The 57,671-nt window shown below is 46.6% G+C and carries 45 protein-coding genes and 2 pseudogenes (1 of these 47 running past the window's edge); 24 read left to right on the forward strand and 23 right to left on the reverse strand.

All coding sequences use genetic code 11. The features are described from left to right. Window positions 1-139: 139 nt before the first annotated feature. The 6 genes and pseudogenes from IQ217_RS19330 to IQ217_RS00820 form a co-directional block, all read left to right on the forward strand. A pseudogene (locus tag IQ217_RS19330) lies at window positions 140-445 on the forward strand (PAS domain-containing protein); the annotation flags it as partial. 30 nt (window positions 446-475) lie between these two features. Continuing rightward, window positions 476-1,978 (forward strand): ATP-binding protein, encoded by a 1,503-nt coding sequence (locus IQ217_RS19335; RefSeq protein ID WP_338116573.1) that lies wholly within the window; start codon window positions 476-478, stop codon window positions 1,976-1,978. Between the two features lie 33 nt (window positions 1,979-2,011). Further along, window positions 2,012-2,968, forward strand: a complete 957-nt coding sequence (locus IQ217_RS00805; protein WP_194018572.1) for an aldo/keto reductase — start codon at window positions 2,012-2,014, stop codon at window positions 2,966-2,968. 25 nt (window positions 2,969-2,993) lie between these two features. After that, the gene (locus tag IQ217_RS00810) at window positions 2,994-3,281 is read left to right on the forward strand and encodes a 2Fe-2S iron-sulfur cluster-binding protein (protein WP_338116572.1); all 288 of its coding nucleotides are present in this window, start codon (window positions 2,994-2,996) and stop codon (window positions 3,279-3,281) included. 188 nt (window positions 3,282-3,469) lie between these two features. Next, complete coding sequence (locus IQ217_RS00815) at window positions 3,470-4,372, forward strand: fructose bisphosphate aldolase (RefSeq protein WP_194018640.1); 903 nt, start codon at window positions 3,470-3,472, stop codon at window positions 4,370-4,372. Window positions 4,373-4,494: 122 nt separating this feature from the next. Continuing rightward, a pseudogene (locus IQ217_RS00820) lies at window positions 4,495-5,115 on the forward strand (IS1 family transposase); the annotation flags it as partial. Between the two features lie 326 nt (window positions 5,116-5,441). On the opposite strand, the gene corA reads toward IQ217_RS00820, so the two are convergent. The 9 genes from corA to gtrB form a co-directional block, all read right to left on the reverse strand. Further along, window positions 5,442-6,605, reverse strand: coding sequence for a magnesium/cobalt transporter CorA (gene corA, locus IQ217_RS00825; RefSeq protein WP_194018573.1), 1,164 nt, complete (start codon window positions 6,603-6,605; stop codon window positions 5,442-5,444). Window positions 6,606-6,720: 115 nt separating this feature from the next. After that, window positions 6,721-7,470 carry a polyprenyl diphosphate synthase gene (uppS, locus tag IQ217_RS00830; protein WP_190598076.1) on the reverse strand — a complete coding sequence of 250 codons (750 nt, stop codon included), beginning with the start codon at window positions 7,468-7,470 and terminating at the stop codon, window positions 6,721-6,723. Continuing rightward, window positions 7,467-8,378: a diadenylate cyclase CdaA gene (gene cdaA / locus IQ217_RS00835; protein WP_190598077.1), complete on the reverse strand. Its 912-nt coding sequence runs from the start codon at window positions 8,376-8,378 to the stop codon at window positions 7,467-7,469. Before cdaA ends, uppS begins: the two co-directional genes overlap by 4 nt. Before the next feature lie 42 nt (window positions 8,379-8,420). Next, entirely contained in the window at window positions 8,421-9,830 is a 1,410-nt protein-coding gene (gene lysA, locus IQ217_RS00840) for a diaminopimelate decarboxylase (protein ID WP_194018574.1), read from the reverse strand. 168 nt (window positions 9,831-9,998) lie between these two features. After that, window positions 9,999-11,423 (reverse strand): GTP-binding protein, encoded by a 1,425-nt coding sequence (locus IQ217_RS00845; protein ID WP_194018575.1) that lies wholly within the window; start codon window positions 11,421-11,423, stop codon window positions 9,999-10,001. Next, the gene (locus tag IQ217_RS00850) at window positions 11,420-11,689 is read right to left on the reverse strand and encodes a type II toxin-antitoxin system RelE family toxin (RefSeq protein ID WP_194018576.1); all 270 of its coding nucleotides are present in this window, start codon (window positions 11,687-11,689) and stop codon (window positions 11,420-11,422) included. The genes IQ217_RS00845 and IQ217_RS00850 overlap by 4 nt, the downstream gene beginning before the upstream one ends. A 5-nt stretch (window positions 11,690-11,694) precedes the next feature. Beyond that, window positions 11,695-11,892, reverse strand: coding sequence for a hypothetical protein (locus tag IQ217_RS00855; protein ID WP_194018577.1), 198 nt, complete (start codon window positions 11,890-11,892; stop codon window positions 11,695-11,697). A gap of 96 nt (window positions 11,893-11,988) precedes the next feature. Continuing rightward, entirely contained in the window at window positions 11,989-13,743 is a 1,755-nt protein-coding gene (gene argS, locus IQ217_RS00860) for an arginine--tRNA ligase (protein WP_194018578.1), read from the reverse strand. A 200-nt stretch (window positions 13,744-13,943) separates the two neighbouring features. Beyond that, the gene (gene gtrB, locus IQ217_RS00865; RefSeq protein WP_190598083.1) at window positions 13,944-14,900 is read right to left on the reverse strand and encodes a glycosyltransferase GtrB; all 957 of its coding nucleotides are present in this window, start codon (window positions 14,898-14,900) and stop codon (window positions 13,944-13,946) included. Window positions 14,901-14,974: 74 nt separating this feature from the next. On the opposite strand from gtrB, the gene IQ217_RS00870 reads away from it, so the two are divergent. The 3 genes from IQ217_RS00870 to trpB all read left to right on the forward strand — a co-directional run bounded on the left by IQ217_RS00870 (window position 14,975) and on the right by trpB (window position 17,853). Continuing rightward, window positions 14,975-15,817: a type 1 glutamine amidotransferase gene (locus tag IQ217_RS00870; protein ID WP_228024255.1), complete on the forward strand. Its 843-nt coding sequence runs from the start codon at window positions 14,975-14,977 to the stop codon at window positions 15,815-15,817. Window positions 15,818-15,895: 78 nt separating this feature from the next. Beyond that, a complete protein-coding gene (gene clpP / locus IQ217_RS00875) occupies window positions 15,896-16,492 on the forward strand; it encodes an ATP-dependent Clp endopeptidase proteolytic subunit ClpP (protein ID WP_162329222.1) in 597 nt (198 codons plus the stop codon). A gap of 122 nt (window positions 16,493-16,614) precedes the next feature. Continuing rightward, window positions 16,615-17,853 (forward strand): tryptophan synthase subunit beta, encoded by a 1,239-nt coding sequence (gene trpB / locus IQ217_RS00880; protein WP_194018579.1) that lies wholly within the window; start codon window positions 16,615-16,617, stop codon window positions 17,851-17,853. Between the two features lie 20 nt (window positions 17,854-17,873). On the opposite strand, the gene IQ217_RS00885 is transcribed toward trpB, so the two are convergent. After that, entirely contained in the window at window positions 17,874-20,933 is a 3,060-nt protein-coding gene (locus tag IQ217_RS00885) for a CHAT domain-containing tetratricopeptide repeat protein (RefSeq protein WP_228023887.1), read from the reverse strand. A 215-nt stretch (window positions 20,934-21,148) separates the two neighbouring features. Between IQ217_RS00885 and IQ217_RS00890 the strand changes: the two genes are divergently transcribed. The 4 genes from IQ217_RS00890 to IQ217_RS00905 all read left to right on the forward strand — a co-directional run bounded on the left by IQ217_RS00890 (window position 21,149) and on the right by IQ217_RS00905 (window position 24,450). Beyond that, window positions 21,149-21,979, forward strand: coding sequence for an ABC transporter ATP-binding protein (locus IQ217_RS00890; protein WP_228023889.1), 831 nt, complete (start codon window positions 21,149-21,151; stop codon window positions 21,977-21,979). A 126-nt stretch (window positions 21,980-22,105) separates the two neighbouring features. After that, window positions 22,106-22,888: an enoyl-ACP reductase FabI gene (gene fabI, locus IQ217_RS00895; protein WP_190598086.1), complete on the forward strand. Its 783-nt coding sequence runs from the start codon at window positions 22,106-22,108 to the stop codon at window positions 22,886-22,888. A gap of 133 nt (window positions 22,889-23,021) precedes the next feature. After that, on the forward strand, window positions 23,022-23,534 hold the full coding sequence (locus IQ217_RS00900) for a tetratricopeptide repeat protein (protein ID WP_194018580.1): 513 nt from the start codon (window positions 23,022-23,024) through the stop codon (window positions 23,532-23,534). A 112-nt stretch (window positions 23,535-23,646) separates the two neighbouring features. Then, complete coding sequence (locus IQ217_RS00905; RefSeq protein ID WP_194018581.1) at window positions 23,647-24,450, forward strand: LmeA family phospholipid-binding protein; 804 nt, start codon at window positions 23,647-23,649, stop codon at window positions 24,448-24,450. A gap of 77 nt (window positions 24,451-24,527) precedes the next feature. Here the strand turns inward: IQ217_RS00905 and IQ217_RS00910 are convergent, their stop codons facing one another. Next, on the reverse strand, window positions 24,528-26,246 hold the full coding sequence (locus IQ217_RS00910; RefSeq protein WP_190598089.1) for a calcium-binding protein: 1,719 nt from the start codon (window positions 26,244-26,246) through the stop codon (window positions 24,528-24,530). Window positions 26,247-26,721: 475 nt separating this feature from the next. Here IQ217_RS00910 and IQ217_RS00915 point away from each other — a divergent pair, with 475 nt between their 5' ends. Further along, on the forward strand, window positions 26,722-30,717 hold the full coding sequence (locus IQ217_RS00915; RefSeq protein WP_194018582.1) for a magnesium chelatase subunit H: 3,996 nt from the start codon (window positions 26,722-26,724) through the stop codon (window positions 30,715-30,717). Between the two features lie 139 nt (window positions 30,718-30,856). Here the strand turns inward: IQ217_RS00915 and IQ217_RS00920 are convergent, their stop codons facing one another. Together IQ217_RS00920 and IQ217_RS19340 are read right to left on the reverse strand one after the other, a co-directional pair. Continuing rightward, window positions 30,857-31,285, reverse strand: coding sequence for a PIN-like domain-containing protein (locus IQ217_RS00920; protein ID WP_194018583.1), 429 nt, complete (start codon window positions 31,283-31,285; stop codon window positions 30,857-30,859). Continuing rightward, a complete protein-coding gene (locus tag IQ217_RS19340; RefSeq protein WP_194018584.1) occupies window positions 31,282-31,992 on the reverse strand; it encodes a DUF433 domain-containing protein in 711 nt (236 codons plus the stop codon). The genes IQ217_RS00920 and IQ217_RS19340 overlap by 4 nt, the downstream gene beginning before the upstream one ends. Before the next feature lie 83 nt (window positions 31,993-32,075). Here IQ217_RS19340 and IQ217_RS00930 point away from each other — a divergent pair, with 83 nt between their 5' ends. Together IQ217_RS00930 and IQ217_RS00935 are read left to right on the forward strand one after the other, a co-directional pair. Further along, entirely contained in the window at window positions 32,076-32,285 is a 210-nt protein-coding gene (locus IQ217_RS00930; protein WP_228023891.1) for a type II toxin-antitoxin system HicB family antitoxin, read from the forward strand. A gap of 233 nt (window positions 32,286-32,518) precedes the next feature. After that, window positions 32,519-34,018, forward strand: a complete 1,500-nt coding sequence (locus tag IQ217_RS00935; RefSeq protein WP_194018586.1) for a phospholipid carrier-dependent glycosyltransferase — start codon at window positions 32,519-32,521, stop codon at window positions 34,016-34,018. 100 nt (window positions 34,019-34,118) lie between these two features. Here the strand turns inward: IQ217_RS00935 and IQ217_RS00940 are convergent, their stop codons facing one another. Continuing rightward, on the reverse strand, window positions 34,119-35,897 hold the full coding sequence (locus tag IQ217_RS00940) for a hypothetical protein (protein WP_194018587.1): 1,779 nt from the start codon (window positions 35,895-35,897) through the stop codon (window positions 34,119-34,121). A 685-nt stretch (window positions 35,898-36,582) separates the two neighbouring features. After that, the gene (locus IQ217_RS00945) at window positions 36,583-39,810 is read right to left on the reverse strand and encodes a PAS domain S-box protein (protein ID WP_194018588.1); all 3,228 of its coding nucleotides are present in this window, start codon (window positions 39,808-39,810) and stop codon (window positions 36,583-36,585) included. A 422-nt stretch (window positions 39,811-40,232) separates the two neighbouring features. On the opposite strand from IQ217_RS00945, the gene recN reads away from it, so the two are divergent. Further along, on the forward strand, window positions 40,233-41,987 hold the full coding sequence (gene recN / locus IQ217_RS00950) for a DNA repair protein RecN (RefSeq protein ID WP_194018589.1): 1,755 nt from the start codon (window positions 40,233-40,235) through the stop codon (window positions 41,985-41,987). 63 nt (window positions 41,988-42,050) lie between these two features. On the opposite strand, the gene gcvP is transcribed toward recN, so the two are convergent. Then, window positions 42,051-45,002: an aminomethyl-transferring glycine dehydrogenase gene (gcvP, locus tag IQ217_RS00955; RefSeq protein ID WP_194018590.1), complete on the reverse strand. Its 2,952-nt coding sequence runs from the start codon at window positions 45,000-45,002 to the stop codon at window positions 42,051-42,053. A gap of 178 nt (window positions 45,003-45,180) precedes the next feature. On the opposite strand from gcvP, the gene tsaE reads away from it, so the two are divergent. Further along, window positions 45,181-45,654, forward strand: coding sequence for a tRNA (adenosine(37)-N6)-threonylcarbamoyltransferase complex ATPase subunit type 1 TsaE (gene tsaE / locus IQ217_RS00960; RefSeq protein WP_194018591.1), 474 nt, complete (start codon window positions 45,181-45,183; stop codon window positions 45,652-45,654). Here tsaE and IQ217_RS00965 read toward each other — a convergent pair. Beyond that, complete coding sequence (locus tag IQ217_RS00965; RefSeq protein WP_228023893.1) at window positions 45,651-46,487, reverse strand: sirohydrochlorin chelatase; 837 nt, start codon at window positions 46,485-46,487, stop codon at window positions 45,651-45,653. The two genes, tsaE and IQ217_RS00965, sit on opposite strands and share 4 nt — an antisense overlap. 257 nt (window positions 46,488-46,744) lie before the next feature. Here IQ217_RS00965 and IQ217_RS00970 point away from each other — a divergent pair, with 257 nt between their 5' ends. The 4 genes from IQ217_RS00970 (at window position 46,745) to IQ217_RS00985 (ending at window position 49,837) form a co-directional block, all read left to right on the forward strand. Next, window positions 46,745-46,945 (forward strand): translation initiation factor IF-2, encoded by a 201-nt coding sequence (locus IQ217_RS00970; protein ID WP_190599627.1) that lies wholly within the window; start codon window positions 46,745-46,747, stop codon window positions 46,943-46,945. 167 nt (window positions 46,946-47,112) lie between these two features. Further along, window positions 47,113-47,595 (forward strand): photosystem II cytochrome c-550, encoded by a 483-nt coding sequence (gene psbV / locus IQ217_RS00975; protein WP_190599628.1) that lies wholly within the window; start codon window positions 47,113-47,115, stop codon window positions 47,593-47,595. 270 nt (window positions 47,596-47,865) lie between these two features. After that, window positions 47,866-48,633: a class D beta-lactamase gene (blaOXA, locus tag IQ217_RS00980; protein WP_228023894.1), complete on the forward strand. Its 768-nt coding sequence runs from the start codon at window positions 47,866-47,868 to the stop codon at window positions 48,631-48,633. A gap of 43 nt (window positions 48,634-48,676) precedes the next feature. After that, a complete protein-coding gene (locus IQ217_RS00985) occupies window positions 48,677-49,837 on the forward strand; it encodes a serine hydrolase domain-containing protein (RefSeq protein WP_194018593.1) in 1,161 nt (386 codons plus the stop codon). Between the two features lie 140 nt (window positions 49,838-49,977). Here IQ217_RS00985 and IQ217_RS00990 read toward each other — a convergent pair whose 3' ends face one another. The 3 genes from IQ217_RS00990 to rpsP all read right to left on the reverse strand — a co-directional run bounded on the left by IQ217_RS00990 (window position 49,978) and on the right by rpsP (window position 53,034). Beyond that, complete coding sequence (locus tag IQ217_RS00990; protein WP_194018594.1) at window positions 49,978-52,152, reverse strand: glutamine synthetase III family protein; 2,175 nt, start codon at window positions 52,150-52,152, stop codon at window positions 49,978-49,980. 236 nt (window positions 52,153-52,388) lie between these two features. Further along, window positions 52,389-52,745 carry a KH domain-containing protein gene (locus IQ217_RS00995; RefSeq protein ID WP_190599632.1) on the reverse strand — a complete coding sequence of 119 codons (357 nt, stop codon included), beginning with the start codon at window positions 52,743-52,745 and terminating at the stop codon, window positions 52,389-52,391. A 40-nt stretch (window positions 52,746-52,785) separates the two neighbouring features. Beyond that, the gene (gene rpsP, locus IQ217_RS01000) at window positions 52,786-53,034 is read right to left on the reverse strand and encodes a 30S ribosomal protein S16 (protein ID WP_190599633.1); all 249 of its coding nucleotides are present in this window, start codon (window positions 53,032-53,034) and stop codon (window positions 52,786-52,788) included. 289 nt (window positions 53,035-53,323) lie between these two features. Here rpsP and IQ217_RS01005 point away from each other — a divergent pair, with 289 nt between their 5' ends. After that, window positions 53,324-54,670 carry a hemolysin family protein gene (locus IQ217_RS01005; RefSeq protein WP_194018595.1) on the forward strand — a complete coding sequence of 449 codons (1,347 nt, stop codon included), beginning with the start codon at window positions 53,324-53,326 and terminating at the stop codon, window positions 54,668-54,670. Here the strand turns inward: IQ217_RS01005 and IQ217_RS01010 are convergent. The 3 genes from IQ217_RS01010 to IQ217_RS01020 all read right to left on the reverse strand — a co-directional run bounded on the left by IQ217_RS01010 (window position 54,667) and on the right by IQ217_RS01020 (window position 57,258). Beyond that, window positions 54,667-55,938 carry a Slr0286 family photosystem II assembly protein gene (locus IQ217_RS01010; RefSeq protein WP_194018596.1) on the reverse strand — a complete coding sequence of 424 codons (1,272 nt, stop codon included), beginning with the start codon at window positions 55,936-55,938 and terminating at the stop codon, window positions 54,667-54,669. The genes IQ217_RS01005 and IQ217_RS01010 overlap by 4 nt on opposite strands. Next, a complete protein-coding gene (locus IQ217_RS01015; protein ID WP_194018597.1) occupies window positions 55,931-56,782 on the reverse strand; it encodes an SPL family radical SAM protein in 852 nt (283 codons plus the stop codon). The genes IQ217_RS01010 and IQ217_RS01015 overlap by 8 nt, the downstream gene beginning before the upstream one ends. Before the next feature lie 125 nt (window positions 56,783-56,907). Continuing rightward, window positions 56,908-57,258 carry a phage holin family protein gene (locus tag IQ217_RS01020; protein ID WP_190599295.1) on the reverse strand — a complete coding sequence of 117 codons (351 nt, stop codon included), beginning with the start codon at window positions 57,256-57,258 and terminating at the stop codon, window positions 56,908-56,910. Between the two features lie 296 nt (window positions 57,259-57,554). Here IQ217_RS01020 and IQ217_RS01025 point away from each other — a divergent pair, with 296 nt between their 5' ends. Further along, a protein-coding gene (locus IQ217_RS01025; protein ID WP_194018598.1) for a potassium channel family protein crosses the window boundary here: on the forward strand, window positions 57,555-57,671 show its start. Its footprint extends 1,590 nt past the window's final position; the window shows 117 of its 1,707 coding nt (coding positions 1-117); its start codon is at window positions 57,555-57,557; its stop codon lies beyond the right edge, outside the window.

Below are 57,671 nucleotides of genomic sequence, written 5' to 3' on the forward strand. Positions count from 1 at the left end.
TGTCTCGTCTTCAGCTTCTTTCTTCCATTTTTCACTACCCGTTCACTTTCACAATAGATACAGTTCATTTTTTTCAACCTTATACTGCGTAACAATTCTAGCTCTCACTCCCTAAGCAGACAATGCCCGACATACCGTAGAAAGTATTACCGATGCCTTGTTTACCCTTGACCATGACTTTCGATTTACCTATTTAAATCAGAAGGCGGCGGAAATATTGGGTGGTACGGTTGAAGATTTACTTGGGGAAATTATCTGGCGAAAATGTAGTATTGGCTATCATAGCTCTTTTGCTGTATGGTATCGCAGGGCTGCACAGACAGGACAAAAACTACATTTCGAAGAATATTTTCCCCCCGATGATAAGTGGCTCGAAGTGCGTATCTATCCATCTCCTGATGGCCTTTCCGTATATTTTTCAGATATTTCAGAGCGGCGAAAGGAACGTGAACAACTACGGTTACTAAATATCGCTGTGTCCAAGCTCAATGACATTATTCTTATTACCGAAGCAGAGCCCCTGGATGAGCCGGGACCAAAAATTGTCTATGTCAACCCAGCTTTTGAAAAATTGACAGGGTACACATCGCAGGAGATCATTGGACGTAGTCCCAGATTATTACAAGGACCCCAAACAGACCCTGGGGAATTAAGCCGGATTAAGACAGCCCTGAAAAATAAAGATTCAGTCCGTGCACAGCTTATCAACTACACAAAGACAGGCAAACAATATTGCATTGAACTTGAGATTATTCCCTTGCTAGATGACAAGATGCTCTGTACTCATTTGGTCTCAGTGCAGCGTGATATTACTGCGCGAATACAAATGGAACAGAGGCTAAGGGAGTCGCAAAAACTGGAAGCTGTAGGGCATTTGACAGGTGGCGTGGCCCACGATTTCAATAATTTATTAACGATTATCCTGGGTAACGCCGAAATGTTGTCAGAACTGGTGGCGGAGCCAAACCTACAAAGTATGGCGGAAATGACATTATCGGCCGCTAAACGTGGTGCCGAACTAACCCGCCATTTACTGGCCTTTGCCCGCCGCCAACCCCTTGACCCGAAAGTGATAAATATTAATCATTTAGTGGAGGCGATGTGGGGGCTGATTCGTCGAGCCCTACCAGAAAATATTGAGCTTGAATTTGTCCCCGATCCTGATCTAGGCATTACAGAAATTGATGCTGGTGAACTGGAAACAGCATTGTTGAATCTGGTGGTCAATGCCCGTGATGCCATGCAAGATGGGGGTAAATTAACCATTGAGACCTCCACTGCTGTGCTGGATAGTGATTACGCCGATCGCCACTCTGAAGTGATAACGGGCGAGTATGTCATGATTTGTGTTTCGGACACTGGCATTGGCATGGATGCAGATACAGTGAGCCATGCCTTTGAACCCTTCTTCACCACTAAAACGGTGGGCAAGGGCAGTGGCCTTGGTTTAAGCATGGTCTTTGGTTTTACCAAACAATCGGGTGGACATATAAAAATTTATTCCGAACCCGGTGAAGGCACGGCAGTTAAACTCTACTTCCCGATGGTGAGAGGTGCCCAGCAAGTAAATTATCAACCAACCCAGGAATCATTACCGGAAGGTGGTCCGGAGCATATTTTGATTGCCGAGGACGACGATTTGGTACTGAAACACCTTGAAGCCCAGTTGCGCTCCCTAGGTTATCGAGTCACAGCCGTCACATCCGGCCCCGATGCACTAAAAGTCTTGGGCAGCCATAACGATATCGAGCTTTTGCTTACCGACATAATTATGCCCGGTGGCATGAACGGGCGGGAATTAGCTGATCGTGCCAACGCAATGTATCCCAAACTCAAGATTTTATTTACCTCTGGCTACACCGATAACGCCATTGTTCATAACGGTCGCCTCGATCCGGGGGTGGAGCTGCTAAGTAAACCCTATAATCGTTTGGAGCTAGCAACTAAAGTGCGACAAGTGCTGAGCCAAAAACGTTAACTTTTGTTCAAATACCTGACTAGGATGAATTCAATGAAATATTTCCATTTGAGCAATGGGGAGCAGATTCCTGCCCTAGGTCTGGGAACGTGGAAGTCGTCCCCCCAAGTGGTAGGTCAAGCCGTTGAGCAAGCTTTGGACTTGGGGTATCGCCACTTTGACTGTGCTGCTATCTATGGCAATGAGGCGGAAATTGGAGCCACTTTTGCCAATGCGTTCAAGAAGGGTTTGGTAAAGCGAGAGGATCTCTGGATCACTTCCAAGCTGTGGAGTAATGCCCATCATCCCGACGCGGTTTTACCTGCTCTCCAAAAAACTTTGCAGGATTTGGGTCTAGATTATTTGGATCTGTATCTAATCCATTGGCCGGTGGTCATTGAACCCGGTGTTGGGTTTCCTGAATCCGGTGATCAGTTATTGCCATTTACCCAAGCTTCCCTAGAAGGAACCTGGCAAGCCTTAGAGAAAGCAGTTGATTTAGGACTCTGTCACCATATTGGGGTGTCTAATTTCAGCCTTAAAAAGTTAGAAATGCTCCTGTCCATGGCCCGTATTCGCCCCGCCGTCAATCAGGTGGAACTTCACCCCTATCTCCAGCAATCAGACTTACTGGCGTTTGCTGAATCCCAAAACATTTTACTCACGAGTTATTCTCCCCTGGGCTCTGGCGATCGCCCGGCGGCTTTTCAGAAGGAGGCAGAACCAAAATTACTAGCTGACCCAGTGATTGCTGCGATTGCGACTGAACAAGGATGCAGTGCAGCCCAAGTCCTTTTAGCCTGGGCAATTCAACGGGGAACTGTAACTATTCCGAAGTCGGTTAATCCTGAACGACTACTACAAAATTTGAAGGCGGCAGATATTACCCTCACTGATGCTCAAATGGCAAACATTGCGGCACTAGACTGTCATTATCGCTACGTCTCAGGGGAGTTTTGGACAATTTCAGGCAGCCCCTATACCTTAGAAAGTCTATGGGATGAAATCTAAACTTTGTTTTGAATTATAGAAAACCATGCCGAGCATTACTGTCCAAGGAAAAATCATTAACTGTCAGAGGGGAACTAATCTCCGGCAGGTGTTACTGAAAAACCAAATTCCCGTCCATAACGGCAATGCCAAAATCATAAATTGCCAGGGTTTGGGAACCTGTGGAACTTGTGCGGTGGCGATCAAGGGCGAGGTTTCGACATTGGGTTGGCAGGAACAGACCCGTTTATCCCTGCCTCCCCATGGCCCCGAAACGACTCGGCGGCTGGCCTGCCTGTCAGGTCAAAGTCTTGGGCAACCTGACAGTGACTAAATTTGATGGTTTCTGGGGCCAAGGCGATCGTCTTAATTACTAGGTGATAACTGGCGATCGCCGTCAATATTATTTTTTTGCTATCTTTGCTGTCTCTGATTTTTGCTCGTCCGTATGTTGCTATCTTAATTTTTTCATCATTTCAATTCATTAAAATATTACAGAAACTTACCCCAAAGGAAGGAAGCGTGATGATTCTCGAACTGAACCAGGAACAACTGGAAAAAATGAAATCCCATCCTGGCTTCATTGCCGCCTTAGACCAAAGTGGAGGTAGCACACCGGGCGCATTGGCCGATTACGGAATCGAACAGGATACCTACTCTGGTGACGACGAGATGTTCGCGCTGGTGCATCAAATGCGGACCCGCATTATGACTAGTCCCGGCTTCAGCGGCGATCGGATTTTGGCGGCGATTCTGTTCGAGGACACCATGGACCGGGAAGTTGAGGGAGAGCCCACTGTCAACTACCTTTGGAAGCAGAAGCAAATCGTCCCCATTCTGAAAGTCGACAAGGGACTAGCCGAAGAGAAGGACGGAGTCCAGTTGATGAAGCCCATACCCCAGCTTGACGATCTGCTAATGAAAGCCAAGAAAAAAGGCATCTTCGGCACCAAAATGCGGTCGTTTATCAAACATGCCAATGGGACCGGTATCGAGGCGATCGTGAACCAGCAATTCGAGCTAGCCCAGCAAATGATTGCCGCCGGACTGGTGCCAATCATTGAGCCAGAGGTGGACATTCACTGCCCAGAGAAGGCTATGGCAGAAACACTACTCAAAGCTGCCATTCTGAAGCATCTTGAACAATTGTCCAAAGAACAGTGGGTGATGCTCAAACTTACCCTGCCGGAGCAAGACAACCTTTATAGCGATTGCATTGAACATTCCAGTGTTTTGAGAGTGGTTGCTTTGTCTGGTGGCTACTCCCAAATGGAAGCCAATGAACGCCTGGGTAGGAATCACGGTGTCATAGCAAGCTTTTCCCGCGCCTTGACTGAAGGGCTGACCGCCCAGCAAACCGATGGCGAGTTCAACACCATGTTGGATGAATCCATTCAAAGGATCTATCAGGCATCACTCACATAATCTGTGGTAGGGAAAAATTTCATACTTTTAAGGGGCGCCCAAATTAAAGCACAGTAAAACTTGCCCCTGCCGTCCTCCCGTCTAACTTTGCCCATTTACGTTAACTGATCTGCAAACTTTTGTATCAACTCACAAATCTCTCCAAGGAACAGGGTAAACCTCTCTGGATGAAACTAGAAGCAGTCCTGCTGTACATGAGTGGTATGTCAATGAATGCTAAGGCAAAACTATTGGGAGTTTCCACTCAGTCAGTGCTCAACTAGGTTAGAGATTTTGGTGAAGCAAACTATGAAAAACCAGCCCCAGACTCAGCCATGGTGGTGGAATTAGACAAACTGTGGCATTTTCTCCAGATGAAAAAACAAGTTATGGATCTGGAAAGCATATGACCGTCTTACTGGGAGACTCATCGACTGGGAACTGGGAAATCTTGATAGTCAAACCCTAGGTCGTTTGCTGGAGAGACTGGCAAAGTGGAAAGTGACGGTGTACTGCACCGATGACTGGAAGCCTTCTCAACAACTGCTGGATGAACATCCTGATGCGTTCCATGTGATTAGGAAAAGGGAAATCGTCGGGATTGAGAGAAACAACTCAGATAATCGCCATTGGTTTGCCGCCGGATTAAGGTTGTCTCCAAGTCAGCCGGCATGGTTGATATTACCATGGCAATATTTGCTAAATTCAGGGTCAATGACAGCATAGAATTGTTACGTAACTGGCGGCTTTCATTACTTGCTTGAAACTCTCTTCTTTTTATATCCAGAATTAATCCTAGATGCAAATATTTAAAGTACTCTAAACTTCTCACTTCTAGGAACAAGTCTCTGTAGGCTCAGCAATATTTGTCTATCAATGACTTTACAGGGGGCTACCATATGCTACCTCTAGCTTTCAGCTTTTTTTTCTATTCTATCTTCCCTTTTCTGATAGAAGAGCGATAGCTTGACCACAAATTATGAGCGGGTCAGAACATATCATCGAGCCGAGTCACAATCCGTTTAAAGACCTCTTGGCAATACCCTCAAGTTTCCTTCAAACAATCAAAATATGCTTGATAATTACCAAGCTACTTTTCCCCCAAATCATAGGAGGGACTAAGCCAACCCTTGCGCCAGAAGAAATAGAGGGAGCCTCCGGCAATTAAAATCATCACTATCCAGGTAATATAGTAGCCCCAAGGACTATTTAGTTCTGGCATGTATTTGAAGTTCATGCCGTAAACCCCAGCAATAAAAGTTAGGGGAATGAAAATAGTAGAAATAACAGTCAAAAACTTCATTACCTCATTCATTTTATTACTCATGGCAGTCATATAAACCTCCATTAAACTCGAAGCTAATTCCCGGTAAGCCTCAATAATATCTAACACTTGAATAATGTGGTCGTAGCAATCTCTAAAATAAATTCTTACGTCTGCTGTTACGATGGAATTGGTGGTGTCCCTGAGCAGCACATTCATCACATGGCGCAGGGGCCAAATTAACCTTCTCAGGGCCAACAGTTCCCGACGAATATGGTAAATTTCCTCCATCAATGAACTATTAGGATTACGAATAATGGTATCTTCTAGGGCTTCAATGCGTTCTTCATAGTCTTCTAAGAGGGGAAAATATTCATCAATTAACATGTCAATTAACAAATAACAGAGGTAATCCGCCCCCTGTTGGCACACTTTTCCCTGGTTGGTACGAATTCTTTCCCGCAATGGATTAAAACAATCAATAATATGGCCTTCCTGGAAAGTTAACAGGTAACGTTTGCCCAACACAAAACTGACCTGCTCACTCTCAAATCCATCTTCTTCCCGGTTGGGGCGTACCCGATGGGCAATCACCATGACATGGTCGTTATAATCTTCCACCTTGGCCCGTTGGGGCACGTTAACAATATCTTCCAACAGCAGAGGGTGTAACTTAAAAATTTCCCCTACTTCCTTAAGCACCTCTTCACTACCCAAACCTTCAATGTCCATCCAGGAAACGGTGTTGGTGCCTAGGTAGGGCCTGAGGGCGTTGGGACTGATATCGGATTTGCGGACAGCATGGTTGGGGCTATAGTCCACTAAGACTATGCGAGAAGGGGGCGCATCGGGTTCGATGCTGAGGGTCCCTGGTTCACTGCCCGGTTCATCGTAAAAATAGTCGAAATAGTCTTCCTCTTCCTCTGCTTCTGGGGGGCGGCGCAGTTGGCGCAGGAGAAAATCCTCAATGCCAGTTTGGGTTTGGGGCATGGCAAATGCTCAGGAAAACTAGTTGATTTTATCGCAGGCTGTTTAAAGTTTGTTTAAACTGCGGTTCTTTGGCGATGGGGATTTGGGCATAAATTCCGACAATGTCGGGCTGGCCCTAAACTTTACCAAAACGACGTTGCCTTTGTTGATAGTCCCGCAGGGCTAAATGGAACGCTTGGCGGTCAAAGTCGGGCCAGAGAGTGGAGGTGACATAAATTTCCGCGTAGGCCATTTGCCAGAGCAAAAAGTTGCTGATTCTCAATTCTCCACTGGTGCGGATCAAGAGGTCGGGATGGGATAAACCTTCAGTATAGAGATATTTTTCCACCACCCCTTCATCGATGGTTTCTGGGTCTAACTTCCCCCCTTGCACTTCCCTGGCGATCGCCTGGCAGACATGGACAATTTCTTGGCGGCCGCCGTAGTTGGTGGCCACGGTGAAGCGGATTCCCGTATTATTTTTCGTATCTTCCATGGAGCGGGCAATTTCATCCTGGAGGGAACGTGGCAGGGAAGTAAGATTACCCACAAAGCGGATACGGACATTTTCCGCCATCATTTCCTTCAATTCCCGCCGTAGCACCCGCTCAAACAGGGTCATCAAAAATTCCACTTCTTCCAAGGGACGGCCCCAATTTTCGGTGGAAAAAGCATAGGCCGTCAGGGCAGAAATGCCCCAATCGTCGCAACAACGTAACAAATTCTTCAGGGAGTCCACCCCCCGCTGGTGGCCCATAATCCTTGGCATTCCCCTTTGCTTTGCCCAGCGGCCATTCCCATCCATGATGACCGCCACATGTTGGGGTAACCGTTGCTTGTCCAAATCCGGCGGTAATGTTTCTAAGATGACAGGTTTAATAGTCATTTTTTGTCGTTTTGGGCAGTTGAGGAAGGCAGCCAAAGCAAACGTCTGAGTATTCCCCAACTTTGGTTACTCAGGCTACGGCTCAGGCGGCTGAGTTGGGGGGTAACGGACTCCCGCTCCGTGGGGGGGGCATATTCAGTTTCGAGCAATTCCTTTAGTTTACTGCTAGTCAGGGGACGGTTGAGATTTCCCCCCTGGGCCAAGGTAATGGAGCCAGTTTCCTCGGAAACGACAATACAAAGACAATTTTCACTTTTTTCGGTGATGCCCATGGCGGCCCGGTGCCTGGTGCCCAACTGCCGAGAAGCACTGCGTTCTGAGAGCGGCAAAATCACCCCGGCGGACACTAAACGGGAGCCCCGGATAAAAATGGCTCCATCGTGGAGCAAGGTTTTTGGCTGAAAAATGGTTTGCAACAATTCCTTGGACAATTTACTGTCAATGGCTACCCCCCGATTGAGAAAAATACGGCTGTCTAAAATTCCTTGGGCTTCCATCACCATCAGAGCCCCAATCCGATTTTGGGACAGTTCCTTGACGGCATCGACAATTTCGTCAATGGCATCGGTGCTGGGGGGGCTAGAACTCCGCCGCCGCAATAATTCTAAAAATCTCCCCTGGCCAAGCAGTTCTAAAAATCGCCTCAGTTCTGCCTGGAAGATTACGGCTAGGGCCACCGCTGTGCCCAAGACAAATTTTTCCAGCACAAACTTCAACAATTCTAAATGGAGGCGATCGCTCACCACCTGGGCCACCATCAGCACCAACAGCCCCCTCATAATCCATAGGGTTTGATTTTCACCAAAGACCCGGCTTAGCAGGTAAAACAAACCGATGACTAAGCCAAGATCGAGGGCGCCATGGAGGAGGGGGAGTAGGGAGACAAAATCCGGGGGAAAGCCCGACATGGGTAAGGGGAGATGGTCGTTAGGGTGGGGGTGGGGAGAAATTTAGGAAAGTAGACGGTTGGGTAAACAATCCTGGCGTAATAGGTCGGTGTAGGTTTCCCGTTGCAGAATCAGGTTTGCTTCCCCTTGGCTTACTAGTACAGCGGCTGGGCGACCTAAACGGTTGTAGTTGGAAGCCATGCTGTAGTTATAGGCTCCGGTGGCGGTGACCACTAGAATGTCCCCTGGCTCAGCAGCGGGTAGGGCCACATCCTTAACGAGAATATCGCCGGACTCACAATGTTTCCCGGCCACGGTGACAGTTTCGCTTAGCTCATCGTTCATGCGGTTAGCTAGGGCAACGCGGTACACAGATTGGTAGGTGATGGGGCGGGGATTATCGGACATGCCGCCATCGACGGCAATGTAGGTGCGGATATTGGGCACGACTTTGCGCCCCCCCACCCGATAGGCCGTTACACAGGCAGACCCCACTAGGGAACGTCCCGGCTCAGCAATGAGTTTGGGGTAAGGGACATTATGGTGATCGCAGGCCTTGGCTACGGAGAGGGCCGCCGCTTGGGCCCATTCTTCAATGCTGGGGGGATCATCACTTTCGGTGTAGCAAATTCCTAGGCCACCGCCGATGTTGAGTTCCTTCAGGGGCAGGCCGTAGGTTAAACCTTTGGCAAACCATTGCACCAGCACTTCCCCTAAGTCTTGGTGGGGTTGGCGCTCAAAAATTTGGGAGCCGATGTGGGCATGGAGTCCGAGGCAATGGAGTGCGGGCTGCTCGGCAATGTAGGTGAAAACCGCTTCTAGCTGGTTGGGATCAAAGCCAAATTTGCTGTCTAAATGTCCAGTTTTAATATATTCATGGGTGTGGCATTCGATGCCGGGGGTGAGGCGCAACATGATTTTTACCGGCTCCCCTGAGTTGGCCGCCAATTTGCTCAGGGTTTCTAATTCCAGCCAGTTGTCGACAATGATGGTGCAATTAACAGCGATCGCCTCTTGGAGTTCCTGCACCGATTTGTTATTGCCGTGGAAGTAAATTTTTTCCGCAATCTCAGCTTCGTCCCAACCCAATTGCTTTAGAGCCGAAACCGTGGTGAATAATTCTCCGCCGGATACCACATCGAACCCCAAACCTTCCTGGGCGGCGATCGCCACTACGGCTAAACAACTCCAAGCTTTGGAAGCGTAGATTACTTGACTGGGGCCAGGATAGTGGGTTTGGAAAGATTGACGATATTGTTGGGCCGCTTGCCGGAGGGTGGTTTCATCCAAAATGTAGAGGGGAGAGCTAAACTGTTCCACCAAAGCCGTGACGGAGCAACCACCAATTTCCAGTTCACCGTTTTTATTGATTACGGCGGTCAGAGGTAAAAGATTTTGGTTGGGGGAGGGAGAGGCCGGGGTTTTTAACAATGTACTTCCGGTGGTCGTACGGGGCATTTCAGTGGAGAGCATAGCAGGGGGAATTTTAATACAGATAAAATTTAATCGAACTGGCGGGACAGCGGAGCTACAACAACCGGGGGCAAAGCAAAACCCTAAAAGTATCAATAACTCTTGTAATATCTCAGTTTATCAACCTTGGGGATGATTGTTTTCCTTCTTTTTCTTCTGCAACTGCGGTCAAGGAGAGGGGGATACAATTCTTTCTGGCGTTAATTTCCCCTGCAGTTCTTGCTTAATGCGGGCCATAACGGAATTTTGATCCAAAGAATTGAGGATGTCTCGCACCACCGTCCGGGGCCCCGTTTCTCCCCAGGCGGCTCCGTTGGCTAGGTAGGTTTTGGTCACTTGACCGATCGCCAAGGTGGAAACTCCGGCCACGCTAGCTTGGGTGAGAGCCACGGAAATATAAGGGGCCAGGGCCAATCCCCCCGTTAACGGCACCGTTAGACCAAGTAAGCCTTTGAGGGAACTGAGTCCCAATCCGGCCAAAAATTCGCTGGCCGTGATGCCCCCCATGCTCACCCCAATTTTTTGCAACAGGGCGATCGCCGTCGTTTGGGTCATGGGCAAGCCGTACAGCTTGGAGAGGGAAATAATCAGGGCCACATCCACCACCGCCCCACTGAATAAATCCAGCACAGTCACCGGATTGAGGGCAATGGCCGCCGCCTTAACCATCACTGCTTTTTGGATAATGCTATTGGCTTGGCTATCCCGCAAACGCATTTTTTGTTGCACTAATTTATCATTCAAACTATCAGCACAAAGCAAGGTATTTAAAGCTACTAAAGATTTCCCTTCCCGTTGGAGTAAATCAATGATTTTCAAGCGTAGGTTATCAACTTTTGCTTCCCCCCTGTATTGATAACGTTCCAATTTTCCCTGGGCATTTTCTCTCAATTCTGTCACCAAAGGACTGGCGGAAACTAAGATAATTTCCTCTGGGGACAATAATTCTTTTACTCGTTCATCACGAATTTTTTCGTAAATCAATTGCTGATCTGTCGCCGGATATTGATCAATTTTATTAAATACTAACAACATTGGTTTGCCCACCGCTCGCAGTTGGGACAAGGCTTGGAATTCCACCTGGGACATATCCCCCGCAATGACAAACAAAATTAAATCCACCTGTTGGGCCACGGCGATCGCCAATTGTTCCCGTTCTTTGCCCTTTACTTCATCAATGCCCGGTGTATCAATTAATTGTAATTGGGCATTACCCCAACCGGAAATGGTAACGGTGGATAAACCGTCTGCTTGGGTCAGTTGCCAGGGAGCAGACTGGTGGCTCTGGGTAACGCCATGGATTGGTCCTGTGGTGAAAACTTGCTCCCCTAAAAGGGCATTGAGCAGGGAAGATTTGCCCCTTCCCACCAAGCCAAAAGCCGCAATTTGTACTAGTCCCTGATTGAGGTTTTCTAGCATGGCACAGAGGTGACCAATTTCCCTTTCCAGTCCTTGTTTTTCCCTAGTATCAAGATCAATTTGTTCGACGATCGCCGTCAAGCTAGCCTGGGCTTGTTGATAATTTAAATCTTCTTGAATCGCACTAATAATATCTAAGGTCTGGTCTAAATCAGTCAAAGAATTATTATTCATGGAAAGTAACGATAAAATTCTCGACGATGGATAACTCTTGCCAAAATAATGCTCTCATTCTGAATATAAAAACCAATTCTATAGTCCCCTAGGCGTATTCGATAAGCATTGTCTTCTCCTTTGAGTTTTTTGACATTAGGAATACTTTGGATTTGTTCAAGTTGGGGGATTTCATCAAAGACTAAGCTCTTAATGAGCTCGTATTGAGGAGAATGTTTTAGTCTTTTTAAATCTTTGATAAAACTAGGAAAGTATTGAACATCCATCGAAATTAGTTCTCTAGTTCTACTAGAGCTTCAGAATGGCTTAAAGGAGTCTCATCTTTAACCTTATGCATAAAAGCTAACAGTTGATTATCTTCAAAATTTTCAAGCATTTTTTGATAATCATCAAAATCAATCACAACTTTTTGAATGTTTCCCTGGGGATCTTTAATTAGTTCTTGGGCAAAAGGATAATTGATATTCATAACTATTAACTCAAAATAATCAAAGTATTTTTACCTGTGTAATCTATTCTAACAAAATGATTTTGGCAAATAAATGGCGACATTATTTTCCCATACTTACATCCTGTCTAAAACCGGGATGCCCAATAAAGACAGACCTAATTTTAAAGTTCTGGCGGTGAGATCACAAAGCAGTAAACGGGAACGACGCTGGGGATCCTTTGCCTTGAGCACCGGACAATTTTCATAAAAACGGTTAAAAACTTTGCTTAATTCATAAAGATAATCGCAAAGACGATTGGGCAATAAACTAGTTTCCACCGTTTCAATGACGTCGGCAAATTGTAAAAGACTTTTAGCCAAAACTAACTCCGTTGGTTCAGTCAAAATAATTTCACCGCTGGCCATTTGGGCAAAATCAATGCCCCCTTCCCGACTAATGCTCTGAATACGGGCGTAGGCATAGAGCATATAGGGCGCCGTATTGCCCTGGAGAGCCAACATTTTGTCAAAACTGAAAACGTAATCACTGGTGCGATTTTGACTAAGGTCGGCATACTTCACTGCCCCAATGCCCACCCGTTGGGCCACCTCGGTCTTAAATGCTTCAGTTTCTTGCCGTTCTTCTGCTGTTAAGCGAGTTTCCAAGTCCTGTCTAGCCCGAGCGACTGCTTCCGTTAACAAATCCTTGAGGCGAATGGTGTCCCCTGCCCTGGTTTTCAGTTTTTTGCCGTCTTCCCCCTTAACCAAGCCGAATGGCACATGGACTACTTGACTGGGGTCAGTGAGAATGTCAGCTTTTTGGGCTACCTGAAAAAATTGGGCAAAATGGTTGGCCTGCCCCGCATCGGTGACGTAAATAATTTTCTGCGCCCCATCGGTTGTTAGGCGATAATTCAAAGCGGCTAAATCGGTAGTGGCGTAGTTATAGCCCCCGTCGGATTTTTGCACTATTAATGGCAGGCGATCGCCATCTTTATTGGTGAAACCGTCAAGGAAAACGCATTGGGCACCGTTATCTTCCACCAGTAAATCTTTTTCCTGCAATAGTTCCACTACACCGGGTAGAAAGGGATTGTAAAATGACTCTCCCCGTTCCTCAATGGTGATATCTAAACAATCGTAAATCAGTTGAAATTCCCGTCGGGATTGATCACAAAGTAATTGCCATGCTTTGATGCTTTCTGCATCCCCCGCCTGGAGAGAAACTACGGCTTGGCGGGACGTTTCCCGGAATTGTTCATCTTGATCAAACCTTTGTTTAGCTTGCTTGTAAAAGGTAACTAGATCGCCAATGTCTAACGCGTCGGCGGTTACCAATGCCTCTGGATAAACCTCTTTTAAATAGGTAATTAACATGCCAAATTGGGTGCCCCAATCCCCCACATGGTTGAGGCGCAAAACGTCATAGCCCCGCAATTCCAACACCCGTGCCAAACAATCCCCAATGATGGTAGAGCGGAGGTGACCCACATGCATTTCCTTGGCAATGTTGGGGCTCGAAAAATCCACCACCACCCTTTCTTCAACTTGGATTAGGGGCACGCCCAATTGTTGGTCCTGTTGGAGTTTAATTAATTGTTCTCCCAGATAATCAGGCAATAGCTTGAGGTTAATAAAACCCGGCCCAGCGATGGTTAATGGTTCACAAATTCCGCTCAAATTAACTTTATTTACAATCTCCATGGCGATCGCCCGGGGTGGTTGACCCAACTGCTTGGCCAGGGGCAGGGCAATGTTGCATTGAAAATCGCCAAATTTAGGATTGGAAGCGGGCACCACCAGGGGAGTGGGCAGGGTAACATCGGGCGGAAACTGACCTCCCAGAGCTTGGGCAAAGTGATCATTGAGTTGGGTCAGAATCGATACCATGGACGATGATGTTAGGGAAAGTGAACTTGAAACAATCAAAAACTTAGGCTGTTGCCTGGACAGTAATGCCCTATAACAAGCCTCGATATAACCAGTATATTAGATTAATTACCCCATGGGAATTTGCAAAGTAAAACTGGTTGATCACCAATGTTAGTCCTGGGACAATCAATGGCCCTAAAAAACTTCCATCTTCCAGCTTAATTAAGTCTTTCCAATTGCAGATATTCTAACCCCCAAAGATCACTAACTAAATACAATGGTCGAGCTTTGACCTCTTCATAAACTCGCCCCAAATACTCACCAATTACCCCCAGACTAATTAATTGCACTCCCCCAAGAAATAAAATTGCCACCATCAAAGAAGCATAACCCGGTACGTCGGTGCCAACAATTAAGGTTTTTAAAATCAAAAAACTGGCATAGGCTAAGGAAAGCAGGGAAATAATTAAGCCTAGATAGGTCCAAATTTTCAGAGGAAGCAAGCTAAAGGAAAAAATCCCATCCAGGGCAAAATTCCAGAGTTTCCAGTAATTCCACTTAGTTTGTCCTTGGAAGCGGGGTTCCCGATCAAATAAGACGAAAGTTTGCCGGTAGCCTACCCAAGCAAATAAACCTTTCATAAACCGAGTTCTTTCTGGTAGTTGCTTAATGGCATTGACTACCCTGCGGTCCATTAAACGAAAATCGCCGGTGTTGGGGGGGATTTTAATTTCCGTCATGCGGCCAATCACTTTGTAAAACATTTTAGCGGTGAATTGTTTTACCCAGGTTTCCCCTTGGCGTGAACGGCGAGTAGCATAGACAATATCATAACCTTCGCGCCATTTATTAACTAATTCATGGATTAATTCTGGCGGGTCCTGGAGGTCGGCATCAATGGGAATAACCGCCTTCCCCTGGGCATAATCAATACCAGCAGAAAGAGCAATTTCTTTGCCAAAGTTACGGGACAGATTAACAATTTTGATTTGGGGATTAGTTTGGTGGCAATTAATTAATTGGCTCAGGGTTTTATCCTTACTACCGTCGTTAACGCAAATAATTTCGTAGGTAATTTTGAGGGGAGTCAGCACTTCTAACAAACGGGCAAATAAATGCTCCAGGTTATCTTCCTCGTTGTACATTGGAATCACAATGGACAGTTCAATGGTCATAGATATAAGTTATTTCCTGTTGATTTATCAGCTCGTTAATGTCGTTGTCCAATGGGGTGATCTGGTTAAAATCAATGCAGTTGGTTGATTGCGGCTACTGTTACCATACCGATCGCCAGTTAGTTATCAATAATTTCGTTCCTTGGCACCGGCTCGAGCAATTCCGTAATATTTCCAGGATATTTTCAGAAAATTACCATATGCAAGCTCACTTTTTCCAGCACGTTCCCTTTGAAAACCTTGGTGCCATTGAGCCTTGGTTGAGAACTAAAGGCTACAGCATCAGCCAGACTTGTTTATTCGAGCAGTCTACCTCCCCTGGTTTTCCCCCCTTAGCGACCATAGACCTGTTGATTGTCCTAGGGGGTTCCATGAGCGTCAACGACGAAGTGGAATATCCTTGGTTGATAGAGGAGAAGGCATTCATCCGTCAGGCGATCGCCGCTGGTAAAACGATCTTAGGTATTTGTCTGGGAGCCCAACTCATAGCCAATGCTTTGGGAGCCAAAGTTTATCCCAACGCAGTCAAAGAAATTGGCTGGTTTCCCATCACCAGTCAGTCCAGTAATACAAAGCTAGATTTATTTCAGTTTCCCCCCAGTATTGAAGTTTTCCATTGGCACGGCGAAACCTTTGATTTACCTCCAGGGGCCGAGTTGATTGCCTCCAGTGCAGCTTGTCAGCATCAGGCTTTCCAAATTGGGCGATCGGTCATCGGTCTGCAATGCCATCTGGAAACTACCCCCACAGCAGCTCAGGCGTTGGTGGATAATTGTGCCGAGGAATTGATCCCTGGCCCCTTTGTGCAGGATGCCGCCACCATTTTGACGGCTGACCAGACGAGATTTGCCCCTATGGGCGCAGTCCTAGTCCAATTGTTGGAATATCTACACCATCAAGTTGTTAGCCAAGCCTAATCCCCTGGCCCCAACCCCTAGGCGCGGAGAATATGGCACAATCTAGGAAGAATACTACGGTAACAACACCATCTCTCCATGATTCCAACCGTCATTGAAACGTCTGGGCGTGGCGATCGCGCCTTTGATATTTATTCCCGCCTACTCCGGGAGCGGATTGTCTTCCTGGGGCAAGAAGTCCGGGACGAGAATGCCAATTTAGTTGTTGCCCAACTGCTATTTTTAGAAGCGGAAGATCCGGAAAAAGACATTTATCTCTACATCAACTCCCCTGGGGGATCGGTGTCGGCAGGGCTAGGAATTTTCGACACCATGAACCAAATCCGTCCCGATGTCTGCACCATCTGCATCGGCTTAGCGGCCAGCATGGGGGCTTTTCTCCTCAGTGCCGGAGCCAAAGGTAAGCGCATGAGTCTGCCCAACTCCCGCATTATGATTCACCAACCCCTAGGGGGAGCCCAGGGGCAAGCGACGGATATTGAAATTCAAGCCAAGGAAATTCTTTATCTCAAAGCACTACTCAACCAACATTTGGCCAACCACACCGGCAAGTCCCTGGAGGAAATCACCGCTGATACGGAACGGGATTTCTTTATGTCCGCTGAGGAATCCAAGGAATACGGCCTGATTGACCAAGTGATTAACCGTCGGCCTTCCGCCAGTGACCCTCTTTAATTGGTTGTACGGGTTCAACCCCCATTGCTCGCTAGAAGGTTACCAGGCCATTGGCTGAGAATATTAATGCAATGGCCTAACCAATCCCCCCCCATTTTCCCCATTCCCTTTCCTGACCGTCCGTGAACACCACTTCCCCCCTTTCTCCCCCCCGCCACCAATACCCCGATGCCTTGGGGCGTTTTGGTAACTACGGTGGTAAATACGTGCCCGAAACCCTCATGCCTGCTCTGACAGAGTTGGAGGAAGCCTACTATCGTTATCGGGCGGAGAGTTCCTTCCAGGAAGAATTGACAGGGTTACTGAAGGACTATGTGGGCCGTTCTTCCCCTCTGTATTTTGCGGAACGGTTAAGTGCCCATTATGCCCGTCCCGACGGTACCCATCCCTTGATATACCTCAAGCGGGAAGATTTGAACCACACGGGGGCCCACAAAATCAATAATGCCCTTGGCCAAGTTTTATTAGCTAAACGCATGGGCAAAAAACGGATCATTGCCGAAACCGGCGCTGGTCAGCATGGAGTGGCCACGGCTACGGTGTGTGCTCGCTTTGGCTTGGAATGCATCATCTACATGGGGGTGCAGGATATGGAGCGGCAAAAATTAAATGTTTTTCGGATGAATTTGCTGGGGGCCAGGGTGCAACCAGTGACGGCGGGCACAGGTACCCTCAAAGATGCTACTTCTGAAGCAATTCGGGATTGGGTCACCAATGTGGAAACCACCCACTACATCCTCGGTTCCGTGGCGGGGCCCCATCCTTACCCCATGATGGTGCGGGATTTTCATCGGGTCATTGGCCAGGAAACCCGGCAACAATCCTTAGAAAAATGGGGGGGCTTGCCGGACGTGCTGTTGGCCTGTGTGGGGGGTGGCTCCAACGCCATGGGGCTGTTCTATGACTTCATCGATGAACCGGAAGTCAGAATGATTGGCATCGAAGCGGCGGGGGAAAGCATTGTCTCTGGTAAACACGCGGCCACTTTAACCATGGGTAAACCGGGAGTATTACACGGGGCCATGAGTTATTTGTTGCAGGATACGGAAGGTCAGGTTACCGAAGCCCATTCCATCAGTGCGGGACTGGATTACCCCGGTGTAGGCCCTGAACATAGTTACCTCAAAGATGCGGGACGGGCGGAATATTACAGCGTCACTGACCAAGAGGCGATCGCCGCTTTGCAGAGGTTATCGGAGTTGGAAGGCATTATTCCAGCCCTGGAAACGGCCCATGCCTTTGCCTATTTAGAAACCCTCTGTCCCCAACTGAAAAATGGCGAACGGATTGTGATCAATTGCTCCGGTCGGGGGGATAAGGACGTGCAGACGGTGGCTAAATACCTGCAGATGGAAATTTAATACTCCCTGGCGGAGGAAGATTAGTCTGCTTCCCCGATCAGGGTAAAAGCGCCCCAATAGTAGGGTTCGGGATACTCTTCCTTAAGTTGGAGCATAGCTTGGCGGAGGGCAGCAGCTTTGCCTAATCCTTGCTGTTGCCATTGTTGATAAAACTGGGTCATCAACTTTTCTGTGGAAGCATCATCCACACTCCAGAGGCTAACCAAAATACTGGGTACCCCTGCCGCAATGAGGGAACGGGAAAGGCCGATCACCCCATCGCCGGTAATTTCCCCCTGCCCTGTGTCACAGGCACTGAGGATGGCAATGTCCGCATGGAGGGGATTAGTTTCAAAATGATCAAAAATTTCTGCTGCTGTGATGCGCCCTGGAGTGCTCAGTAAATCATCCTTGCCTTGCCCTGGTTCCGCCGTTAGATAAATAGCACTTTCCAAACCATTTTGCTCGTCAAAGCTGGCATGGGTGGCAAAGTGCAACACTCCAGCCTGGGGCATTTGGGCCAATACCGTTTCCTCCCTGGCCTGTTTACCAATGAGGGGTTGCACCCCTAACAATTGACCAATTTGTTTAGCTTCATTGGCGGCGTTTTCTAGGTCATTGAGGTTGTCAGGGTAGGGATAGGGATTACCCACCACTAGGGCCGGGGTCAAATTTAATGCTTGCTGATTGAGCCGTTGCTTTTGTTGAGCAGTTTGGGCCAACACTTGGATAGAAGGGGCAGTAAGTATGGTGTGTTTATCAATCAAATACTCACCATTACTATCCTGGAGAGCGGGAAAGGGAATGCCAAAGAGAGGGCCCTGGGGAATAAAAATGACGGGGGCATCGGCATTGCTGGGCAACAGGTCGGCAATGGGGTCAATTAGAATTTGGTGCAGTTGTTGGAGGGAGGTACTGGCTTCCTGGGCGGTGCGGCGAGCAATGATATTGGAAGACGATCGCCTGGTGACGGATTGCCTGGTGGTTTGGAGTAATTGCACAAAATCTACGTCCTTTAAATCTTGGTTAAAGTCCATCTGGCGGAATGCCATGGTGCCATCGGGGGCAATGACATAGACGTAAAGTTTGACGGGGGAGGCCAGCTCTTTGGTGGGAATGAGGGCATAGGTCACTAGGGTACTTTGGCGATCGCCAGCGATTTTTTTCAGGGCGGCAATATTGGGTTTTTCGGTGGGGATAAAATCGGCGTCCCTGGCAAAACGTTTATTGAGCAGTTCTACTAAAGCCCTGGCCCGGCCCCGTTCGGCAATTTCTAGGGCTACAGCCGGTTGATTTTGGGCAATTAAACTCTCCTGGAGACGAAAATAATTGTACAGATAGGTATCAAAGTAGGAAACCTTCAATTCATCACTTAAATCTTCACTGTTAATTGATTCAAATAAATCAATCGCTTGGGTTAAAAATAAAGTGGATTTGTCGTATTTTTTCTGATCAAATTCCACATAACCAATATTGCTTAAAATAGTTGCTTCTAGCCCCACATTTTTCACTGCTCGACTGAGGGTCAAAGCCTGTTCGTAGTAATTCAATGCTTGGCCATAATCCTCGCGGGCATAGTAAATCGTACCAATATTATTCAAAGTTAAAGCTTCTCCATCCCGGTCTTTAATCTCTCGACGGAGCGCCAAAGCCCGCTGATAATAGTCCATGGCCCGGTCTAGTTGTCCCAAGCCGTCATACACATAGCCGATGTTACTTAAAATGGCTCCTTCCACCAGGCGATCGCCTGTGTCCTGGGCCAATTGGAGGGCTTGTCGATAATAGGCTAAGGCTTCATCTTTTTCGCCAACACTGTCGTAGAGCAAAGCAATATTATTTAACCGCACCCCTTCCCCGGAACGATCGCCTACTAATCGGGCTAATTCTAAGGCCTGTTGATAATATTCTAGGGCCTGGGCTTTTTGCCCCAACCCATCCAGCACTAAGGCGATATTACTAATGACTGAACCCTGGAGAGATTGGTCTCCCACCGCTTCCGCAATCACTAAAGATTGAATGTAATGTTCCAGAGCCCGATCCTTTTCTCCAAAGCCGTCGTACACCAAAGCAATGTTATTTAACCGCACTGCTTCTCCCTGGCGATCGCCGACGGAGCGGGATATGGTCAGGGCCTGTTGGTAATATTCCAACGCCTTCTCCCTTTCCCCCAAATTGTTATAGGCTAAACCAATATTGCTGAGGGTAGTACCCACCATTTTTAAATCATTGAGCTCTTTTCCAAGGGCAAGGGCTTCAGCATAATATTGTAAAGCTTTCTCGCTTTCCCCTAGGTTGTCATAGGCTACCCCCAGGTTATTAATCGTGGTCATTTCTTCCGTTTTATCCCCGGCTTGACGGATTAAAACTAGAGCTTGTTGATAATAATCAATGGCCGTTTTTCGATCTGCCAAGGCGTTGTAAATACTGCCAATATTATTTAGGGTAGCTCCCTCTAGAGCTTTGTCTCCCAACTGTTGAGCTAAAGGAACGGCCTGTTGATAATATTCCAGGGCTTGGGAGTTTTCCCCAAAGTCAGAATAAATGGTGCCTAAACGATTGAGGGCAAATACCATTTCTCGATTAATAATGCCTATTTGCTGATAAAATTCCACACCCTGGGTAAATAATTCAATCGCCTGGAGTAAGGATTCTTTGGAACCTTCATCCATCATGGCTTGGGCTTGAATGAGGGATTGGTGCCCCTGAATTTCAATTAATTGTTTGGCATCGGGCAGAATGATTTTTAGTTGATATTTGCCCGTTACTCCTGGCTTATTGCTGGTAACTACTATCCCATATCCTTGGGGATCGATTTGATTGATTAAAATACCCGCATTAGTGTCATATAAATCATCATTTTCTGCTAACTTATTACCCTCTCCATCCATCAAGATTAAATAGGGGTCAAAATCCTGACTTTCTAGGTAAATTAATACAGACTGATCCGCCGTTAGCTGGAGGGGATAAAGGTCAAAAATCACACCATTGTCCGAGCTTAAATCCCCTATTTCTAACTCCCCGACGGCGCTATCAAGTACTTCTACTTCTGCTTGGCCATAGACGGGGCAGGAAAGAAAAAAAAACTGAGAATTAATAGCCAAGGGAAGCGCATGGTGTTTTCTCCAAGCAAAAGTCAGAATTTGTCACGCTCAGTTGGGGGGAGTGATCACAAACCAATAACTACTAGCTAATTATTGATCGTCCATTGTTCCTGTTACTATGCAGTCCCCTATGAAAATTCTAGAACATCAAAGTCGTTATCATAATAGACACGACTAATATCCTTGTTGTCTGCCGTTCGCTCTAGATAGCCTCCATGCTTGATTCCAATTCGTTAATGACCTACTCCCCGGCCAGCAAGGGCGATCGCCAAAATTCTTCCCAAGGGGATGTGCTGCTGCGCCTAGAGGGAGTATCCAAAATTTATGGGGCAGGGGAAACGGAAGTCAAAGCTTTGGCTGATGTCAGTTTGACCATTGCCAAGGGTAGTTACTGCGCCATTATGGGGGCCTCTGGATCGGGTAAGTCCACCATGATGAATATTATTGGTTGCCTAGACCGCCCCACCCTAGGCCATTATTTCTTGGACGGGGAGGATGTGTCCGGTTTAAGTGCTGACCAGTTAGCCAAAATTCGCAATCGCAAAATTGGCTTTGTGTTTCAGCAATTTTATCTGTTACCCCAGATGACCGCCCTGGAAAATGTCATGTTACCGATGATTTATGCGGGCATACCGGCGGAAACCAGAAAAGAAAAGGCCATCGCCGCCTTGGTTAGGGTAGGGCTCAGCCAAAGGCTACATAACCGTCCCAATCAATTATCTGGCGGACAACAACAACGGGTGGCGATCGCCAGGGCCATTGTTAACGAACCGTTATTGCTGCTGGCCGATGAACCCACTGGGGCGTTGGATTCCCACACCACCGAGGAAGTGTTAGCTATTTTTGCCCAGTTGCACAGCACAGGCATCACCATTGTGGTGGTGACCCACGAAGCCGATGTGGCCAGCCATGGAGAACGGATTATTTCCTTCCAGGATGGGCAGATTCTCCGGGATCAGGTCATTAAAACGATTCCCCACCGGGAGGAAGAACTTCAGAAAAACGGTAATGTCCCAGGTTCAGACCGCAATGGATTGCCTGGATAGTGCGCCTTACCCCGATGGGCTTCTTGGAAGTACGGACTGGGGGGTATATTGAAAGGTTGGGGTTGATGGCTCCCCCGACTAGTTTTTGAGCCACTACCACATTTGAGCATCCCCATGGGAAATTTTATGTTAGATCTCAGCGGCAAACACGCCTTCGTTACCGGCATCGCCAATAATCGCTCCATTGCCTGGGGCATTGCCCAACAACTACACCGCGCCGGGGCTGAAATTGGCGTTAGTTATCTTCCGGACGACAAAGGCAGATTTGAAAAGAAAGTGCGGGAGTTGACCGAGCCCTTGCACCCCACCCTTGTGTTGCCGGGGGATGTACAGGACGATGCCCAGGTGGATGCCCTGTTCAATACTGTGAAGGAAAAATGGGGCAAACTCGATATTTTGATCCATTGTTTGGCCTTTGCGGACAAGTCTGGTTTAACGGGGAATTACACCGACATTCCCAAGGAAGCCTTTAGCCAAGCGATGGAAATTAGTACCTATTCTCTTGGTCGTTTGGCCCGGGGCGCAAAACCCCTAATGACCAATGGCGGTAGCATCATCACCCTGACCTATTTCGGCGGTGTGAAAGTCATTCCCAACTACAATCTGATGGGGGTTGCTAAGGCTGGCCTAGAAATGACTGTGCGCTATCTAGCGGCGGAATTGGGCCCCCAAAATATCCGCGTTAACGGTATTTCCGCTGGTCCCATCCGGACCCTGGCTTCTTCGGCCGTAGGGGGTATTTTGGATATGATTCACAATGTGGAAGAGGTGGCACCATTGAAACGCACCGTCACCCAAACGGAAGTGGGCAACACGGCGGCGTTCCTGGCCAGTGACCTATCCAGTGGCATTACTGGGCAAATTATCTACGTCGATTCTGGCTATGAAATTATGGGTATGTATAACTAGTAAAAATAAGATTGAGATGGTGTCACTTTCTGTGAGGCTTGTGTCAAGAGCTTTTTGGTCTGTTGCTCTGCCAGCACTCTTAATTGAATTAGCTATAATGGTAAAGATTAAACGACAAAAATAGTTCTTTGCCATGGGAGCCCATCATCAAGGCCAATTTGAGCAAAAATTTGAGGAAGGAAAGGGCGCTTTTGACCAGGGGCGCTATCGCCAAAGTATTGCTCTTTTTGAGGAAGCGGTTAAACTTTCTGCTGGGGCATCCCGGCGGGGCGGCGAGGCTCAGTTGTGGTTAGCCATGGCCCACCAGGCCAGTGGAGATGTGACCACGGCTAAACAGATTTGCCGTAAATTGGTACGTCATCCCCATCCTGAATGTCGCAAGCAGGGACAACAGGTGTTGGAAATTTTGCAGGCCCCCCAGTTAACCCGCCCGAAGGAGTGGTTGACCCCCATCCCGGATTTAACCGACCAGGAAAATACCAAGCCCAGTACCCCCCGCATGGCCCGTCGCCGTCGTCGTCAGCTGGAGCCTGCCCCCATTCAGTTTGAAGATACCCGGAGAATGAATACCAAGGACAATGGTTTTATCTTCACGGCGATCGCCTTTTTGGCTGTGTTGCTGGGGGTGACCTACTGGTTAAGTTAGTCCCGAACAACCTACCCGATGGCAAAAGTCAACGATGGTAGTCTTCATTTGTCCCTGGTGAGCTAAAAAGCCAGTAAACTAGGCGAGAAATCATCATCCCCAACGGCCCCCTATGGAATGGTTTGCCATTGCTCTGTCCACTTTTCTAACTTTCCTGGCCCCGGTCAACTTCATTGGTGATCAAGTCATAGCCAATCAAATTCGCCAGCGGGTCCATGGGGTGGAAGACCTATCGGTGCGGGTGGATAATGCCCCCAACTATCAATTAATCCAGGGCAAAATCCAACGGGTCCGCATCGCCAGTCGGGGTCTGGAAATTGTGCCCAGTGTGAGAATTCAGCAACTGCAATTGGAAACCGATCCCATTGATGTGGACCTGCAAGCTTTGCGGGAAAACCGTAACCTAGCGGGACTGAGGCAAGCCCTAGGGCAACCCTTGCAGGGGGCGGCGGAACTGGTGCTCAGCGAAGTGGATGTCAATAAAGCTCTGCAAAATGCCACCGTTAAGGAACGGCTACAACAACAAATTGACCAACGGGTACCCGCCGATGTGCCCCGCTTTCAACTGCTCAACGCCCAAGTGGATTTCCTCGGGAAAGATCGCCTCGGCATTAACTTGGAACTAGGGCAACAACTGGAACCCAACGCTGATCTGGAAAAATTAGCCATTGCCATCGAAACTGGCATCTCGATCCAAAACGGCGATCGCCTAATCCTGGTTGAGCCCACAGCCTCCCTCAATGGCCGCCGCATCAACACCAATGTTCTGAACAGTATCATCAGCAGTTTTAGCGATAACCTCAGCTTAAAAAGATTGGAAGATCGGGGCATCACCGCCAGAATTTTACGGTATGACATCACCCCGGATGAATTCAGTTTTAGTGCCTTCGGCAGTATTGCACCGGAAAAAGAATAAAAAAATGCCCCCAATGCGATGGATTAGGGGCGGGACTTATTTAGTGGATTAACGATCAGACTTGATATTTACCACTTTTAAACAGGAAATATGTTGGTGAAATCACTAGTCGTTAATGTGCCGGTGAAGTTAGTCAATTCGATAAACGCATCCTTGGTGGCATTAAAGCCAATTGAGCCATCGTTGATAGCCACAAAGGTGCGGGAACCTACGGTAATTTGAGCAGCATCATAAGCACCAAGAGTTGACAAGCCAAGAACTGTTACCCCCAATCCAAAGATGCTATTAGCGCTCAGTTGACGCACACCTGGAAGGATGCCGTCAGTTGGTACCTGTTGAACAAAGAACTTATCTTGCCCAATTGTAAAATCAGTGATGACATCAACCTTAGACAAATTAACGTTGAACCAGGAAATTCCTATCTGAGAATCGGTCAGAGTAGTGTAGTCAAACAGGTCATTATCAGAACCACCAGTTAGAAGGTCTTTTTCTGCACCACCAGAGATAAAGTCATTTCCATCGCCCCCAAAGATGGTGTCCTTGCCCCCCCCTCCTCTTAGGATGTTGTCTTGAGCATCGCCGGTAATACTGTCATTACCACTAGTGCCGATAACATCATCAAAGTTAATGACTTTTGCTAGAGAAAAAGTGGGATCAGTTTCGTTGGGGGAAGACAGAGTTTCAGCGCTCAAATCTACATTAACCGGTGAAACAGCACCAGAAAAGTCGATGGTGTTATTGTCAGCACCACCATTGGCAATGACTTCTTCGATGTTGAGGAGCGTATCTGTGCCCAGAGCGCCCTTTTCTACGGTTAAGGATAGGTCACCAGTGCCTTTTAGGGTAATAGCCTGGTCACCACTATCTTCGAGGTCTCCATAGTGGGCAGTGTCATAATCGTCGCCACCATCCATGGTGTCATTGCCTTGGCCACCAAATAGGGTGTCATTGTCGAGATCACCAAATACGCTGTCATCTCCCAGATCGCCGTATAGGCTGTCATTGCCTTTCCCGCCCCTGACGGTATCATTGCCTTTCCCGCCCCTGACAGTATCATCACCTACATTCCCGTTTAAGAAATCATCTCCCACATTCCCGTTCAGGAAATCATTTCCATCACCACCGGATATGCTGTCATTTCCGTCACCACCGAGTATGCTATCGTCTCCATCACCACCGGATATGGTGTCGTCTCCGCCCATACCGTAGATGGTGTCATTTCCCCCTAGACCAGTTAAGACGTTATTCCCGTCGTTACCAATAATGACGTTATCTAGGGCATTACCTTCGCCGTTAATGTTATCCGTACCCGTCAAAGTTAGATTCTCAATAAATTGGGGGGTTAAATCAAGTAACGTCAGTCCTAGATAAAGAGCATAGTCAACAGGACCTAGTCCGATCACGGGCAGGGCGGCAGCGGTATTATTAGCAAGTCCACTGATCCCTGGCAAAGAAAAGGTGGAACCGTTTAATGAGTAGGTCACTGAAGATTCGACTAAATCTGTGCCATCTGTATCTAGCCACTCTCCAACTAAATCACCAGTATTGTCAACAATGTAGGTATCGTCACCGAAACCACCGAACATGGTATCGGCCCCGGTACCACCATCCAAAAGATCGTCACCGGTTAACCCCACTAGGATGTCAGTTCCTGCATCACCAAAGATACTATCGTCGCCCAAGGTACCAATTAGGGCGGGGCGAAAGTTCTTGGTCTGCAAAACTAGACCCAAAAAGCCTCCAAATGAAGCACCGGTGTTGTTATCGTTTTGGGGAGTTCCGTTAATGATAGCCATAGTACCTAACCTCTAATGTAAACTGTGGAGTATAAAAAACTAATGCTTGAAATATGAACACCATTAATGGGACGGCAGTGGTAGACGAATCTAATGGCGGCGGGTAGATTGGCAAATCAAAGGAAGCTGGCGGCTTTCCAGACGAACCAAACGGATTGGACATCCACTGTGGGTGTTCATACTGAAATTTTATACTAGGTTAATTGATTTAAGTGCTAAGGAATGCTTAAGAATGGGCTGCTTTATTAATTTTTATGTTCTTAGGTTGAGCTTTGTAAACTTGAAATTTTCATTCGCCAATCACTCTCGGAAAAATTGTGAGGCAGAAAGATGGATTTGTTGATGATCGCCGGAGGCTAATTTCCCCCAGAAAGGCGGGGAAGCCCCCACGGCCTCGAATTTTCTGCTAGAAATACCTAGGGGGCTCTTTAAAAAATCCCTTTAAAATCGAACCCTTTAGGAGAACACCAACTATATGTTTACTAACGTCAAGTCCACCATCCGCCGTGTTGATCCCGAAGCGTTACATGGGCGCAAGCTACTCAAGGTGGTCTATGTGGTCTTGGAATCCCAGTATCAGAGCGCTTTGTCGGCGGCCGTTAGAAACATTAACCGTACTAACTCCAGCCTGGCCATCCAATTAACGGGCTATTTGATCGAGGAGTTGCGGGACCCGGAAAATTACGCCAACTTTAAGCACGATGTCAGCGAAGCAAACCTCTTCATTGCTTCCCTGATTTTCATTGAGGACTTGGCCGATAAGGTGGTGGAAGCCGTAACTCCCTACAGAGATAACCTAGATGCGGCGATCGTGTTCCCCTCCATGCCCCAGGTGATGCGCCTCAACAAAATGGGTTCTTTCTCCATGGCGCAATTGGGCCAATCAAAAAGTGCGATCGCCCAGTTTATGAAAAAGCGTAAGGAAAACAGCAGTGGCGCTGGCTTCCAGGATGCAATGTTAAAGCTGTTGCGGACCCTGCCCACGGTGCTGAAATATTTGCCGGTGGAAAAAGCCCGGGATGCCCGCAATTTCATGCTCAGCTTCCAGTATTGGCTGGGGGGCTCCCAGGAGAACTTGGAAAATTTCTTGTTGATGCTGACCGATAAATACGTTTATCCTGATTTGGGCTTAGACAAATTGGTCAACTACCAAGAGCCGGTGGTTTATCCCGATATGGGCATTTGGCATCCCCTATCGATGCAGATGTTTGAAAATGTTAAGGATTATCTGGAATGGTATAACCAACGTCCTGACATTTCCGACGACTTAAAAGATCCCCTCGCCCCTTGTATTGGTTTGATCATGCAGCGGACGCACTTAGTTACTGGGGATGACGCCCATTACGTCGGCATGGTGCAGGAATTGGAGGCTATGGGGGCCAGGGTTATTTGTGTGTTCTCCGGCGGTCTTGATTTCTCCAAACCCGTGGATGAGTATTTCTTGGATAAAAGTGTCAATGGCATGGAGCCGCTGCCGATCGTCGATGCCGTGGTATCCCTAACGGGCTTTGCCCTGGTGGGAGGCCCCGCTCGCCAAGACCATCCCAAGGCGATCGAGTCTTTAAAGAAATTAAACCGCCCCTATATGTGCGCCCTGCCCCTGGTGTTCCAAACCACGGAAGAATGGGAAGCCAGTGACCTCGGTTTGCACCCGATCCAAGTAGCGTTACAAATTGCCATTCCTGAATTAGACGGGGCGATCGAACCCATTATCCTCTCCGGTCGAGATGGTTCCACCGGCCGAGCTATTGCTTTACAGGATCGGTTAGAGGCGATCGCCCAACGGGCCATGAAGTGGGCTAATCTACGGAAAAAACCGAAGCTTGACAAAAAAGTTGCCATTACCGTTTTTAGCTTCCCCCCCGATAAGGGCAATGTGGGTACTGCGGCTTACTTGGATGTATTTGGCTCCATTTACGAGGTGATGAAAGGGCTCCAGGGTAACGGTTACGATGTCCAGGATTTACCTGGCTCTGCCAAGGAATTGATGGAAGCGGTGATCCACGATGTCCAAGCCCAATACAACAGCCCGGAATTAAACATCGCCCATCGCATGTCAGTGGAGCAATATGAACGGCTTACTCCCTATTCCGTGCGATTGGAAGAAAACTGGGGCAAACCACCGGGACATTTGAACAGTGATGGGCAAAATCTGCTAATTTACGGCAAAGAATTTGGCAATGTCTTCATCGGCGTACAACCCACCTTTGGCTATGAAGGCGACCCGATGCGGTTGCTATTTTCCCGTTCCGCCAGTCCCCACCACGGTTTTGCCGCCTACTACACCTATTTGAACCACATCTGGAAAGCCGATGCAGTACTACACTTTGGCACCCATGGTTCCTTGGAATTTATGCCCGGTAAGCAAATGGGCATGTCCGGAGAGTGCTATCCCGATAACTTGATCGGCACCATTCCCAACTTGTACTATTACGCCGCCAACAATCCTTCCGAGGCTACCATCGCCAAACGGCGGGGTTATGCTTCCACCATTTCCTACCTCACCCCCCCCGCGGAAAATGCCGGTTTATACAAAGGGCTACAGGAATTAAATGAGTTAATTGGTTCCTATCAAACCCTCAAGGACTCCGGCCGGGGTATTCAGATTGTCAACACCATCATGGATCAAGCCCGCATCTGTAACCTTGACCAAGATGTGGACTTACCAGACATCAATGCGGAGGCAATGGATCAAGAGCAACGGGATACCATTGTCGGTTCCGTTTACCGCAAGCTGATGGAAATTGAGTCCCGGCTCCTGCCCTGTGGTCTCCATGTCATTGGTCAGCCCCCCACCGCCGAAGAGGCGATCGCCACCTTGGTCAATATTGCCAGTTTGGACCGGGAAGAGGAAGGCATTTGGTCCTTGCCCACCCTGATTGCGGAAAGTATTGGGCGCAACATGGAGGAAATTTACCGCAACAGCGACAAAGGCATTTTGACCGACGTGGAACTGTTGCAGGACATAACCCTGGCCTCCCGCGCCGCTGTTGCCGCTTTAGTGCAGGAGCAAATTAACGCCGATGGTCGGGTTTCCTTTGTTTCCAAACTCAACTTCTTCAAAATTGGCAAAAAAGCTCCCTGGGTTAAATCCCTCTGTGATTCCGGCTATACCAACGTCAACGAAGAAAAACTCAAACCCCTGTTTGAATACCTGGAATTCTGTCTGGAACAGGTTTGCGCTGATAACGAATTTGGCGGTTTACTCCAAGCCCTGGAAGGGGAATATGTTCTACCGGGCCCCGGCGGTGACCCCATCCGGAACCCCAACGTGTTACCCACGGGGAAAAATATCCACGCTTTGGATCCCCAGTCCATTCCTACCCTGGCCGCTGTGCAATCGGCAAAGGTAGTAGTGGATCGCCTCTTAGAACGACAAAAGGCGGAAAATGGCGGTAATTATCCCGAAACCATCGCCTCTGTGCTCTGGGGCACGGATAACATCAAAACCTACGGCGAATCCCTCGCCCAAATTATGTGGATGGTGGGGGCCAAACCTGTCCCTGACGCCCTCGGCCGGGTTAATAAAATCGAACTGGTTTCCCTGGAGGAGCTAGGCCGCCCCCGCATTGACGTGGTGGTGAACTGTTCCGGCGTTTTCCGAGATCTGTTTATTAATCAGATGAACCTGTTAGATCAAGCGGTGAAACTAGCTGCCGAAGCCAATGAACCCCTGGAGATGAACTTTGTTCGTAAACATGCCCTCGAACAAGCTGAGGAAATGGGCATTGGGGTACGGGAAGCAGCCACCCGGATTTTCTCGAACGCCTCCGGTTCCTATTCCTCTAACGTCAACTTGGCTGTGGAAAACAGTAGTTGGGAAGACGAGGCTGAATTGCAGGAAATGTACCTCAAGCGCAAATCCTTTGCCTTCAACTCCGATAACCCCGGCATGATGGATCAAAGTCGAGATATGTTCGAGCGGGCTTTAAAAACCGCCGATGCCACTTTCCAAAACCTCGATTCTTCGGAAATTAGCTTGACCGATGTATCCCACTATTTTGATTCTGATCCGACTAAGTTAATTGCCACCCTGCGGGATGACGGTAAGGCCCCTGCTGCCTACATTGCCGACACCACCACCGCCAACGCCCAGGTGCGTACCCTGTCGGAAACGGTGCGCCTTGATGCCCGCACTAAACTGCTCAACCCTAAATGGTACGAAGGAATGCTCTCCCACGGCTACGAAGGGGTACGGGAACTGTCCAAACGGTTAGTGAATACCATGGGTTGGAGTGCCACCGCTGGCGCTGTGGATAACTGGGTCTATGAAGACGCTAACAACACCTTCATCAAAGATGAGGAAATGTGCAAACGGTTGATGGATCTAAACCCCAACTCTTTCCGCCGTATGGTCAGCACTTTGTTGGAAGTGAATGGTCGCGGCTATTGGGAAACTTCCGATGAAAACCTGGAACGGTTGCAGGAGCTTTACCAAGAAGTGGAAGATCGCATTGAGGGCGTTGAGTAGTTTGTATATTAACTTGATAAATGAGGGGAGATGGGTTAAACTGCTCCCCTCTATTTTAAAAATAAATCAAGAAATACACTCTATGGATCGGCTTGTAGGAAATCAGGATTTGAAGCCGTGGTATTTCTCTAACAGTTAGTTACTGTATTTTTTCAAGTAGTTCTGTTGCGTTTTTCCATTCAGATACTTTGCCGTTTTTATACACTTTAGAGATAAATGGTGCGGGGTGTTTTTCGATAAATTTCAACATTCCGATTAGTGCATCGCCAAAGGCAATTGCCGTTTCTTCTCCGGTGAGTTTTTTGGAAGCAAGGGTAAACATCCGAATCCCGGCACGGGCGACAGCTTGTCGTTCCATGGTATTTCTCGCTATCCGCGCATCTTTAGTTAAAACAATCCACCCCCATTCACCAATTTGAGGTATCCAGAATTGATCCGGCGTATTTTGTGGAAAATGATCGTCGTGAATTTCAACGTTTATCCCCGTTTCCCTAAGCATTTCTAGAATGGGATGTTTGCCAAGGCAGCGATCAATAAAGAAAACGATTTGTTGTTGATATTCGGTCATGCAACAGCGCGACGATAACGGCTTTCACAACGAATTGCTTCTTCAATTTTCTCGATATCGCAATCATAATCATAGGCTAGTTGTTTATGGGAATCGCCCGCTAAAAATCTCTCTGCAACGATCTCTGTGGGAATTCCTGTGTCTGCAATAACCATCCTTCCGAAAGCAATGCGTGGATCGATTACGACAATACGGGGGCTATCTTGGTCTTCGTTGCGAGTGAAGGGGAATAATTTTATGGCTAGTCCCTTATCATCAGGTTCGATCCTTTCGAGGTGAGCTTTCATTGCATCTTTAAGGATAATTTGACGTTGGTTTGATGCGTTAATTAGTTCGCCGTAGCAGTCTATGAAAATGTCTACGCCATCAGTAAAAAACTCCTGATGGGCTAGGGGATGCGGAATTTTTATTTTTTCGTCGATGTAGTCTAATGCGATGCGAACTTTCTTTAAGTCAATTTGGTGATGTTTACGAATCGATCTCAGTACATGAATTTCAATAAGATTAATAAAAGTCAGCCTGAGAGGCTTCTTGATTTTGGCGGTGATAACCGGCTCAAAATGATTGTGACCATCTGTGACTCTGTAGCGATAGCCTACTGCCCAAGAGCGAATGGTTGGGGCGGGAATACTTAGGTAGCGGGACGCGTCCCCAGCAGAATAGTTGGGAATATTACGTGGATCTTGACCGCCATAAATATCGATCACTTTTAGCCTGTTTCGTTTCGGGGTTATTCTATTTTAAGGCTAACGATCGTTTTTTGTCCCTGTACTTTGAGTTATGCCTAAACTTGAAATATCTTATTTCTATTATTCCCGAGGAGAAAGGAGGATTTACCGCACTGATTCCCGATTTACCCAGATGTATGACCCAAGGAGAAACAATCGAAGAAGTTCTGATAAATATTGAAGAAGCTCGACAGTTATGGATTGAGACAGTTTATCTGAGTGGCAAAAAAGTGATTTCCCTCAGAGGCGGACAGAAAGTGAAAGAGGTTTAAATGGCGATCGCCATCATGAAGAAAATTAGGTGGCGATAACAGCGGTCGCCATCATAGAAAAATAAACGGCGATCGCCGCATGCCGTCTCAATTAAGATCGCCAACTAGTTCAGAACTGCGAAATATTATCCATCATCCCCCACAAAAAGAAGACAAAAAAGGCAGACTGTCAGGGACTACTTCTGGGATAATACTTACAAATTTAATTAACAATCTTTATTTATCAATAATTTATGAAAGTACAGTTTTATGAAAAATTAGGTAAGCGCAGAACTCAAAGTATTTTGTTGTCTGTTGCAATATTAATTATTTCCTATTTTACTTACTTTCATAATTATAATTATCCCCAGGCAGTCTTTTGGGATGAAAATTATCATATTCCTGCAGCTCAGAAATATCTTAACAGAACTTTCTTTATGTATGAGCATCCTCCGCTAGGACCAATGTTAGTTGCCCTTGGAGAGCATTTGCTACACCCTAATAATTTTTCTAATCAGTTTAATGATATTTATTATGCCAAGGATTTTCCTGCTGATTTTTCCTTTGCTGGTTATCGTTTTATTCCAACAATTTGTGCTTGGTTATTGCCCTTGGTATTCTTTTTTATTACCCTAAATTTAGTGGACAATAAGATTATCGCTTTTTTGTTGAGCTTTCTTGTTTTATTTGATAATGCAATGATTGTGCATTTTCGAGCAGCAATGCTGGATGCTCCATTAATGCTATTTATTGCCCTTTCAATTTTATTTTTTCTATTAGCTTTAAAAAATAAAAAATATAATAAATACTTAGCCCTTTATTCCATTGGACTGGGAGTCAGTGTTGGCCTAGTGGCTACAACTAAAATGACTGGCTTAATTGTCTTATTGTTATTTCCACTGTTATTTTCTAAGCTATTTCCCCATTGGCAAAAAGTTATTTTGTCACTGGGAATTGCATTGATTAGTTTTGTCTTAACGTTTGTGATGGTTTGGCAAATTCATTTTTCTATTGCTAAAAATATCAATTCAAATTTAGATAGTGGTGGATATTTTGATATTTCCACAGAATACAGGGAGTTAATTGATCAGAATAAGCAAAATGAAATTTGGTCATTTCCCTTAAGACTACAGGAGCATTTTAAGCACGTAAAAAATTATCAAAAGGGCGTACCAAAATTAGATTTAAGCAAGCCAGATGAAAATGGAAGCCCAAGCTTATTTTGGCCTTTGGGAGCCAGAGCAATCAACTATCGCTGGGAAACTGCTGATGGTGTTTTCTACAAATACCTATACTTACAGGTTAATCCAGTGGTCTGGTTTTTGGGACTCAGTGGAACTTTAGGAACAACGGCATTAATTTTTGTTTATATCTTTTTTCCATTACGGGAACCGCTTAAAAATAAGTTTCTAGTGGCTACTTTTTTGCTTCTTTACTGGAGCTATATGATTCTCATTAGTCAGTTGGGTAGAGTGATGTATCTATATCATTACTTCCCAGCGCTGTTATTTAGTTTTTGCTTGTTTGCTCTTTTGGTTGAAGAAACAAGGAAAATAGGAAATTTATTATTAACTACTAAGTACAAAATTTTGATTTTAGCAGTGTTATCGGCAATGGTTCTTGTATCCTATCACTTTTATAGCCCATTAACCTATTATCAAACTTTAAATGATGAACAGTTCCGCCAGCGCATGATTTTCCCTCTTTGGGATTTACGATGTGTGAATTGTGCAAGAACAGGATTCTACAAATAAAAAAATTAAAGGCATACAACTAAGGCATGCCTCTAACAATCATGAATTGTTGCTTCGGAATCAGAATTCTATTGAGATAAGAGATCTAGTCAGCTTGACACTAGCGACAAGATTTTTGTCCGTTGTTCCATTTACCGCCAGCGGCAATACAAGTCACACGATCAGTAATTGAACTAAGGGGAAGAGTAGAACTAACACTAGACTGAGCGCTTGATGCCATGGAGCTAGTACTTGATGTCGCACTAGATGCAGTACTGGAAACCTGCGAGCTGATACTAGAAGCAGCACCTGACGCTATGGAGCTAGAACTTGAAACACCACTGACCAGGGGTGGTTGAGAAACAAGACGACCGCCTTGGGCAAGGGGAGATAAGCTTGGCACAGTGCCAGTGGTACTAGTTTCCAAAGATTGCCATGTTGAGCTGGCTCCTATGGCTGGGATAGGATAGGCGGAAGAAGTGGTATTTGTAAATTCGTTCGGAACGGTGTTTGAAGGCTGGCTGGAAACTATCGCTAATTTGCCATTGTTTGATCCACAACTGCCTATCTTGCCGAAGCTCTTAACAATGAAAGTACCGTAAAAGTTACCATTGCCAGTTTTACCAAGGGCATAGTTAGGAGCAAGAACAAAGGCGTCCACTGCCCTATCAGAGTTACCGTTCATGCAAATTTCGCCACCAGACGACTTCATACCGAAAATTTGCAGATTTGTCGGAACACAACCGGCTGTGGTTTTGCAGTTGCTATTGACACTTGTTGTTTTAGGAATATCTCCATAAAGATAAATTCTGTATTTTTTACCACCACTGTGATCCAGGGTAATATCCCCTAAATTTGAAGGACTGCTGTAATAGAAATAGCCATCGGCCGCCGGTACCTCTCCAACTCTTGGCAAAGAGGCTGAGCCACTCAAGGTATAAGGGGTGACCCCTGTGGGAACGCTAGGAATTGATGGCATTGGGGCGTCAGTTCGATATGCTTCATAGCCTCTCGATTTTTGTGCTGCATTTAATTGACCCATGTAGGTGTTTGAAATATTTCCACCACAGTCGCTGATGGCAATGTCGCCATCAATTGTGCCAGCACTGTCGTTGTAACTAGTTTCCGATTTGCTTAGATCATTAACCCCTCCCTCTTTAACCCATAGTCCGGGAGAAATCGTGCTCACGTCAAAGGGAGTGTCACTTGATTCTGGAGTGACGGAAATAGGGAATGTGGTTGTGATAGTTGTCTTTGTCTCTTTACCGGGAACCTCACCCTCAACGGTCATTTGAGCTAACCAACTCTTTCCGGCAGGAGGATAATAGCTTTGTCCGGTGGCAGAGTCATAGCCTTGATAGCTAAAACTAGTTAGGCGAAATTTGCCTTTGCTGGAGTCTCCTGTAACTAAATCTTTCCCTGTCACTGCTGCGGTACGAAGGTCTTTCAGTGCTGACTTGATTTGGGTTTCCTTTGTCGTAATTTCGGCTGAGGTAGGAGGAGTTCCGCTACTACACGCGCTATTACCTGAGGCTCCACCTCCAGAAGCCAAGTTCGTTGCGATTTTTGTCACATATTTTTGGAGATCAGTATCATTAATCACAACTGTGCCATCACCGTTAACTGTTATTGCCGTTTCCCATTTATCCTTAGGATACAAAGCCATAAACTTTGAGCCCAGTAAAAAATTTTGTATCTGTGTCACTCCAGCTTCGGCTACTGCCTCTGACTGCTGTTTCATCGCCTTGGAAGTGACCTGATTTTGATCATTCATCCCCTTCATGGCGATCGCCGCCGCCGCCACGGTAATTACCAACCCCCCCATAATCACCATGGGCATGGCAAAACCAGTATTACGTTTGGCAGCGGTGAGAAAATTGAGGAAAAAGCGAGTATTCATGACTGATTTTCAACTGTGAGTAAAAACAAGGTAGGCGAGACGGGAAAGCAACCAATAACAAAAAACAAATGAATTATATTTAAGGGCACTGGACTCTGGTTATTGTTTGAAGCGGGGCTAACTTTTTTTGACGACGTTTCATCTCACCAAACTATATTTTATTATTCCAGTTGACCCACGTATGTGACCCGGATCACAATCCTTTACTTCCTCACTAAGCCGTAAATTTAACCTACCCAGGTGGGATCGGAAAAATAGCACGTAGGTTAAAAACAAGTCAGGCTCAAAGCCCCAAACCCTTGTCAGTCAAGAATTCTAGCCCAATTAAAAATGCCCTGCTGGGGGATAAGGCGGTTGGGAACTGAACCGGAAAAGAGTGCTTCGTCCAACACCAATAAAAGTGCGAGCCAGCAATGGCCCCAGATAAATTAGCATCGTGCCCCAACACCACTTGTCAGCAAGCAAATTTAAAGACTTTTCAAGAATTAGTTAAAGTTAAAATTGGAAAAAAGTTAATTAATTTTCACCTGGCTCCCCCGGGGAAAAATCAAGTTGAAAGAGAGCTGTTGGCAAAAAAGACATCAGGATTCCTGGCCCTGGAGGCAAATTAAGGACAAAAGGCGCTGTTGGTTGGTTGCTAATGAACTGGGAAGTCTGAGCTATACCAAAAGTCAACCACATAGGGTCATGGCTCATTGGAGTTAATACCAATGACATCACCTGACGTTTCTGTTGTGGAGTCAGCATTCCCTGGAGATTCAAACACCACTACTTGGTCACGACCCTGGTGCTTAGCCATGTAAAGAGCTTGGTCAGACCGTTGTAAGAGTTGTTGAAAATTCTCTGCCTGGTCGGGAAAACTAGCCAAGCCGAACGACACAGTAATTTGTTTAAAATCAGATTCGGATTCCCCCATGTTCTGTTCTTTTAAAAGTTGTCGAAAAGCCTCAGTCCGCTCTCGGGCATAGGTGAGAGGAGCGTCGGGCAAAATCACCAAAAATTCCTCCCCGCCATAACGACAGACCAAATCAGATAGACGGAAATAGTCTAATAAAAGTTGGGCAAGTTTAACTAACACCACATCTCCAGCCCGGTGGCCCCAACGGTCATTCAACTGTTTGAAATGGTCGATATCAATCATAACGACGGTGAGGGGACTTCGATTTCTTTCCGCCTTATGAATTTCTCGTTTGAGGGCAGTTTCCCAATAACGACGGTTATATAGCCCGGTCAGGGGGTCTTTGATATTTTGAGTCAGTAAGGTTTCCCTTAATTTTAGATTGCCAAGGGTAAGGGAAATGCTTTCTGAGATGGTTTTAGCCAGTTGCTTATTGATGTGATCAAAAGTGCCAGCAACGGAGGAGCAAAAAAACAATAATCCACTATGACTTTCATCGATCATTAAGGGTAAGCAGAGGGTCTCCTGGCAATTTTCATCTTGGGCCAGGTGGGAACAGGGCACAGAATCAAAGGCATTAACGGTATAGTGGTTGATGCTATTACGACGCAGAGCCCAACAATCCTGTTGAGTAAAATATTCTATGGAGTTGGGCGAACCCCAGCTTAAGACCAAAACAAGGGAATTTGCATCTTCACTAATTTCAAAAATTGCTCCACTTATACTGGGAAAAATTTGTTGTAAAAATTGCGGAATAATTTTGTAGGCTTCCTGCTTACTTTTACACGCTTGCAGAAAATCAGTCAAGCGATTGAAGGTGCCGTACATATAATTAATCCTTTCCAATTTACTAACGGTTTCTGCCAACTTTTCATTCGTTAATAGCAAATCCATTTCGATTATTTTTTTCTCAGTAATGTTAGTAAACATTCCCAGGGCTCCCGTGACATTTCCCTGATGGTCCCTAAATGGATCAGCGGCAATTAAAAACCAGACTTCCGAGCCATCTCGATGGAGAAAACGAAAATCATGTACCTCTTGATTGCCGTCTAAACGGGTTTGTAACTTCTCCAGGGCCAATTGAGCGTCATCGGGATGCATAAAATCCAAAAAGGACTTGCCTTGAATTTCTTCGGTGGTATAACCTATGGCATCAACCATAGTTTGGTTAATAAAAGTTGTTTTTCCTGCCATATCTATAATCCAGATACCCTCCGCTGTGGTACTCATAAATTGTTGATATACACTTTCGATTTGAGAGCGTTGTTGCTCTAGGCTTTTTCTGTCGCTGATATCTAACATCACGCCAATAATTTGCCAGGGCTGATTATCTTGAGAGCGAATTATGCCCCGGTCATGGAACCACGGATATTCACCGTCTATTGCTTGAAAGCGGTATTCAATGTCAAACATACGTTTTTCTTCCCAGGCATTTTTCATTTCTTCTTCTACCTGGGGCAAATCATCGGGATGAATTCTATTTTTGCGTATTTTGTCATTGTTGCCCATTGATTGAGCATCGTAACCAAGGATAGACAGATAATTGCCCTGCCATTCAATCGTATCCGTTTCTAAATTATGGCAATAGACAATTTCTCCCAGGGCATTAATCAGGAGTTGATTGCGTTCAATTAATTCCACCCTGGCCTTTTCTATAGACTTATAGGGGGTAACATCTTTGAGCAAAATAATAGCTAACTGAAATTCATCATTTTCATTTCTTAGACCAACAGTATTTAATGCCAGATTAAGATTTTTATCCCCCTCTACAGTCGCACTAATTTCCTGCTCAAAACCATGGCGATCGCCTAGGACAATTGCTTGATAAAATTGCCCAAATTTTTGTTGATATTGGGGCTGAATGAAATCAACAAATTTTGACTGTCCCATCGTGACGGATGCTTTGCCCAGTAATGACCAAAGTTTGTGATTATGGCGACGTAATACACCTTCAGAATCTAAAATAGCAATGCCTAATTCTGAACTTTCAAAAATTGCTTTAAATTGATTTTGTATATCAATTAATTTTTGCTCATTGGTAATTTTATTGGTAACGTCTACTCCATTCTGGATTAAATACTTTATGCCCCCTGCTTGATGGAATATCAGACTGCTAGTCCAGTCGATCACAACAGTGCTTTGATCCTGTTTTTTTAACTTATTTCTATAGTTGATTGTGTTTGATGGTTGAGCTTTGTCAGTGAAAATATTGTTTAATTGATCAACTGATTCTGAATCCACCAACAAATCAGTAAAGTTTGTGCCAATCAAGTCATTTTGGCTCAATCCAATTACAGCTTCTGCACTATGATTAATAAAAATGATTTGCCCCTGATCATCTAGCACCACAAGAAGATTATTGCTATTCTCTAAAATGCAGAGAAGATTATTGATTTCACCATTTAAATCTGATAAAAATTGCTCCTGACTGGCAAATTTTGCTTTATCATTGGGTATAATAGCAAGCTTATTTAATTTGAAAAATAACATTATGTCCACACTTTCAAGGGTGATAATTACCACCAAAAAGATCGTGGCCAAACGCCGAAAAGGTGCCTGAAACTGATTCAGGTCAGATTGCACTATGATCGCCCAATTAACTTCTGGGATGTATTGGTAGGCGGCGATCGCCTTCTTGCCATTGTGGTTTAACCCTATAATGACCCCATTCTGTTTTTGCAGAGCTTGGCGCAGGGCACTATTCCAGTGGGTAGGACTGTCGAGAAGATTGGGACAGGTCTGGGTGTACCAACTATAAAAAATCAAGCAAACCAGATACCCATGGCGGCCTTCCCCAATCATAATTTCATTGTTGCCAATGAGGGGATCGGTGTACAGATAGGAACGTCGGAGAATATTGATTACTTCTTTCCTATCTTGACTTTTTAACAAGGTACTAATCAGAGCAGCGTTATGGGAGGCGATCGCCTCTAGCTTGGTTTGTTGATTTCGTAGACTGATTTTGTAAGCGAGCCAAATTCCCGCACCAAAAGTAATTAGGGCAATAGTCGCCACCTGTAGAATTAACAAGCCCCATCTTTTTCTTTGTCCCACCGCTTTGTTCCACAAACATCTTCAAAGTGGCCTAATCAATCCAGCATAGGAGGTCTGAAAACTCCAAAAACCTTACCACTCCGAAATCATTCTAGCCAATTTATGTTTTAAATTCCCACAGTATGCACAACTAAAATCTCTGCTTGACACGGACGATCGCCATACTATAAACACCCAATCCCCTCTTAGGACTTAAGCTAGAACTATGGCAACAGACTGATTGGCGGCAATGATGGCAAAGAAATCCCCGTGGTAAAATCAAACTTCATGCCGAGTTGGGTATGGAAAGCCAGCGTACTTTAATTTGCACTTGTATTCTAGGCTTAGTTATTGTAACGGGCACTCCCTCATAGCAGAATGTTCAAACCATTGGCCAATTCTTCATGCTACTATCCCTGCGGATTATTAATTTTGCTTTGATTGATTGCTTAGAAATTAACTTCGGGCAAGGCTTAAATGTATTGACGGGGGAAACCGGAGCGGGGAAATCAATTTTGCTTGATGCTATTGATTTGTTGCTAGGGGGGAAGGCCGGGGCTAGGGTTCTGCGTCAGGGTTGTCCCAATGGATCCATTGAGGGAATTTTTAATGCTCCCCCCGCCATTAACCAATGGTTAGTGGCCCAGGCCATTGAACCGTTAGAAGATAACACCATTGCTTGCACCAGGGAATTTAGCAAAAAAGGAAGCTCGTTAAATTCCCGTTCTCGCCTTAATGGGGTGTTGGTAAATCGACAAATTTTGGCAGAATTACGAAGCCAATTGGTGGAAATTACAGCCCAGGGTCAAACTCAACAGTTATTAGATCCAGGGGAACAACGACAATTACTAGATCTATTTGGTGGTCAAGCTTTACTAGAAAAACGCCAGGCAGTGGAGAATGCCTACAAACAATTTACCCAGGCAAAACAAGCTTTAATAGCCAGGCAACAATCGGAACAAAATCGTTTACAACGGTTAGATTTTTTAACTTACCAGTTACAGGAATTGACGGAAGCAGCATTAACCGATGGTGATGAATGGGAATTGTTAATCCAAGAGCAAGAAAAACTTTCCCATGTGGTGGAACTACAGCAATTAAGTTACCAGGCTACTCAACTTTTGTACCAAAGTGAACGGGATGCCCCGGCGATCGCCGATCTGTTGGGGGATGCGGAGGGACAGTTGCAAACCATGGCGGAATTTGACAGTGGCCTTAATCCCTTATTGGAGTTAGTACAAACAGCATTAACCCAAGTAATTGAAGCGGGAAGGCAAGTGCAACGCTACGGCGATAATTTGGAAGCTGACCCAGAGCGGTTGGGGGAAGTGGAAGAAAGATTACAAATATTGAAAAGAATTTCTCGTAAATACGGCCCCAGTTTAACCGAAGCCATTACTTACCAGGAAAAAATTCAAGCTGAATATGACCAATTGACGGACGGAGAACAATCCCTGGCCCAGTTGCAAGAAGCATTGACTGAGGCAGAGCAAAAATTAATCAAGCATTGTGGCCAGTTAACTTTAATCCGACAGAAAACAGCCCAAAAACTGGAAAAAAGATTGGTACAGGAACTTAAACCCTTGGCCATGGAAAAGGTGATTTTCGTTTGTCAATTGGAGTCCACCCCTCCCAGTAGTTTTGGAGCAGAACAGGTAGTATTTTATTTCAGTCCTAATACAGGGGAAAAAATTCAACCTTTAGCGGCCACCGCCTCCGGTGGGGAAATGAGCCGCTTCCTCCTTGCCCTCAAAGCCTGTTTTAGTGACCTATCTCCCCCCAGTCAGACCTTAATTTTCGATGAAATTGATGTGGGGGTATCCGGCAAAGTGGCCCAGGCGATCGCCGACAAACTAGCCCAACTGAGTCAGCGTCAACAACTCCTCTGTGTCACCCATCAACCCTTGGTGGCGGCCCTGGCCGATGTCCATTTCCATGTGGACAAAGTGGTTATTAACGAGAACATTGCCGATCCGGCGAACCCCCAGCTTGATGAAGATTTACGCACCGTTATTCGCATTACCCCCCTCCAATCCGATGGCGATCGCCAACAGGAATTAGCCCAATTAACCGGGGGCCATTCCGCCAAAGAAGCGTTAGCCTTTGCCCAATCCCTACTAGAAAAATCTGCTGCCCGTCGCCAAGCCTCCCAGGTTTAACTGCCACGGGCAAACAAATTGGAGAACAATTTGTCCCCCGCCTCACCGTTGCCCTGATTCCGGTTAACTTTCCTTGTAAGCCTCCATCCCCTCGCAGGAGCAAACTAAATGGCGATCGCCGTAGGTATTGTTAATGCGACCAACGGCGGGCCAGAATTTAAACTGCTTAGTCCAGGGGGCGGGGTAGGCAGCCTGTTCCCGGTCGTAGGCATGGTTCCATTCACCACAGATGAGGGATTGGGCCGTATGGGGGGCATTTTTCAACGGGTTATCAGCGGGATCAATCTCTCCATGGGCGATCGCCTGGGCCTCCTGGTAAATGGCAATCATAGCATCACAAAAACGGTCTAATTCCGCCAGGGATTCACTTTCCGTCGGTTCCACCATCATGGTGCCCAGTACCGGCCAAGACACCGTGGGGGCATGGAAACCAAAATCCATTAGGCGTTTGGCCACATCTTCCACTTCGATAGCCGCTTGCTTCTTGAGGGGGCGCAAATCAAGGATGCATTCATGGGCAACCAAGCCATTGTTACCCTTGAATAAAATGGGGTAATAATCTTCCAACCGCTTGGCCATGTAATTGGCGTTGAGGATGGCCACCTCCGTCGCTTTGGTCAAACCTTGGGGCCCCATCATGGCAATGTACATCCAGGAAATCACCAAAATACTGGCACTGCCGTAGGGGGCGGCGGAAATCATGCCAATGGACTGATCTTCTTCTGGAGTTGCAGCAGACGAATTTAGGCTAGTCTGGGGTAAAAATTCTTCTAAATGGGCCTTAACGCCAATGGGCCCCATACCAGGGCCACCACCGCCGTGGGGAATGCAAAAAGTCTTGTGTAAATTGAGATGGCAGACATCCGCCCCAAAGTCGGCGGGACGACATAACCCCACCTGGGCATTCATATTGGCCCCGTCCATATAAACTTGGCCGCCAAAGCGATGCACAATATCGCAAATTGAGCCGATGGTAGCTTCAAATACCCCATGGGTGGAAGGATAGGTCACCATCAAGGCCGCTAGGCGATCGCCGTACTTTTCTGCTTTCCCCGTCAAATCCTCCACATCGATGTTGCCTTCCCCGTCGCATTTCACCGGCACTACCTGCATGCCGCACATCACCGCACTAGCCGGATTGGTGCCATGGGCAGATTCAGGGATTAAACAGATATTGCGTTGTGCTTCTCCCCGACTGAGGTGATACTGACGGATCACTTGCAAACCGGCATATTCCCCCTGGGAACCGGCATTGGGCTGCAGGGAAATAGCGTCAAAACCGGTGATCTCCCGCAACCAAGCTTCCAACTGGGCAAATAAAATTTGATAACCCTCCGTTTGACCAGCGGGGGCAAAGGGGTGAATTTTGCCAAATTCGGGCCAGGTAACGGGCATCATTTCCGCTGTGGCGTTGAGTTTCATGGTGCAGGAACCCAACGGAATCATAGAAGTGTTTAAGGCTAAATCTTTGCTTTCTAATTGATGGAGATAGCGCAATAACTCCGTTTCTGAATGGTACTGATTAAAAACGGCGTCCTCTAGGTAAGGACTCTGACGGGTTAGATCTGCGGGGAAACGGGTTTTAACTTCCGACCACAGTTCTGCGGGCGTAAAGGGTAAATCATCCTTGCCAGCAAAAATTTGCCACAGATCGAGCAGATCCTGCACTGTCACTGTTTCATCTAAGCTAATGCCCACTTCCCCAGGGGCCAGGGGCCGCAGATTAATCCCCCGCACTTCCGCTGCTTTCAAAATGGCTGGGGCACTCTGTTCCCCTACCCCCACCCGTAGAGTATCGAAGAAGTAATCGTTATTGAGGCTGTAATTTAACCGCTTTAAACCAATCGACAATAGGGCTGTCAACTGGTGAATTCTCAGGGCAATATTTTTTAACCCCGTGGAGCCATGGTAAACCCCATACATGGAAGCCATCACCGCCAGGAGAACTTGGGCAGTACAGATATTGCTGGTGGCCTTGTCCCGACGGATATGTTGTTCCCTGGTTTGCAGAGCTAAGCGGAGAGCGGGATTACCATGGACATCCTTAGAAACCCCCACAATGCGCCCCGGCATTTTCCGTTGATATTCGGCCTTGGTGGCAAAGTAGGCGGCGTGGGGCCCACCGTAGCCCAAGGGAATGCCAAACCGCTGGGTACTGCCCACCGCAATATCGGCCCCCAATTCACCGGGGGGAGTCAGCAAAGTCAGACTGAGGGGGTCGGCGGCCAGGGTAACTAAAGCTTGGTGCTGGTGGGCTTGGTCAATGAAACTGCGGTAATCATAGATGGCCCCATCGGTGGCGGGGTATTGCAGTAAAGCGCCGAAAATGGGCGTGGAGAAGGAAAAGGTGCGGTGATCGCCCACAATCACGTCAATGCCGAGGGGATTAGCTCTAGTTTTAATCACCTCAATGGTTTGGGGATGGCAGTCCTGGGCAACAAAAAAAGCATTAGCTTTGCTTTTACTCACTCCATAACTCAAGGCCATGGCTTCGGCGGCAGCGGTACCCTCATCCAACAGAGAAGCATTGGCGATTTCCAACCCTGTTAAATCCATCACCATGGTTTGAAAATTTAACAGCGCTTCCAAGCGACCCTGGGCAATTTCTGCTTGGTAGGGGGTATAGGCTGTGTACCAACCGGGATTTTCTAAAATGTTCCGTTGAATAACCGGCGGGGTGATGGTGTCGTAATACCCCATGCCAATGTAGGAACGAAAAACTTGATTTTTGGAAGCAATGGATTTCAATTGGGCGATCGCCCCATACTCACCCTGGGAAGCGGGCAGTTTTAAGGACCGGCAGAGACGAATGGCCGGGGGCACCGCTTGGTCAATCAAATCCCCCAATGCATCAAAACCCAACGCCTGGAGCATCTGCTGCTGTTCCGTTTCGCCGGGCCCTAGGTGACGCTCCAAAAAATTATCCGCCGGAGCCAATTTTCCTTCTAGCTGGTTCAGGTCAACGGCGATCGCCTCGGAGGTGGGGACAACAACGGCGGACTCTAGGTTGGGCATAATGGGGGAGTAGGGAAAGGGTGAACGCCTAGACTGGATCTGTCAAAAAATGTTACAGATTGGCTCTAATTAGATACAAAGCTTAACAAATTTTAGTAGGACTAGGGGTCAACATTTTCCAGGCGGGGTAATCCAGATCAAACTTGCCCAATACCTTTAAACTTTCTCCCATTTGCCGATGAATGAAAACTCTATGCAATTTTTTCTTCCCGACCTAAATGCGACCCACCAATGGGGGCAACAATTGGCTCAACGGCTACCCCTGGGCACCATTATTTTGTTGCAGGGGGACTTGGGGGCCGGGAAAACCAGCTTAGTCCAGGGCCTTGGTCGAGGTTTGGGCATTGTAGGGGAAATTGTCAGTCCTACTTTCACCATTGTTAATGAGTATCGGGAAGGCAAGATGCCCCTTTACCATCTGGATTTGTATCGGCTTAATTCCCTTGAAGTCGAATATTTATACCCAGAACAATATTGGCAGGGGGAAGATTTTCCCTTGGGTATTACCGCTGTGGAGTGGCCGGAAAGACTCCCCCAACTACCAAACCAATATTTACAAATTGAACTGTGTCACCAAGGGGAAGGGCGGGCCATCACCCTGACAGCCCAGGACTGGGCCATGGACTTAAAGAATTTGTTACTCCCTAGTTAAAACACGTTAAAACGCTGTAGCTCCGTGGCAATTAACTGGGCCAGTAATGGTTGGGGTCCTAGGGGTTCTCCCAATTTAAGGCGGAGCTGACCATGGACCGATTGGAGTTGCTCCTGCTCTTGCCTGATTAGATCTGTCAATCCCCCAGCAAATAAAAAGTAAGGCAAAATCACCACTTCCCCCGCTGTCTTAATTTCCCCCAGGACAGTATCCAAACTGACGCCCCCTTTCCAATAGGCCGCCCTGGCCCCTAATTTTTCCGCCACAGTGGCGATCGCCAAATTACCACCGGCCCGTTTACTGCCGTGGGCTAATAAAATTCTTTCGGCCTGGGGTTGGTTTTGGTACTGGGTAAAACACTTATCTAGCAGAGCGGGTAGCCAGGGGTAAACCCCTAAAATTGGTAAGCAATCAATGGAGATGCTATTGCCCAATAGGGCCTGGGCTTGGGCAATTTCCCGGGGTAAATCTTCGCAGGTATGCACCCCCATGAGTAGGAAAAGGGGCATAATGGCAATTTTTTTCACCCCTTGGGGAATCAAATCCCTAGCAAGGTTGACCAATTGTTGATGGAGGGGCAGGGCTTGGGCTTCCAAACTGGCGCTAAATACCTGGGCTGGGGACTGGGAACTATTGTCCTGGCTAACAGTGGTCAAAGATCCTCCAGGATAACGCCCCAAAGTTGCCATGCCATGGCGCTTGATCAGGGCCTTTTTTCCTGCGGCGGAACGGGGGCGCAAAAACTGACCCACTAGATAAGTTAGGCGATCGAGGGCGATCTGGGGACGGGGATCACGGCTACCGTGGGCAACCAACAGATAGGCGGTGGACAAAGCTTATTGGGGGGTAAATGGGCCTTAGCTTCATATATCTTAATCAACATTTTCCTGTCCTGGGGTGGCGATTTTAACCAAATTCCGCCCTATCTTCCTCCGAAAACTGCAATTTCCAACCCAATTTACCCCGGCCATGGCGCCCTGCGTAGCAAATCTCTCGGCGATCGCCGGAGGGAGGCTGTGGCAAAGGGAACTTACAATGGCATGATAGTTATACCACTCAATCTTTCGGTAAACCATAGCAATTAAATTTTATGGGGTTTGCGGATCTGTCGATTCAGTCCATTGCCACGGAGTACGATCTGACTGTGCAATCGGTCTTTGACCTGTGCGACCAACTCGGCATAGCCTACAAAAACCAAGAAACTAATCTGGCCCTGGAGGATGCGAAGGCGGTAATTATGCAAATTTTGCACCGTCAACAATCAGCCGCCGGGGAAGGGGACAATTTCTAGTTCCCAACAATGTCAGACCATTGCTATGGCCCCTATCACCATACTGACCGATCAAAAACCCTCGATTTTCTTGGCACACTTGATTAAAACCCTATTTTAAAAAAAAGATTGAGAATTGACCGATTACCTTTCTCACCCCTTATACCAACAGTTTGAGGAGAACCTTTGTGAAACGCTTTTTTCTGGTGGCGATCGCCTCTGTCCTATTTTTGTTTAATACCATGGCTGGCAGTGCCAATGCGGTGGAGTTGACCGAAAGCACCCGCACCATTGCCCTAGATGAGGCCGGTGGCACCACAACTTTAACCGCCCGCCAGTTCACCAACGGCCAAAAGATTTTTGTGGACACCTGTACCCAATGTCACCTCCAGGGTAAAACCAAAACTAACAATAACGTCAGTTTAGGGTTGGTAGACTTGGCCGGTGCTGAGCCCCGTCGGGATAACGTCCTGGCCTTGGTGGAATATCTCAAAAATCCCAAGAGTTATGACGGTGAAGATGACTATTCGGAATTACACCCCAATATTTCCCGTCCTGACATTTACCCAGAAATGAGAAACTACACCGAAGATGACATCTTTGATGTGGCTGGTTACACCCTTATTGCTCCCAAATTGGATGAACGGTGGGGTGGCACCATCTACTTCTAGAAAAATACAGAAGTAAACCATCAAACTCCATAAAAATAAGTTAGATCTCCCCTCGACTCTGAGTTGGAGGTCTTTTTTCATTGGGAACTAAGTTAAAACCTTTTCGAAAGGCTTTAATAATTTGTCCTCTTTGATCAAATTTAATTTCTAAATAACTTGAAAAGAACCATGAATCAAATTATCTATTTAGCAAATTTTGTTACTGCTTTTTTAACTTGTATGTCATTAATCCTATGGGAAAAGAATCCCAGTCTTGCCAGTCAGCTAAATATGACGATCAACACAAAAAATCCAATTTATCTAGCTAAAAACATTGACTGTGGAAAACATTTCCGTGATCTGGGAGTCCAAGGCTCAATTTTAGTCGTTGACCAAGAAAATAAGCAAATCTTAGCCCATAATCCCCAAAGAAATGAAACCTATTTTCCTGTGGCATCCACCTTTAAAATTCTCAATTCCCTCATTGCTGTGGAAAGCGGCGTTATTCAAGACGAAATTTCTGTCCTAACCTGGGATGGCATTGAGAGAGAATTGCCCCAATGGAATCGGGATTTGAATTTACGGGAAGCTTTTAAGATTTCTGCGGTTTGGTTTTATCAAGTGCTAGCCCGTAGGGTTGGCCATGCAAGGATGGAAGCATGGATTACTAAAGTTGGTTACGGTAATCAACAAATTGGGACAGAAGAGAATATTGATCAATTTTGGTTAAATGGAACATTGCAAGCTACCCCCCAAGAACAGATACAGCTTTTACGTCGTCTCCATGGTAACCAACTGCCTTTTTCAGAGCGGACAGTTGCCATTGTCAAAGATATTATGATCACAGAAAAAACTCCAGAATATATCATCCGGGCTAAGACTGGTTGGTTTGGTTTTGGTGATTATTCCCGGCCTAACATTGGTTGGTACTTCGGTTATGTAGAAAAAGAAGACAATGTTTACTTTTTTGCCACCAATATTGATATTCACGCTGAAAATGATGGCCCAGCTCGCCTGCAGTTAACCCGCCGCTGTTTAACTGATTTAGCTATACTCTGACTAGCTTTTGGGAAATTTTTTCTCGCCTAGCTGGGGCTTATGTATGGACTTTAATCTTAAACGTCGCCGCCTGTTGGCCCTATTAGCTGCCTCCGCTTGGTTCGGGAGCCGCAAAAGCAAAAGTTTGGCCTCTCCGGCGATCGCCGACAATGGGGGGACTGCATTAGGTCCAGCGGCGGAAATTCTGGCTATTTTGGCAGAATCAAAGCAAGAATATGACCTTTCTGCTTTGTTATGCGGTATTTGGCAGGGAGAAAAAACAATCATCTCCACGGCGATCGGTAATTCCCAAACTAATGTGCCTGCTACCACTGCTATGCATCTCCGGGCTGGGGGAGTTACCATAACTTGCATTTGCTTGGTGCTATTGAGATTGGTGGACCGGGGACTGGTCAATTTAGATGATTTGGTGGCCCGTTGGTGGCCAAAGTTACCAAGGGCAAAAACAGTCACCCTCCAACAATTAGCCAATTCCACCTCCGGCTATGCAGACTTTGAGCAGGACCAGACTTTCATCGACGCCAACAATTACAATCCTTTCCGTCAGTGGCAAACCCAGGAATTGCTAGACATTGCCTTTGCCACTCCCCTCCTGTACGAACCGGGGGAAAGCTGGAATTATTCCCACACAAATTTTGTTGTTTTGGGGGAATTGCTCCAAAGGATCACGGGGCAACCCATGGATAAATTACTGGAGCAGGAAATTTTTGCGCCCCTGGGTTTGGGGCACAGTAGTTATCCCCATAGCAGTGAAATTCCGCCGCCGGTCTTACACGCGTTTAGTCAAGATCGGGACGTTTTTGAAGACTCCACTTACTGGAACCCTTCCTGGACTTCCTTCTCTGGAATGATGATTTCGACTCTAGGAGATCTCAGTATGCTGGCCTTGGCGATCGCCAAAGGTTCCTTGCTATCCCCCCAAGGCATTCAAGCTCAAATTGCTCCCACCACTGTGGGTTTGAGCACAAATAGGGCCGACCTCTACTATGGTCTGGGCATTGTTTACGCCAATGGTTGGTTGGTACAAAATCCCCGCTTTGGTGGCTATAATTTATTTCTCGCCGCCCTGCCGTCCCAATCCTTAGCCATGGTAGTGGCCACCACCATCGGACTTAATTCCTCTGATGAAGCCCACAGCACGTTGATTGCTAGAAAGTTGGTGCAATCTTTAAACCCAAATCAGCCTATACCCAACTTTGGCTAGAAAAACCCCCCTAGAAAAAACGACCCACAACGAAAACATAATCGCCGTCGGGGCCGTATCTCCACAAGTATTCGGGTTGCGACTGGCTATTGATCTATTGATCAGCACCGGCAACCCCAAGTTGTTTAATCGAGATTTGACTATTTAATAAACAACATTTCCTGGTAGGTGGGCAGGGGCCAGTAACTATCTGCAACTTCTGCTTCAATGCCGTCGGCATAAACTCGAACTTCATCCATTAAAGGACGTAGGGTTTGGGCATAGTATTGCATTTCTTCCTCCGTTGAAGCAAAGCCATGTTTTTCATAGGCACTGCTCAATTTATCAACGGTGGAGATCATTTTGTTGGCTAATTCGGCAATGGTTTTGGCACTGCTTTTATCCAGGTCAATACCCATGCTGCCCAGGCTAGCGATGGTGCCAGAAAGCTTCGACAGGTATTCGATCGCCGCGGGGTAAATCAAGGTTTTGGCGATGCTGATGACGAGTTTTACTTCTACGTCGATGGACTTAATGTATTGCTCGGCATAGACCTCAAAGCGGCTTTCCAATTCCACTGGGGTCAACACACCGGTTTTTTCAAACAACTCCTCGATGTATTTTTCCTTGAGCACTGGTAGGGCATCGGCGGTGGTGCGGAGGTTAGCCAGACCCCGTTCTTCCACAGCCATTTTATGCCATTCTTCGGAATAACCATTGCCACCAAAAATCACCTGGCCATGGCTTTCCATAATTTCCTTGAGTACCGTCAAGATAGCGGTCTCCAGTTCCAATCCCTTGCTCAATTCGGCCTCCAGGCGATCGCCAACCCAGGTCAGGGACTCTGCCAACATGGTGTTGAGCACAATCAGGGGGCCAGAAACGGACTGGCTAGAACCCACCGCCCGAAATTCAAAGCGGTTGCCAGTGAAAGCAAAGGGAGAAGTCCGGTTCCGATCGCCGGCATCTTTGGTCAAGTCGGGCAATACATCAACCCCCAGGTCCATCACGCCTTTTTTCTTGGAGTCTTTCACACTGCCGGTTTTGATTTGTTCAAAAACCTCTTCCAACTGGGTGCCCAGGTAAACGGATATGATGGCCGGAGGTGCTTCGTTGGCCCCCAAACGATGGTCATTACTAGCCGTGGCGATCGCCGCCCGCATTAGAGGGCCATACTTATGGACACCCCGGATTACGGCACCGCAAAAGACCAGAAACTGGGCATTGTCATGGGGAGAATCGCCGGGATCGAGCAAATTCCCCTGGGTGGAGTTGCCCACGGACCAGTTGACATGCTTACCGGAACCATTGATGCCAGCAAAGGGCTTTTCGTGCAATAGACAGACAAAGCCGTGTTTTTTGGCGGTATTTTTCAACACCGTCATTAATAACTGTTGGTGGTCACTGGCTACGTTAGCCGCTTCAAAAAAGGGCGCAATTTCAAATTGACCAGGGGCAACTTCGTTATGGCGGGTTTTGGCGGGAATGCCCAATTTATAAAGGGTTTCCTCCACGTCCTGCATAAAGACCTGCACCCGTTCGGGAATGGCGCCAAAATAGTGGTCGTCAAATTCTTGGCCCTTGGCGGGGGCCTTGCCAAATAAAGTCCGACCGGCTAAGAGTAAATCGGGACGTTGGCTAGCAAAATTGGCATCAACGAGGAAATATTCCTGCTCCGCCCCACAACTGGAATTGACATGGGCTATATTTTCGTTGCCTAAAAGTTTGAGCACCTTATTGGCCGCTTTATCCATGGCGGCAATGGAACGCAACAAAGGCACTTTTTTGTCCAATGCTTCCCCGGTCCAGGAAACAAATACCGTAGGAATACAGAGGGTAGAACCATTATCTGTTTCCATAATGTAGGCGGGACTAGTTACATCCCATCCCGTGTAGCCCCTAGCTTCGAAGGTATCCCGAATGCCACCGTTGGGGAAAGAAGATCCGTCCGGTTCCCCCTGCACCAAAACTTTGCCGGAAAACTCCGAGATAACATTGCCATCCCCTTGCACGGAAATAAAGCCATCATGCTTTTCCGCCGAGAGGTTAGTCATGGGGTAGAAAACGTGGGCGTAATATAAAGCCCCTTTGCCCATAGCCCAATCCCGCATGGCCGTGGCCACTGCATCGGCGATCGTGGGATCCAGCTTTTCCCCCGTTACAATGGTATTTTTAATGGATTTGAAGACGTTTTTAGGTAGGCTCGCCTGCATCTTGGTTAGATTGAAAACGTTCTCGGCCCACATGTCTTCCAGCCGAGGTACAGTTTTGCAGGGAGCCGTAGGTCGGTTAACGATCTTGTTAATTGATTGGGTGCGGGCGGCGTTTCCAGTCATGGACGAAATCTCTATTTCAGAATTTACAGACCCCCCAATCATACGCAAGATGATTTTTTAAAATAGACAATATAGATACAAAAACAAAGACCCCTTCCTTATCCTCCCAAGGAGAAATGAAAGCGGGCCGGTGCCATGGGGCCATAATATAAAAAAAATTACAAACAAATGGCTTTGCCTAAGGGCAAATTAGAAAAATTTCCAGAGCATGTTTTATCAAGAAAAACTAGCCCCCCCTAGTAGCGATTAACGGACTCTCCCCGACTGCGGGAACGACGTACAGGGGCAGGACCAGCAGAGGAACGACGGCGGCGCAGGGGGGTTGATTTCCCAATGGAATCGGTGGCGTATATTTCTAGGAAGGCCGACTGTTGCACCTGGTCGGCGGCAGTGGTGAGCAGGGTGCGAATGGTTTGCAAACTCCGTCCCCCCCGGCCGATGAGTCTTTCCCGGTCTTCGTCCCCTAGGGCTAACCGAATCCAAACCCGGCTATTTTGTCGAAACACCTCGCAGTCCACCTTCAGGTCATCGGGTTTTTCCAAAAAGGGGCGGACAAGAAACTTGACCAATTCAACGTAGTTTAGGGTAGTCACAGGGGGCAAACGTTGGTAAACACCACGGAAAAAACCGGTACTAAGCTTTTAGCTGTTCAAAAACCTGGGCTTTGGTCAAAATGGAGCGGACGGTTTCGGTGGGTTGGGCCCCTTCTTTCAATCTTTTGACGATCGCCGGTACGTCAAGACGAGTTTCATCGGTGCGGGGATTGTAGAAACCTAATTCTTCCAGGGGGCGGCCATCCCGACGGCTGGTGCTGTGCATGGCGACGATCCGATAGCTCACTTCACGTTTCTTGCCAAAGCGTTTCAGGCGGAGTTTAATCATACTAACTAAAAATAGATTGGGAAAAATTTCGCGTTTATCATTCTAACCTATTTTTTGGGGCCAGAAATTTTCGGGGCGTAAATTGCCAGGGGCCCCATCCCACCGCCGCAGATAGCCATGGGAACAGAGCTTGCCCAACGGGGTCAAGGATCCTGGGCCTTCCCCTGGGGACAAACTGGCTCCAGAGCACAGACAGTCGGGATGTTTTCTTCTATGATTGATGGTTGTCGTTAGCCACTCCCCACCGACTTTATCCCCGGCCTACCGGATTCATATCCCTAAAAATTGAATGTTTTCCTCTTCTGTTGAGCTGGAACTTTTTTTCATCTTCGTTTTGGTGGTGTTAAATGGAGTTTTTTCCGGCTCGGAAATTGCCATCGTCTCAGCTCGTAAGATTCGTTTGGAACAGTTGGCAAAGCGGGGTAATCGCAAAGCAAAGCTGGCACTGAAGCTGGCCACAGCCCCCAATAATTTTTTGTCGGCGGTGCAGATTGGCATTACCCTGATTGGCATTTTGAGTGGTGCGGTGGGGGGCGCAACGGTGGCCCTGCGGCTGGCGGATTTTCTCAACAATATTCCCCTACTGGCTCCCTACGCCAGTCCCCTCAGCATTTTTCTGTTGGTGAGTTTTATTACCTATCTATCCCTGGTGGTGGGGGAATTGGTGCCCAAGCGCATCGCGCTCAGTCATCCCGAACAAATTGCCTGTGGCGTGGCGCCAGCGATGCATTTGGTGGCTAAGCTCACCGCCCCCTTCGTATATCTTTTGGGGCTTTCCACTGATGCGGTATTGCGGCTATTTGGCATCACTAGTAGGGAAGTTAGCCCGATCACGGAAGAGGAAATTCGGGTCATGATCGAACAAGGTGCCCAGGCCGGCATGATCGATGAAGCGGAACAGGAAATGGTGGAAAGGGTTTTTCGTTTGGGGGACCGCCCCGTTAAAACTTTGATGACTCCCCGCACGGCGATCGCCTGGCTAGATGTGGAGTCAGATTGGGAAGAAAATCAACAGGAAATCCTCGATACTCCCTATTCTCGCTTTCCGGTGGGTAGGGATAGCCTGGACGAATGTTTAGGATTTGTGCGGGTAAAGGATATTCTCAATAGCCAATGGTCTGGGCAAAAAATCAATCTGGAAGAAATTGTTCAGCCTCCCTTATTTGTGGCGGAAAATACCCGTTCCCTCAACGTTTTGGAAATGTTCCGGGCTTCCGGTATCCACCTGGCCCTAATTACGGATGAATATGGCGGTATCGAAGGATTGGTCACCCTCAATGACCTGATCGAGGCGATCGTGGGCAGCATTCCCAATGACGACGAAATTCAAGAGCCCCAAATCATTCAACGGGAAGATGGTTCCTACCTGCTCGATGGCCTACTGCCCATTGACGAATTTAAGGAAATTTTCGATATTGAAACCCTCTCCAACGAAGAGGAAGGCCACTACCATACCCTAGGGGGCTTTGTGATTGAAAGCCTGGGTAAAATTCCCCAATCAGGGGAACATTTTGTTTCCGATACCCTACGGGTGGAAGTGGTGGATATGGACGGTATCCGCATTGATAAGGTGCTAGTTAGTCAATTACCAGAGGATTCTTCTACAACGGAAGAAGAGCCTGAAACAGATGATTAAAATTGCCTTTCTGCATAAATCACAAAATCATCAATAACATATTTACTGGGATTTTTATAGTTAAGATATTCCCATTTTAATTTATCCATTTGTGGTTGTTCTGGAAGATTACCTAGGATAAATTGTTTAAAATTCTCCTTACTGCTAGCTCGCTTGCCGGTTGAAGTCAAGTACTTGTAAAAGATTAGTCGCAGACCGAGAGAGTCTAAAAACGTATCAATTAAGTACCGTTCTTTATCTATGTTTTCATCAGCATAGGTGTCAAACATTTTATAAAACTTGTTTCCCTGAATAACCAACAAAACCCTACCGTCTGATCGCAAACATTGCTTAAAAATTGATCGATAAATATCGAAGGATTTACTTCTATCTTCCCCTTGATAGAAAAAACAATGGGCAATAATAATTAAATCGAAGAATCCCCTAGGTAACTTAGAGAAGTAATTGTCATAATCGAAGATGCTGACTGTATTAAATTGATAAAAAATATTGGGTGGCAATTGAAGACTATCAAGATATTGACGCCAAAACTGCAGCCCCCTATACTGCAAATTTCGTTGTTTTTCTAGGGAGTAATAGGAACAGGTAAAATCAGCAATTCCTTGATAATCAGTCAAAGATTCTAAAAAGAGGGATAGACCAAACAGCATCGTAGCGGGGCCGGCAGCAATGTCAAGAATTTTAAGATTTCGATTTAATTGACCAGATTGATAGATAAAAAAATAGGCGAGATAACTACAATAAACGTTGTCCAAAAAATATTTGATAAAATAAACATGGGGACTAAAAGCCTTATCATAGGTTGGATCAATTCCTTTCTTTAGTCCATTTAAATCTCGATAAGCCTCTTTGATTTTTTGCTTAACTTGATTTTTATCCAAGTCGACGGCATCAATGATTTGTTCTAAAAACATCACTAATTCAGCCTCTAATTTCGTAAAAACATACTCGTCAATTCCCGTACATTCTATTTTGTAGCCATCGTGATCAATTAAATGAAAAGCCCTATTAATTTTTTGTATTAACTGTTGTTGTGCGGTAAATTTTTGCCTAGCTATAGTGGCAGTAGATTCGGGCAAATAATCACTATTTTGCTTGGTTTGTTCCTGGCTTTCCAAGAATAATTTTTCCAACAAAGTTAATTTATATCCCTGTTTTTTCCTTGCTAAAATTAAATGTTGAGCTAATTTGCGATTTCCTTTGATAATTTCCGCTTTTATAATCTGCAATTGCCATAAACTTTTAACAAATTGAATCGGGTTAATCATAACCAAATCCTTCCCTACCTTCAAAAATTTCTACGCCATAGTATTGCTTGATCAATTCTAGTCTGTTGAGCAGATTACGGTAATTCTCATTTTCGTTTTGATACCACCACTCATATTTTCTTTTTAATTCTATTGCCTTGGCAGGAGTGGATGCTTTTAAGGATTGATTTTGACTGCTGTGAAATGGCTGTATAACTATTCTATCAACCGTGACTAATTGTTCAATAAATTTTGCTAAATCTTCATCGTAGGAAGGCAACAGGGGGGTCATCGTAATGGCGAATTTGATTTTATAATCGTCGTCAGAAGGAAGTTGATGCCTAAGTTTTTCCACCGTCTGTAGGCGAGCTTTAACACTGGGAGAACGGCTTTCAAAATCTTTTCTTACTCTTTCACTAGCAGTGGGAATGCTGATATTAATTCTTAGGTTATGAAATTGACGTAAAAGGTCAATATCTCTCACAACCATGGGACTGCGAGTTTGTAAAACTAACACAGGTTGATACTTAATTAAGACCTGTAGAATTTTCCTGGTGATCTGTGCTTTTTGCTCAATGGGTTGATAAGGATCTGTTACACTGCTCATATAGATCCGAATCGGACGATCGTATTTTTTGCTAATTCGCTCTAGTTCATTTACTAATAATTCTGCTGAATTTTCTTTTACCATTACCCAGTCTCCCCAATTAGCCTTTAGTTGAGCGTTAGGACTAAAGGCAGAAGCGTAGCAATAGTTACAACCAAACTGGCAACCGCGATAGGGATTAAGAGTAAAATCATAATCCTGGATAAAACCAGTGGCTTTATTGAGGAGAGATTTAGCTTGGTTAATGGTGACTTGCAAAGCTTTTCCCTCAAATAATTTGCAGTTTTTGCAAGGGTAGTTGAAAGCGGTGAAGTTAAAATCACCCCCACCGCCTCAACTAGGCACTCTAGAACCCCACGACAATGACTCAGTCAGGGTTTGGACTAGCTGCCAACGGGTAGTAACTGAAAGAGGATGGAGTTGATCAATCCCAGCAAAATGGCTCCAATGAGGGCGCTCCAAAAACCCCAACGGAGACTAAATCCTTCCACAAAGGCGGCCGCCAGAGCAAAGATGATGGCATTGACTACGGTGTAGAACAACCCAAAGGTGAGAAAAATTAGGGGAAAGGTAAAAAATGTCAGTACTGGGCGCACTAAGGCATTGAGCAAACCGATAACCACTGCGGAAATAAGCGCTTTTTTAAAGCTGGAAATTTCTACCCCCGTTGGCAGTTGGGCAATAATCAGGAGGCTAACCGAGGTGACAATCCAGACGATAAGCAGTTGTAACATTTTCCCTCCGTTGGTAATTACAATCAAAAACTAGAACAATGTCCCCATCTTAAACGTTGGCCGCAATGGTTGACTGGTCGGTTTACCGCGGGTAATGGAGCAGGCTTGATCGCCAGTGGGGACAAAATGATTGAACGGTGACAGTTTTGCTAGCGGTGTCTGGGGAGAATGGAGAAAATGAAATGGCTGGGTTAGCGAGGGGCTGTTTGGTGAGTTTGATCAGTTCCAGCGGCCCTGGGACAGGGCTTCTCGTTGGCGACGTTTTTTTGTTCAGGTTCCCATTTTTTTAGGACGTTATGAAACCGCACATCGTCGTTTGTGGGCTGGGACAAACGGGTTATCGAATTTTTAGCTTGCTTAAACAACAGGGAGCGGAGGTGATTGGCATTTCCGATCGCCCCATAGCAGGGGAA

It is taken from the genome of Synechocystis salina LEGE 00031 (assembly GCF_015207985.1).
In the GTDB taxonomy this organism is placed as follows: domain Bacteria; phylum Cyanobacteriota; class Cyanobacteriia; order Cyanobacteriales; family Microcystaceae; genus Synechocystis; species Synechocystis salina.

What these genes read in the sequence shown, in the direction of transcription:
- IQ217_RS00805 (WP_194018572.1), top strand. Translation starts at nt 2,012, where the DNA reads ATGAAATATTTCCATTTGAGCAATGGGGAGCAGATTCCTGCCCTAGGT.
- IQ217_RS00810 (WP_338116572.1), top strand. Translation starts at nt 2,994, where the DNA reads ATGCCGAGCATTACTGTCCAAGGAAAAATCATTAACTGTCAGAGGGGA.
- corA (WP_194018573.1), bottom strand. Translation starts at nt 6,605, where the DNA reads ATGCCCCAAACCCAAACTGGCATTGAGGATTTTCTCCTGCGCCAACTG.
- uppS (WP_190598076.1), bottom strand. Translation starts at nt 7,470, where the DNA reads ATGACTATTAAACCTGTCATCTTAGAAACATTACCGCCGGATTTGGAC.
- cdaA (WP_190598077.1), bottom strand. Translation starts at nt 8,378, where the DNA reads ATGTCGGGCTTTCCCCCGGATTTTGTCTCCCTACTCCCCCTCCTCCAT.
- lysA (WP_194018574.1), bottom strand. Translation starts at nt 9,830, where the DNA reads ATGCTCTCCACTGAAATGCCCCGTACGACCACCGGAAGTACATTGTTA.
- IQ217_RS00845 (WP_194018575.1), bottom strand. Translation starts at nt 11,423, where the DNA reads ATGAATAATAATTCTTTGACTGATTTAGACCAGACCTTAGATATTATT.
- IQ217_RS00850 (WP_194018576.1), bottom strand. Translation starts at nt 11,689, where the DNA reads ATGGATGTTCAATACTTTCCTAGTTTTATCAAAGATTTAAAAAGACTA.
- IQ217_RS00855 (WP_194018577.1), bottom strand. Translation starts at nt 11,892, where the DNA reads ATGAATATCAATTATCCTTTTGCCCAAGAACTAATTAAAGATCCCCAG.
- argS (WP_194018578.1), bottom strand. Translation starts at nt 13,743, where the DNA reads ATGGTATCGATTCTGACCCAACTCAATGATCACTTTGCCCAAGCTCTG.
- gtrB (WP_190598083.1), bottom strand. Translation starts at nt 14,900, where the DNA reads ATGACCATTGAACTGTCCATTGTGATTCCAATGTACAACGAGGAAGAT.
- IQ217_RS00870 (WP_228024255.1), top strand. Translation starts at nt 14,975, where the DNA reads ATGCAGTTGGTTGATTGCGGCTACTGTTACCATACCGATCGCCAGTTA.
- clpP (WP_162329222.1), top strand. Translation starts at nt 15,896, where the DNA reads ATGATTCCAACCGTCATTGAAACGTCTGGGCGTGGCGATCGCGCCTTT.
- IQ217_RS00890 (WP_228023889.1), top strand. Translation starts at nt 21,149, where the DNA reads ATGCTTGATTCCAATTCGTTAATGACCTACTCCCCGGCCAGCAAGGGC.
- fabI (WP_190598086.1), top strand. Translation starts at nt 22,106, where the DNA reads ATGTTAGATCTCAGCGGCAAACACGCCTTCGTTACCGGCATCGCCAAT.
- IQ217_RS00900 (WP_194018580.1), top strand. Translation starts at nt 23,022, where the DNA reads ATGGGAGCCCATCATCAAGGCCAATTTGAGCAAAAATTTGAGGAAGGA.
- IQ217_RS00905 (WP_194018581.1), top strand. Translation starts at nt 23,647, where the DNA reads ATGGAATGGTTTGCCATTGCTCTGTCCACTTTTCTAACTTTCCTGGCC.
- IQ217_RS00910 (WP_190598089.1), bottom strand. Translation starts at nt 26,246, where the DNA reads ATGGCTATCATTAACGGAACTCCCCAAAACGATAACAACACCGGTGCT.
- IQ217_RS00915 (WP_194018582.1), top strand. Translation starts at nt 26,722, where the DNA reads ATGTTTACTAACGTCAAGTCCACCATCCGCCGTGTTGATCCCGAAGCG.
- IQ217_RS00920 (WP_194018583.1), bottom strand. Translation starts at nt 31,285, where the DNA reads ATGACCGAATATCAACAACAAATCGTTTTCTTTATTGATCGCTGCCTT.
- IQ217_RS00935 (WP_194018586.1), top strand. Translation starts at nt 32,519, where the DNA reads ATGAAAGTACAGTTTTATGAAAAATTAGGTAAGCGCAGAACTCAAAGT.
- IQ217_RS00940 (WP_194018587.1), bottom strand. Translation starts at nt 35,897, where the DNA reads ATGAATACTCGCTTTTTCCTCAATTTTCTCACCGCTGCCAAACGTAAT.
- recN (WP_194018589.1), top strand. Translation starts at nt 40,233, where the DNA reads ATGCTACTATCCCTGCGGATTATTAATTTTGCTTTGATTGATTGCTTA.
- gcvP (WP_194018590.1), bottom strand. Translation starts at nt 45,002, where the DNA reads ATGCCCAACCTAGAGTCCGCCGTTGTTGTCCCCACCTCCGAGGCGATC.
- tsaE (WP_194018591.1), top strand. Translation starts at nt 45,181, where the DNA reads ATGAATGAAAACTCTATGCAATTTTTTCTTCCCGACCTAAATGCGACC.
- IQ217_RS00970 (WP_190599627.1), top strand. Translation starts at nt 46,745, where the DNA reads ATGGGGTTTGCGGATCTGTCGATTCAGTCCATTGCCACGGAGTACGAT.
- blaOXA (WP_228023894.1), top strand. Translation starts at nt 47,866, where the DNA reads ATGACGATCAACACAAAAAATCCAATTTATCTAGCTAAAAACATTGAC.
- IQ217_RS00985 (WP_194018593.1), top strand. Translation starts at nt 48,677, where the DNA reads ATGGACTTTAATCTTAAACGTCGCCGCCTGTTGGCCCTATTAGCTGCC.
- IQ217_RS00990 (WP_194018594.1), bottom strand. Translation starts at nt 52,152, where the DNA reads ATGACTGGAAACGCCGCCCGCACCCAATCAATTAACAAGATCGTTAAC.
- rpsP (WP_190599633.1), bottom strand. Translation starts at nt 53,034, where the DNA reads ATGATTAAACTCCGCCTGAAACGCTTTGGCAAGAAACGTGAAGTGAGC.
- IQ217_RS01005 (WP_194018595.1), top strand. Translation starts at nt 53,324, where the DNA reads ATGTTTTCCTCTTCTGTTGAGCTGGAACTTTTTTTCATCTTCGTTTTG.
- IQ217_RS01010 (WP_194018596.1), bottom strand. Translation starts at nt 55,938, where the DNA reads ATGATTAACCCGATTCAATTTGTTAAAAGTTTATGGCAATTGCAGATT.
- IQ217_RS01020 (WP_190599295.1), bottom strand. Translation starts at nt 57,258, where the DNA reads ATGTTACAACTGCTTATCGTCTGGATTGTCACCTCGGTTAGCCTCCTG.